The sequence below is a fragment of the Amycolatopsis vastitatis genome (assembly GCF_002234595.1).
GTDB lineage: Bacteria > Actinomycetota > Actinomycetes > Mycobacteriales > Pseudonocardiaceae > Amycolatopsis > Amycolatopsis vastitatis.
Genome location: NZ_NMUL01000012.1, coordinates 279,984 through 336,921 on the forward strand (window position 1 = coordinate 279,984; position 56,938 = coordinate 336,921).

Genomic DNA, 56,938 nt, shown 5'->3' on the forward strand with positions numbered 1-56,938 from the left:
CAAACACCAGGTCGTCGCCTTCGACGCCGCCGACCTCGCGGCCGAGAGCCGCTTCTGGGCGGGCGTGCTCGGCGGGGAGGTCGACGAGGACAGCGACTGGCACATGGTCATGGTGGACGGCGCGCCGCGCATCGGCGTTCAGCTCGCTCCGGACCACGTGCCGCCGGAGTGGCCGGATGGTCCGACGAAGCAGCAGATCCACCTCGACCTCTGGGTCGAGGACTTCGCCGAAGCGCACGAGCACGTCACGGCCCTCGGCGCCACGGTGCTGAAGCCGGCGGCGCCCGGGGGCGACTTCCAGGTCTACGCGGACCCGGCCGGGCACCCGTTCTGCCTGTGCTGGCAGCTCCCGCGGCAACCGGGGACTCAGCCCGACTGAGCCGCCAGGCGCTCTTCGCGGTCCGCCGTCGCCAGGGCGTCCAGGACGCCGTCCAGGTCGCCGTCGAGGACCTGGTCGAGGTTGTACGCCTTGTAGTTCACCCGGTGGTCCGAGATGCGGTTCTCCGGGAAGTTGTACGTGCGGATCCGCTCCGAGCGGTCGACCGTGCGGACCTGCGAACGGCGGGCGTCGGACGCCTTGGCCGCCGCCTCCTCCTCCGCGATCGCCTGCAGCCGCGCCTGCAGCACTTGCAGGGCCCGCGCGCGGTTCTGGATCTGGGACTTCTCGTTCTGGCAGGACACCACGATGCCGGTCGGCAGGTGCGTGATCCGGACCGCCGAGTCGGTCGTGTTCACGCTCTGGCCACCCGGGCCCGACGAGCGGAAGACGTCGACGCGCAGGTCGTTCGGGTCGATCTCGACCTCGACCTCCTCCGGCTCCGGGTAGATGAGCACCCCGGAGGCGGACGTGTGGATCCGGCCCTGCGACTCGGTCGCCGGCACGCGCTGGACGCGGTGCACGCCGCCCTCGAACTTCAGGCGCGACCAGACGCCGTCGACGACCGCCGACTTCGTCTTGATCGACAGCGTCACGTCCTTGAAGCCGCCCAGGTCGGAGTCCACCGAGTCGAGGACCTCGGCCTTCCAGCCGTGGCGCTCGGCGTAGCGCAGGTACATGCGCAGCAGGTCGCCGGCGAACAGGGCCGACTCCTCGCCGCCCTCGCCGGACTTGATCTCCATCACCACGTCGGAGCCGTCGTACGGATCGCGCGGGATCAGCAGCTCGGTGAGCTTCGACTCCAGCTCGGGGATCTTCGCGGACAGCTCCTCGGCCTCGGCGGCGAACTCCGCGTCCTCCGAAGCCATCTCCCGCGCGGCCGCGAGGTCGTCCCGGGTCGTGTCGAGCTCGTGGACCGCGCGGACGACCGGCGTCAGCTCGGCGTAACGGCGGCCGAGCTTGCGGGCGCGCGCCTGGTCGGCGTGCACGGCGGGGTCCGCGAGCTGCGTCTCCAGCTCCGCGTGCTCGGCGAGCAGCCCCTTGAGCGAGCTCGAATCCACCTCTGCCACCTCTCAGCCCGGAAAAACCAAAGACAAGAAACGGCGCCCACCCGGAAGTCCGGGTGGGCGCCGTGGAAAAAGCTACTTGGCGTCGGCGTCCTTCTTCTGCCGCTTGCCGTAGCGAGCCTCGAAGCGCGCGACCCGGCCACCGGTGTCCATGATCTTCTGCTTGCCCGTGTAGAACGGGTGGCAGTTGGAGCAGATCTCGACGTGGATGCTGCCGCTGGTCTTGGTGCTGCGCGTGGTGAAGCTGTTGCCGCAGTCGCAGTTCACTTCGGTGACTACGTACTCGGGGTGAATGCCGCTCTTCATGGTGTCCTCTCTCGTTGGCTCCGGGTCCCCAGTCGTTCCCACGGGGTGAACCGGCGCCGGACTTCAGCGGGTAATTCTGCCAGACAGGCTGACGAGTACTGGAACGTACCCCGCTGACCAGCTATTCCCGGCGCGGAAGGGCCTCCCCGGGCACGCCGGGAAGGCCCTTCCGCAGGCCAGGACTCAGTCGTCTTCGCCGCCACCGAGGGCGGTCTTCGACACCTGCATCAGGAACTCGGTGTTCGTCTTCGTCTTGCGCAGCCGCGAGATCAGCAGGTCGATGGCCTGCTGCGAGTCGAGCGCGTGCAGCACCCGGCTCAGCTTCACGGTCACGGCCAGCTCGTCCGGGTTCAGCAGCAGCTCGTCCTTGCGAGTACCGGACGGGTTGACGTCGACGGCCGGGAACACCCGGCGCTCGGCGATCTTCCGGTCGAGCTTGAGCTCCGCGTTACCAGTGCCCTTGAACTCTTCGAAGATGACCGTGTCCATCGTCGAGCCGGTTTCCACCATCGCCGTGGCGAAGATGGTCAGCGAGCCACCGTTCTCGATGTTGCGCGCCGCGCCGAGGAACCGCTTCGGCGGGTAGAGCGCGGTCGAGTCGACACCACCGGACAGGATCCGGCCGGACGCCGGAGCCGCCAGGTTGTAGGCCCGGCCCAGGCGGGTGATCGAGTCGAGCAGCACGACGACGTCGTGGCCCATCTCGACCAGGCGCTTGGCCCGCTCGATGGACAGCTCCGCGACCGAGGTGTGGTCCGCCGGCGGCCGGTCGAAGGTCGAGGCGATGACCTCGCCCTTCACCGAGCGCTGCATGTCGGTGACCTCTTCCGGACGCTCGTCGACCAGGACGACCATCAGGTGGCACTCGGGGTTGTTCGTGGAGATCGCGTTCGCGATGTCCTGCATGATCGTGGTCTTACCGGCCTTCGGCGGCGACACGATCAGGGCGCGCTGCCCCTTGCCGACCGGCATGATCAGGTCGATCACGCGGGTCGTGAGCTTGTGCGACTCGGTCTCGAGGCGCAGCCGCTCGTTCGGGTACAGCGGCGTCAGCTTGGTGAAGTCGGGGCGGCGCTTGGCCTCGTCCGGCTCCAGGCCGTTGATCGAGTCGACGCGCACCAGCGGGTTGAACTTCTGCCGCTGCTGCTCGCCGTCACGCGGCTGGCGCACGACGCCGGTGATGGCGTCACCGCGGCGCAGGCCGTACTTGCGGACCAGCGACAGCGAGACGTACACGTCGTTCGGGCCGGCGAGGTAGCCGGAGGTCCGCACGAACGCGTAGTTGTCCAGCACGTCCAGGATGCCCGCGACGGGCAGCAGGACGTCGTCCTCGCGGATCTCGGTGTCCGGCGAACCGCCTTCGGGCCGGCCGCCACCGCTGCCCCGGCGACGGCGGTCGCGGAAGCGACGGCCGCGACGGCCGCCTTCCTCGTCGTCGTCCGGCTGCTGGGCGCGGTTGTCGCGGTTGTTTTCCTGACCCCCGCCGCGGTTGCCGTCCTGCTGCTGGTTGCGCTGGCGGTTGCCGTCCTGGCGGTCGTTGCGGTTGTCGCCGCGGTTGCCACCACCCTGGCGCTGCTGGTCGCGGTTGCGGTCGCCGCCCTGCTGGCGGTCGCCCTGCTGGCGCTCACCCTGCTGACGGTCGCCCTGCTGACGGTCGCCGCCCTGGCCCTGCTGGCGGTCGCTCTGGCCCTGCTGGCCGTCGGGGGACCCGGCGGCGCGGTTGGAGCCGCGGCGACGCCGGCTGCGGCCGCCCTCCTCGGGCTGGCCGTCCTGACCCTGCTGACCGTCCTGCTTGTCCTGCTGCGGGCGCTCGGCCTGCGGCTGGGCGTCCGACGGCGCGGACGCCTCGGCCTTCGGCTCCGGCTTGGTCTCGACCGGGGCGGCGGGCGCCTCGGCCTTCGGCTCGGCCTTGGGGGCCGCCGCCTTCGGCGGCTCGCCCACGCCGTCCAGCGGCAGCGTCTCCGCCGTCGCACGCGGCTTGCGGGACTTGCCCTGACGCTCGCGGATCGCGGCGATCAGGTCACCCTTGCGCATGCCCGTCGTCTCGCCGACGCCGAGCTCCCCAGCCAGCGAACGCAGTTCGGCGACGGTCTTACCGGTCAGCCCGCCGACCGCCCGCTTGGGAGCGGGGGCCGTGCCGTTCGATCCGGCCGTGTCGCTACCCACGTCGCTCAAAAGATCGGTGTTGCTCACACATGTCCTTCCTGACCGATCCACGCCTCCAGGCGGATCAGCGGACTGCCGCTCGCTTCTGATCGCGAACCGGCGTATCTGCCCCCCGATACGGGAGATGAGCTCTTCGGCCGTGCGAAACACAGCTGGAGCGCCTCCACCACAGGGGTTTGCGTCCTCCATTCGGAGGACACGGAATTCGGCACCGCCGAGACCGGAAACCCGCCTGCGTCCCTCCGCGTTACCCCGCGTGCCAGGCGGTGCGGATTCGGCGGATCGACGAAGGATGCGATCCGGGAGATTCCCCGGGACCGGCATCGGGTGCGGAAACGCACGGTGATCGAACGCCCCCGAGGGTAGACCGCGGCGGTGCCGGGTGCAACAACCACCCCCGCGTGGCGGGCCGGTGACCGAGCCTTTACTGAGCCGCAACCTGCACACCCGCGAGATCCACGGGCAGCTCGAAGACGTCGAAACCCTCAACGCCCACCCCCGCCGGAAGTATTCCCGCGGTGGTCAGCGCCAGCACCGTCGGACCGGCTCCGGAGACCGCGGCGGGCACTCCGTGTGCACGCAGCGTGGCGACCAGTGTCGTACTCGCCGGGTAGGCCGGAGCGCGGTAGTGCTGGTGGAGCCGGTCCTCGGTGGCCGCGAGCAGGAGTTCCGGCTTCGCCGTCAGGGCGTGCACGGCGAGCGCGGCGCGGCCGGCGTTGTGCGCGGCGTCGGCGTGCGGCACGGCCGGCGGCAGCAGGCCGCGCGTGGTCGCGGTGGCCGAACGCAGCGACGGCACGGCGACGACCGGCCGGATCGACGCGTGCGGCGCGAGCCGCTCGGCGTGGAACCGCCCGCCGTCGCTCCAGGCCAGGACCAGGCCGCCGAGCAGGCTCGCCGCGGCGTTGTCGGCGTGGCCCTCGAAGCCCGCGGCCAGCTGCAACGCGTCGAATTCGTCGATGTCCCCGCCCGCCAGGGCGTACCCGGCGGCGACACCGGAGACGACGGCGGCCGCGGAGGAGCCGAGCCCGCGCGCGTGCGGGATCTTGTTGAAGCAGCGCAGGTGCAGGCCGGGCGGCTCGACGCCGAGGTGCGCGCAGGTCTTCCGGATCGCCCGCACGACCAGGTGGGTCTCGTCGGTGGGGACGTCCGCGACGCCACCGGCGCCGGCGTCGATCACCTCGACCTTGAGCCCGGCGTCGGTGACCTGCACCTCTACGACGTCGTACAGGCCGAGCGCCATGCCGAAGGCGTCGAAGCCCGGCCCGATGTTCGCCGTGGACGCGGGGACGGTCACCTTGAACCCGGTGGTGCTCACCGCAGGTCCAGTGCGGCGGCGACGGCCGAGGGGTCCACGGCCAGGGGTTCGACCTCGACGTTGCCCGCCAGGGCCGTCTGCGGGTCCTTCAGGCCGTGCCCGGTGACCGTGCAGACGACCCGTGAACCGCGCGGGAGCCTGCCGTCGGCGGCCGTCGCGAGCAGGCCCGCCACGCTGGTGGCCGACGCCGGCTCGACGAACACGCCTTCGCGCGCGGCCAGCAGCCGGTACGCCTCGAGGATCTTCTCGTCCGTGACGGCGTCGAAGAGCCCGCCGGACTCCTCCTTCGCCTTCACCGCGGCCGTCCACGACGCCGGGCTGCCGATCCGGATCGCCGTGGCGATCGTGTCCGGGTCGCGCACCGGCTCGCCCAGCACGAGCGGCGCCGCGCCGGCTGCCTGGAAGCCGAACATTCGCGGCGTGTTCTTCACCACACCGTCGGCCGCGTACTCCGAATACCCCGCCCAGTAGGCGGTGATGTTGCCGGCGTTGCCGACCGGCAGGCAGTGGATGTCCGGCGCCGAGCCGAGCACGTCGCAGATCTCGAAGGCCGCGGTCTTCTGGCCGGCGATGCGCACCGGGTTGACCGAGTTGACCAAGGTGACCGGGTAGTCGGCCGCGGTCTTGCGGGCCAGCTCGAGGCAGTCGTCGAAGTTGCCGTCGACCTGCAGGATCCGCGCGCCGTGCAGGACGGCCTGGGCGAGCTTGCCCATGGCGATCTTGCCCTGGGGCACCAGCACCGCGCAGGTGAGCCCGGCGCGGGCGGCGTAGGCGGCGGCCGAGGCGGACGTGTTGCCGGTCGACGCGCAGATCACCGCCTTGAGGCCGCTGGCGAGCGCGTGCGTGATGGCCACGGTCATCCCGCGGTCCTTGAACGAGCCGGTCGGGTTCGCGCCCTCGACCTTGAGGTGGACCTCGCAGCCGGTCAGCTCGGACAGGTGGTGGGCGGGCAGCAGCGGCGTGTTGCCCTCCCCGAGCGTGACGACCCGCGCCCCGTCCGGGACCGGGACGCGGTCCCGGTACGCCTCGATGATTCCCGGCCAGGCCTGGCTGCTCACTGGTCTTCGCCTTCCACCCGCATCACGCTGACAACTTCGTGGACGACGTCGAGCCGACCGATTTCGTCCACAGTGGACTCCAGGGCGGCGTCCGGGGCCTGGTGGGTCACCACGACCAGGCTCGCGCGGTCGCCGACGTCGCTCTGCCGGACCGCCGCGATGCTGACGCCGTGGTCGGCGAACGCCTGCGCCACCTGGGCCAGCACACCCGCGCGGTCGGCGACGGAAAGGCTTACGTGGTACCGGGTCGGCGTCTGCCCCATCGGCCGCACCGGCAGGGCCGCGTGCGCGGATTCGCGCGGGCCGCGGCCGCCGACGACCCGGTTGCGGGCCACCGCGACGAGGTCGCCGAGCACCGCGCTCGCGGTCGGCGAGCCGCCCGCGCCCTGGCCGTAGAACATCAGCTCCCCCGCGGCGTCGGCCTCGACGTAGACGGCGTTGAAGGCGCCACCGACGCCGGCCAGCTGGTGGCTGCGCGGGATCATCACCGGGTGCACGCGCGCGGAAACCGACTCGACGCCGTCGTCGTCGGTGACCCGCTCACAGATGGCCAGCAGCTTCACCGTGCGGCCGAGCATCCGGGCCGCGGCGAGGTCGGCGGCGGTGACGTCGGCGATGCCCTCGCGGTGCACGTCCGAGGCGGTCACCCGGGTGTGGAAGGCCAGCGACGCGAGGATCGCGGCCTTCGACGCGGCGTCGTAGCCGTCGACGTCGGCGGTCGGGTCGGCCTCGGCGTACCCGAGCCGGCTGGCCTCGTCGAGCGTCTCGGCGTAGCCGGCGCCGCTGGAGTCCATGGCCGACAGGATGAAGTTCGTGGTGCCGTTGACGATGCCCATCACGCGCGTGATGCGGTCGCCGGCGAGGGACTCCCGCAGCGGGCGCAGCAACGGGATGGCCCCGGCCACCGCGGCCTCGAAGTACAGGTCGGCGCCCGCGGCGTCGGCCGCCTCGAACAGGTCCGCGGAGTGCTCGGCCAGCAGCGCCTTGTTCGCCGTGACGACGGACTTGCCGGCCTTCAGTGCGGCAAGCAGCCAGCCGCGCACCGGCTCGATCCCGCCGACCAGCTCGACCACGACGTCGACCTCGTCGCTCGTCACGAGCTTCTCCGCGTCGGCGGTCAGCAGCTCCGGCGGCAGTTCGGGGTGCTTGTCCGGGCGGCGCACCGCGATGCCGGCCAGCTCGACCGGCACGCCCGCCCGCGCGGCCAGCTCGCCGGCCTGCTCGGTGAGCAACCGGGCGACCTCGCCGCCGACGGTCCCGCAGCCGAGCAGGGCGACCCTGATGGCACCTTCCTGTGGGGCAGCCACTGTGTTCAGACCTCCAGGCGCAGCATGTCGTCGGTCGTCTCCCGCCGCAGCAGCAGCCGGGAGCTGCCGTTGCGCACCGCGACCACGGCCGGGCGCGGCAGCCGGTTGTACGTGCTCGCCATCGAGTAGCAGTAGGCGCCGGTCGCCGCGACCGCCAGCAGGTCGCCGGGAGCCAGCGTGTCGGGCAGCCAGCAGTCTCGTACGACGATGTCGCCGGACTCACAGTGTTTTCCCACGACCCGGGACAGCACGGCCGGGACCGGCTGGTCGTTGTCGCCCGCGGAGCGGGAAACCAGCCGGACGTCGTAGACCGCGTCGTAGAGCGCGGTGCGGATGTTGTCGCTCATCCCGCCGTCGACGCTGACGTACCGGCGCGACAGGTCGTCGCCGAGCGAGACGTCCTTGATGGTGCCGACCTCGTACAGCGTGATCGTGCCCGGACCGGCGATCGCGCGGCCCGGCTCGCCGGCGATGCGCGGCACCGGCAGGCCGGCGTACGCGCACTCCTTGCGGACGATCTCGCGGATCTGCGTGATCATCTGCGCCGGCGGCGGCGGGTTGTCCTTCTCGGTGTAGGCGATGCCGAACCCACCGCCGAGGTCGACCAGGCTCAGCTGGTCGAGCAGCTCCGGGCCGTGCTCCTTGGCCAGGTCGGCGAGCAGCCCGACGACGCGGCGGGCGGCGACCTCGAAGCCGTCGGCGTCGAAGATCTGCGAGCCGATGTGGCTGTGCAGGCCGACGAGCTTGAGTGAACGAGCGTTAAGCACGCGGCGCACGGCCTCGGCGGCGTCGCCGGACGCCAGCGAGAAGCCGAACTTCTGGTCCTCGTGCGCGGTCGCGATGAACTCGTGGGTGTGCGCCTCGACGCCGACGGTCACCCGGATCAGCACGGACTGCACGACGTCGTGGCGGGCGGCGATGTCGGCCAGCCGCGCGATCTCGAAGTACGAGTCGAGCACCACCGTGCCGACGCCGGCGACGATCGCGGCTTCCAGCTCCGCCGGCGACTTGTTGTTGCCGTGGAAGGTGATGCGCTCGGCCGGGAAGTCCGCGCGCTGCGCCACGGCGAGCTCGCCGCCGCTGCAGACGTCCAGGCTCAGCCCCTGCTCGGCCACCCAGCGGGCGACCTCGATGGACAGGAACGCCTTGGACGCGTAGTGCACGAGCGTCGGGTCGTCGAACGCCTCGGCGTAGTCGGCGCACCGGGACTTGAAGTCGGCTTCGTCGACGACGAACAGCGGCGTGCCGTGCTTCTCGGCCAGCTCCCGGACGTCGACGCCGGCGATCCGGACGACGCCGTCGCCGCCGCGGAAGGTGTTGCGCGGCCACACTTTCGCGGGCAGCTTGTCGAGCTCCTCCACCCCGGACGGCTGGAGCCCGGAGGTGTCGGCGTGGGTGTAGACGTCGGCGTGCCGTGGGCCCGCGGGGTGCGCCATTTCTTACATCCGTTCCGGAGCGGAGACACCGACCAGCGCGAGACCGTTGGCGAGCACCACGCGCGCCGCCTCGCAAAGGGCCACCCGGGCGTGGTTGGCCGGGGTGGCCACCTCGTCGCCCTTGGGCAGCACGCGGGCCTCACGGACCGCGTAGAACTTGTGGAGCGCGCCCGCGAGTTCCTCCAGGTAGCGCGCGATCCGGTGCGGCTCCCGCATTTCGGCGGCGCGGCGCACGGTCTCCGGGAACTCGCCGATCGTGCGGATCAGGTCGCCCTCGACCGGCAGGGTCAGCTGCCCCAGGTCGACGTCCTCAGTGGACTTGAGACCGAGGTCCGCGGCCCCGCGCAGCATCGTGCACAGGCGCGCGTGGGCGTACTGGACGTAGTAGACGGGGTTGTCGTTGGAGTGCTTGCGCAGCAGGTCCAGGTCGACGTCCAAAGTGGAGTCGACGGAGTACCGGATCAGCTCGTAGCGGGCCGGGTCGACGCCGACCGCCTCGACGAGGTCCTCCATGGTGATCACGGTGCCCGCGCGCTTGGACATCCGCACCGGCTTGCCCTCGCTGACCAGGTTGACCATCTGGCCGATCAGCACCTCGACCGTGTCCGGGTCGTCGCCGAAGGCCGCGGCCGCCGCCTTCAGGCGCGCGATGTAGCCGTGGTGGTCCGCGCCGAGCATGTAGATGCACAGGTCGAAGCCGCGGTTGCGCTTGTCCTTGAAGTAGGCCAGGTCACCGGCGATGTAGGCCGGGTTGCCGTCCTGCTTGATGACGACGCGGTCCTTGTCGTCGCCGTACTCCGACGACTTCAGCCACCAGGCGCCCTCGTTGAAGTAGAGGTTCCCGGAGTCCTTCAGCTGCTGGACGGCGGCGTCGACCGCGCCCGACTCGTGCAGCGAGTTCTCGTGGAAGTAGACGTCGAAGTCGGTGCCGAACTCGTGCAGGCTCTCCCTGATCTCGGAGAACATCAGCTCGATGCCGATCCGGCGGAACGTCTCGTGCCGCTCGGCCTCCGGCAGCGAAAGCGCGCTCGGCTCGGCCTTGATGACCTCGGCGGCGATGTCGTTGATGTAGCCGCCCGCGTAGCCGTCCTCCGGCGCGGGCTCGCCCTTCGCGGCGGCGACCAGGGACCGGACGAACCGGTCGATCTGGGCTCCGGCGTCGTTGAAGTAGTACTCGCGGGTGACATCGGCGCCCTGCGCGGCCAGCACCCGGCCCAGCGCGTCGCCGACCGCGGCCCAGCGGGTGCCGCCGAGGTGGATCGGGCCGGTCGGGTTCGCCGAGACGAACTCGAGGTTGATCCGCGTGCCGGCCAGCGCGTCGCCGCGCCCGTACGCCGCGCCGGCGTCGAGGACCTGGCGCACGATGTCGCCCTGCGCGGCCGCGGCGAGCCGGAAGTTGAGGAAGCCGGGGCCGGCGACCTCGGCCGAGGCGACGCCGTCGTCCGCCGAGACCGCCTCGGCCAGCGCCTCGGCGAAGTCGCGCGGCTTCAGCCCGGCCTTCTTGGCCACCTGGAGGGCCAGGTTCGTCGCGTAGTCGCCGTGTTCGGGGTTGCGCGGGCGTTCGATGGTCACCTGCTCCGGCAGCACGGCGTCGTCGATGCCGCGTGCGGCGAGCACCTGCACGGCGGAGCTGCGGACCAGGTCGGCGAGAGCGGCGGGAGTCACCTGCCGAATTCTAGGTGTGCCCAGGTCCGGCGCTCGCAGCGGTCTCGGCCACGTCACGAGGGCTGGCTCAAATGGGGTTCCGGGGGCTCCGGGTGGCGGAGCCCCCGGCCCGAGGCGGAGCCTCGGTTGAACACTGTGAGGTGTTAACGGTGACCAGACGGGCTGTCTCTACACTGGCCGGGGCGGGAATCCGTCCGCAGCCACCAGAGGGAGAACGCGGGAGCCATGGCGAACGGGACAACTCGGAAAAAGGGGTCGGCGGTGAAGGCTGCCCGCAGTTCCGTCGTGAGCAAGAAGGGCACGCCCTGGGGCACGATCATCGCCGTCGTCGCCATCGTGGCACTGGCCGCTTCGGTGATCATCTACTACATGGTGCAGTCGGCGCCGAAGCGTGAGCAGGCCGACCGCGAGGCCGCCGCCGCGTCGTTCGCGCCGACCGCGTCGGACCCGGACCCCTCGAAGCGCATCCCCGGCGTCGTGACCGCGGACTACAAGGGCAGCGTGCACATCCTCCCGACCGAGCGGGTGGCGTACGACAAGACCCCGCCGTTCGGCGGCCCGCACGACGGCTACTGGGCGGCCTGCACCGGCATCGTCTACCCGAACGCGGTGCGGACCGAGAACATGGTCCACGCGCTGGAGCACGGCGCCGTGTGGATCGCCTACAACCCGCAGCAGATCACCGGCGACGCGCTGAACCTGCTCAGTGTCCGCGCCAAGGGCAAGCCGTACACGATGATGTCGCCCTACCCCGGCCTCGACAAGCCGATCTCGCTGCAGTCGTGGGGCCACCAGCTGAAGGTGGACGACGTCAACGACGCCCGCATCGACGAGTTCATCGCGGCGCTGCGGACCAACCCGAACGGCGTGTACCCCGAGGTCGGCGCCTCCTGCGACGCCCTCGGCCCCGGCCAGTTCGACCCGGACAACCCGCCGCCGTTCGACCCGTCGAAGCCCGGCCCCGACGCCAAGCCGATGGACTACAAGGGCACTGCCGGCGCGCAGCAGGAGCAGGGCGGCATGAACCAGCCTTCGGGTGCCCCCTCCACCGGTGCCCCCGCGCCCTCGGCGACGCCGACCAAGTGACGTCCGAAGAGCCCGTCGAGCAGCCGACCTGGTCACGCTGGGTGATCATCGGCGGGACGCTGCTCGCGGTCCTGCTGATCGGCGCGACGGCGGGCATGTTCCTCACCCGCGCGATCGACGACGACCCGGCCGCCACCCCGGCGGCCGGGTCGGTCGAGGTCGGCTTCGCGCAGGACATGTCGACGCACCACCTGCAGGCCGTGACGATGGCCGGCTGGGCCCGCGACCACTCGACCGACCCGGAGGTCCGCCAGCTGGCGTTCGACATCGAGCGCACCCAGCTGGAGCAGGTCGGCCGCATGAAGGGCTGGCTCATGCTGTGGGACAAGCCGGAGCAGCCGATCGGCGCGCCGATGCAGTGGATGACCGAGCCGATGCAGGGCCACGACGGCATGTCGATGGCCCCCTCCTCGGTCAACCCGGCGGGTGGCCCGCTGATGCCGGGCATGGCGACGGACGCGGAGCTGACCAAGCTGCGCTCGCTGTCGGGCAAGCAGCTGGATGTCTATTTCCTGCAGTTGATGCTCCGCCACCACCAGGGCGGCACGGCCATGGCCCAGTACGCGGCTTCGCATTCGAGCCTGCCGGCGTTGAAGGCGTTGGTGAACAGCATGCTCACTTCGCAGGGCGCGGAGATGGACCAGATGAAGCTGATGCTTTCGGCCCGGAACGCCCAGCCACTGCCGGCTTAGCCGGTTTCCTCGAGCGCTTCGAGAGTCTGGGCGGTTCGGAGCGTCTCGCCGAGGATGCGCCTGCGTCGAGCGAGGACGTCCCGATGGACGTCGCGGGCCCGCTGGTACTCGCCGAGAAGCTGGGCCGCCGTTACAGCCGGCGTGTCACCAGGAGAGTTCCTGGCACCGGCGCGCGCACTGCGGCGCCTCCACCTGGAGGGTGGCGTGCTCGATCGCGTAGCGGGACGCCAGCAGGTTCTGCGCATCCGTCAGCACGTCCGATTGCTTCGCGGGCGGCGCGAGCGTCAGGTGGGCCGAAGCCACCTCCATGCCCGACGTGAGCGTCCAGATGTGCAGGTCGTGCACGTCGGCCACCCCCGGCAGCGCGGACAGCTCGGCGTTGACCGCCCCGACGTCGACACCCTGCGGCGCGTGCTGGAAGAGGATGCGCAGCGCGCGACGGGCCAGCACCCACGTGCGGGGCAGCACGAACAGCCCGATCGCGACACCGATGATCGGGTCGGCGTAGCGCCAGCCCGTCAGCAGCGTCAGGGCGCCGCTGATCAGCACGCCGACCGAGCCGACCAGGTCGGCCAGCACTTCGAGGTACGCGCCGCGGACGTTGAGGCTCTCCTTCGCGCCCGAGCGCAGCACGGCGAACGAGATGAGGTTGGCCACCAGGCCCGCCGTCGCGGCCAGCAGCACGGGCAGGCCGGGTACCGCGGGCGGGTCGCCGATCCGGCCGATGGCCTCGACGAGGACGTACCCCGCGACGCCGAAGAGCAGGACCGCGTTGGCGAGCGCCGCGAGCACCTCCGCGCGGTAGAGCCCGAAGGTGCGGCTGACCGTGGGCCTGCTGCGTCGCGCCAGGACGATGGCGGTCAGGGCCATACCGACCCCGAGGACGTCGGTGAACATGTGCGCCGCGTCCGAGATCAGGGCCAGCGAGCCGGTCGTGAAGCCGACGACGAACTCGAGCACCATGAAGCCGGCGCCGACGCCGAGGGCGATGGCCAGGCTCCGCACGTACCGGCCCGACGCGCTCGCCGGTTCGATCGCGTGCCCGTGGCCGTGTCCCTGCCCCATGCCGCCTCCGTTCCCGGTTCACCGTCCGGCCAAACATATAGTCGAATGCGCATATGTGCAACAGAGGGCAGCCTAAGTTCATTCACCCGAAAGCTACCCCGGCGCGCCCGTGGCGACCAATCCACCAGGCGGGGTTTCCCAGCGGGCGGACTCGTCACGCTTCGACGTCGACCATCCGGCGCAGCAGGTCACGCAGCTCGACGCGCTCGGCCGGATCCAGTGCGGCCAGGGGTTCGGCCGCGAACCCCAGCGACCGGCGGAAGTTCCGGGCCAGCACGGCGCCGGCGGGCGTGGCCACGATGTTCTTGATCCGCCGGTCGCGGTCGTCCGGACGGCGCTCCACCAGGCCGCGCGCTTCGAGCCGGTCGATGATCCCCGTCACGTTCGAGCGCTCGGACTTCAGCTTCTCGGCGATCCGGTGCATCGGCAACGGCTCGCCCAGTGCGGCGAGCACCTTGGCCTGCACCGTCGTCAGCCCCTGCGCCGCGGCCGCGGACTCGTACGAGGCGACGAACCGGTCGACGATCCGGCCGAGCAGGGCTACGACGTCGTCGGTGATCGGGTCAGCGGTCATGGACCGAGTGTAGGCCGATAGTTGACTGCATGAACCATCCATGCCTATAGTGATTTTAGTTCACTCCATTAACCATCATTCCCCTGAATCACATCGAGGTTCCCGAGATGAGCAACGACCGCGTCGCCCTGATCACCGGCACGTCCACCGGAATCGGCCTCGCCACGGCGGTCCAGGCGGCCGGCGCGGGCTTCCGGACGGTGGCCACGCTGCGCAACCCCGCCCGGGCCGACCGTCTGCGCAAGGCGGCCGCCGACGCCGGCGTCGAACTGGACATCCGCCCGCTCGACGTCACCGACACCACGTCCGTCCACACGGCGTTCGAGGGCGTCCTGGCCGACTACGGCCGGCTCGACGTCCTGGTCAACAACGCGGGTGCGGGCCACGTCGGCACGATCGAGCAGGAGCCGGTCTCGGCGGTCCGCGAGACCATGGAGGTCAACTTCTTCGGCGTCGTCGAGGCGACGAAAGCCGCGCTGCCGGCGTTGCGCGCCAGCGGCGGCCGCGTGATCACGGTGAGCAGCGTCGGCGGCGTGATCGGCCAGCCGTTCAACGAGGCGTACTGCGCGGCGAAGTTCGCCGTCGAAGGCATGATGGAGGCCCTGGCGCCGGTCGCCGCGGCCCAGGGCGTCACGGTGTGCGTCGTAGAGCCGGGCGCGGTCGCGACGGAGTTCGTCAACAACGTCGGCCTCGACGAGCGGCTCTTCGCCGAATCGGGGCCGTACGCCGACTCCCTGCGGTCCTACATCGCCGGCGTCACGGAGAACTTCCGGAGCGCCCAGACAGCCGACGAGGTCGCCGCCGTGATCCTGGGCGCGATGACGGCGGACGCGCCGGCGTTCCGGATCCAGACGTCGAAGTGGGCCGAGGACTTCGCGGCGATCAAGTTCGCCGACCGCGACGGCTCGGCCGTGCAGCGGATGACCGCCGGCTGGCTCGCCTAGCGCACCAGCCGGAAGAAGCCGCGGACCTGCTCGACGAACGACGCCGGCTGTTCGAGCGCGGCGAAGTGCCCACCGGCGGGCAGCTCCTGGAACCACCGCAGATCGCTGTAGCGCTGTTCGGCCTGCCGCCGCGACGGCCGCACGATCTCCTTGGGGAACACCGAAACCCCGGCCGGGACGTCCACAGTGGACGGACTGCCCGCGTTGTTCTCCCAGTACATCCGCGCGGACGAGGCCGCCGTCGCGGTGAACCAGTAGGCGGAGATGCCGTCGAGGATCTTCTGCCGGTCGACGGCGTCCTCCGGGTGACCGTCGTTGTCGGTCCAGGCCAGGAACTTTTCGACGATCCACGCGGCCTGACCGGCGGGCGAGTCGGTGAGGCCGTAGCCGAGCGTCTGCGGGCGCGTGCCCTGCTGGGCGGAGTAGCCGCTGCCGGTCCGCCGGAACTCCGCCAGGTCGGCCCGCGCCCGCTGCTCCGCCGGCGTCGGATCGTCGACGTCCAGCCGCACCGGCAAGAAGTTGACGTGCACCCCGGCGACCCGCCCGAACGGCGCGAGCGCGTTGGTCACGGCGGCGCCCCAGTCGCCGCCCTGGGCGCCGTAGCGGTCGTAGCCGAGCGACGTCATCAGCCGGTCCCACAGCTCGGCGACCCGCGGGATCTTCAGCGCGGGCTTGTCGCTCCACCCGAACCCGGGCAGCGACGGCGCGACGACGTGGAAGGCGTCGGCCGGATCCCCGCCGTGCTTTTCGGGCTCGGTGAGCGGCCCGAGGACATCGAGGAACTCCAGCACGGACCCGGGCCAGCCATGGGTGAGGACAAGCGGGAGCGCATCGGAATGCGGCGACCGGACGTGCACGAAGTGCAGCCCGACGCCGTCGACATCGGCCCGGAACTGCGGGAAGGCGTTGAGCCGCGCGGCGAACCCGAAGTCGTACTCCTCACCCCAGTCCCGGCACAGCTCGCGGAGGTAGGCGAGCGGAACCCCCTGCGACCAGTCATCGACGGTCTCGGCCTCGGGCCACCGGGTCCGCCGCAACCACTCCCGCAGATCGGCGACGTCGCCCTCGTCGAGGACAACCTGGAAGGGCTCAGCCATGTCAGCTCCTTCGGGTGGGCTTCCCACGCTAGCGACGCCTCGCCGAATCGATCAACTTCATGACCCTGACCAGCGGATTCACCGGTCGAGGAACCTGCCCGCAACGGTCGGGGAGGATGCGCTAAGCTTTCGGAGTCGCCCAGCGATGGGCCCTCGTAGCTCAGGGGATAGAGCACTGCCCTCCGGAGGCAGGTGTCGCAGGTTCGAATCCTGCCGAGGGCACCCCCACGGGAGCGGGAAAAACCGCCTCTCACTAGCGCATTTACGCTCGAAGCGGTTCTTCCCGAACTCCGGTTCTCTACGGCCGATCACGGCCAAGTACGGGTGTTTCTTCCCAATGCGTTCCCACGGGGAACAGCCCGGGAGCCCGGCGTCACTCCTCCGGCTTGCTTCGCGGCTTGTGACCAAGGATCTTCTCGATGCGGGCCCGGTTGGCCTCGTCTCCCCCGTCGAGGAACGCGGCGTAGACCTCGTAGAGCACACCGACGGAGTGGCCGGCCCACGCGGCCACGGACGCCGGATCGACGCCCGCCGCGAGTTGCGTGCTGACCGCGGCGTGGCGCAGGTCGTACGGCCGGGCAGCGAGCGGCGTCTTCTGCTGTTCCTCCGTCAGCACCACCTTCCGCACCGCGCGCCACGCGCGGGTGTAGGTGATCATCGGAATCTCGCCACCCTGCTCCGCCTGGAACAGCCGGCCGTCGGGCCCGTAGCCGTAGCGCGTGATGTGCCGATGCAGCAGCCGCATCAGGTCGGGCGGGAACGACACCGTGCGCTCATCGTCGTCGTCCCGGGACTTCAACGGCCGGTCGTCGCGAGGCTTCCCGCTGTTCGTCCATCTGCCGCCGGCGTGCGGCTCGGCCTTGTCTAGACGGAACGTGCCCCAGTCGTACACATACTCGCCGTCATCGTCATTCCACACTGGATCGGGCAGGGACACGACGTTCCGTTTGTTCAGCGACACCGCCGCCCTCGTCGTCGTTGTCGGCGCGCATCGCCAGCAGCACCTACGTGACAGTCGCGATGATCATCACCGACCAGAAGATCAGCGACACCACGCCGAAGACGTTCTCCGTGCTCACCGGCCCGGGTGCGGGCCAGCCGGGTTGAACACCGTCTGCAGCGTGTAGATCGGGCTGGTGCCGATGTCCCCGAACACCACGCCGAGCGCGCCGTATTTACGGATTTTTTGCGCCGCGATCCCGCTCAGTCCTCGAGCCCCGCGTGCTCCAGGTCCAGCAGCCGCTGGATGCGCCGCCGGGTGCCGTCGGTGATCTCGCCCGCCTCGAACAGCCTCGCCAGCTCGGCCGACTCGATGTCGATCAGCTCCCGACGCAAGGCGCGGTAGTCGATCCCGCGCACCCAGTCCGCCGCCTCCTCGCCGGTGTCGCCGCGGATGTGGTCGAGCCGCGCCTGCCAGCCCGCCCGCAACTGGTCGACCACGAACGCCGGCGCCGACTCGGTCTCGGCCAGGTGGTCCAGGTGGGACAGGCCGGCTTCGGCGAGCTTCCGGCGCGCGGTGCCGTATTCAGTGCGCAGGTCGGCGGGGTCGAGGGCGATCCCCGCCCGGCGGACCAGCGGGGCGAGCGTGAAGCCCTGGACCACGAGCGTCAGCACGATCACCGCGGTCGTCAGCAGCAGGACGAGGTCGCGCGCCGGCAGGGCGGAACCGTCCATTGTGGCCACCGGCAGGGACAGCGCCGCCGCCAGCGGCACCACTCCGCGCGCGCCCGCCCAGGAGACGACCGCGGGTACCTGCCAGGAGATGCGGCCGTCCTCCCGCCGTTGCCGCAGCGCCGAGAGCACGAACACCAGCAGCAGCCGCGCCACCACCAGCGTCGCCGCGATGGCCACGGCCTGCAGCAGCCACCACGCCCCGCCGCCGGCCACCCGCCGCACCAACGCGGGCAGCTGCAGCCCGATCAGCCCGAACACGACGCTCTCCAGCAGGAACACCACGGTCTGGTACACCGCGCCCACCTGCAGCCGGATCCGCGCCGTCGTCAGCCGCTCCGCCTGGGTCCCGAGGATCACGCTCGCCACGACCACCGCCGTCACACCCGACCCGCCGACCGACTCCGCGACGACGTACCCCGCGTACGGCGTGACCAGCGAGATCACCGTCTCCAGGATCGGGTCTTCGGTGTGCCGCCGGATGAGGAACGCGCCGAGCGCCGTGAGCACCCCGACCGCCACCCCACCCCCGGCGAGCACGGCGAACTCGCCCAGCGTCCGACCCCAGGACGCGGCCCCGCCCGCGACCGCCAGGAACAACGCCACCCGGAACAACAGCAGGCTGGTCGCGTCGTTGAACAGGCTCTCGGCCTGGATCAGCGCCTGCACCCGCGGCGGCAGCGCCAGCCGCCGCGCCAGCGCCGTCACCGCGACCGGGTCGGTGCTCGCCAGCACCGCGCCCAGCACGAACGCCATCCCGACCGGCAACGGCGTCACCGCGACCGCGATCCCGATCACCGCCGCGGCCGACAACAGCACCAACCCGACCGACAGCACCGCGACCGGACGCCCCACCGCGCGTAGGTCCCGCCACGGCAGCTCCTCCCCCGCGGCGAAGAGCAGCGGCGGGAGCACGACCAGGCTGATCACCTCCGGGGTCACCTGCACCACGGGAACACCCGGAAGCAGCCCGACCACCACACCGACGACGACCAGCAGTGACGGCGCCGGAATCCGCAGCCGCCGGGCGAACGTGGCCACCACAGTCGCCACGATGACGAGGAACAAGACGGTTTCGACCCCGCGCATCAGCCGGTCCTTCCGATCCGAATCCGGATGCCGACCAGACTTCCCGGCGCGCCGCGCTCAGCCTACGCGACGCGCCCGCACGACCGTGCGCACGACCGGTGCACCCCCGCCGGCCTTGGCCGGTGACGGTCGAGCTGGTCCTGCTGCCGCGGGTGGCCTACCGCGGCCGGGAAGTCACCAGCCGCCGCCTCGGCGGGCTGCTCGTCTTGCTCGCTCACGTCCGCTGTCGTCGCGGGTCAGTGCCTGGCCGCGGCGACGGCGAGGTTCAGCTGCAGAACGTTGACCCCCGGGTCGCCGAGCACTCCGAGGCCGCGGCCGGTGGTGCTGTCCGCGACGAGCTTGCGGACGGCGTCCTCGCTCAGGCCGTTCTCCCGGGCGACCCGCGGCACCTGCAGCTCGGCGTAGGCCGGGCTGATCTGCGGGTCGAGCCCCGAGGCCGACGCGGTCACGGCGTCGGCCGGGATCTTCGAGACGTCGACGCCTTCGCGCTGGGCGATCAGCTCCTGCCGCTGCTTGACCGTGGCCAGCAGGTCCGCGTTGGCGGTGCCCTTGTTCGAAGCACCCGAGGTCGACGGGTCGCCCGGCCCGAGCGGGTCCTTCGACCCGGCCGAGGGCCGGTTGTGGAAGTACGGGTCGTGCGCCGGGTCCTTCGCCACCGGGTCGACCCCGATCAGCGACGACCCGACCGGCTGCCCGTTCTGCGTGACGATCGACCCTTCCGCGTTGGCCGACAACCCCGGGATCCGGGCCACCGCCCACACGGCCAAGGGGTAGCCGACGCCCAGCAGCACGGTCAGCACCAGCAGCATCTTCAGGCCGGCGATGGTCTGCTTGTACAGCACCTTCATGATCACATTCCCGGGATCAGTCGGACGAGCAGGTCGATCAGCCAGATCCCGGCGAACGGCGACACGATGCCGCCGAGCCCGTAGATCAGCAGGTTGCGCCGCAGCAGCGACTTCGCGGTGGACGGCTTGTACCGCACGCCGCGCAGGGCGAGCGGGATCAGCGCCACGATGATCAGCGCGTTGAAGATCACCGCGGACATGATCGCCGAGTCCGGCGAGTGCAGGCCCATGATGTTCAACGTGCCGAGCTGCGGGTAGATCGCCGCGAACATGGCGGGCAGGATCGCGAAGTACTTCGCCAGGTCGTTGGCGATGGAGAACGTCGTCAGCGCGCCGCGGGTGATGAGCAGCTGCTTGCCGATCTCCACGATCTCGATCAGCTTCGTCGGGTTGGAGTCGAGGTCGACCATGTTGCCGGCCTCCTTGGCCGCCATGGTCCCGGTGTTCATCGCCACCCCGACGTCCGCCTGCGCCAGCGCCGGGGCGTCGTTCGTGCCGTCGCCGGTCATCGCGACCAGCCGGCCGCCCTCCTGCTCCTTCTTGATCAGCGCCATCTTGTCTTCGGGCTTGGCCTCGGCGAGGAAGTCGTCCACCCCGGCCTCTTCGGCGATGGCCCGCGCAGTGAGCGGGTTGTCGCCGGTGATCATCACGGTCTTGATGCCCATCGTGCGCAGCTCGGCGAAGCGTTCGCGCATGCCGGGCTTGACGACGTCGGACAGCCGGATCACGCCGCGCACGGCGGCGACGCCTTCGATCTGCTCGGCGACCACGAGCGGGGTGCCGCCCTCGGCGCTGATCGCGTCGACGATGGTGTGCACCTCGTCCGGCACGGTGCCGCCGTGCTCGGTCACCCACGCGCGCACCGCGCTTGCCGCGCCCTTGCGGACGACCCGGCCGTTCAGGTCGATGCCGCTCATCCGGGTCTGCGCGGTGAACGGCACGAACTCGCCGGACTTCTCGGCGTCGGCCGGATCGGTCGCGAGGCCGTGCTCGCGGGCGCACAGGTCGACGATGCTGCGGCCTTCCGGGGTGCCGTCGGCCAGGCTGGAGAGCCGGGCCGCGATCGCGAGGTCCTCGATCGTGGCCGAGCCGACCGGGATCAGCCCGGTGGCTTGGCGGTTGCCGAAGGTGATCGTGCCGGTCTTGTCGAGCAGCAGCGTCGAGACGTCACCCGCGGCCTCCACCGCGCGTCCCGACGTGGCCAGGACGTTGCGCTGCACCAGCCGGTCCATGCCCGCGATGCCGATCGCGGACAGCAGCGCACCGATCGTCGTCGGGATCAGGCAGACCAGCAGCGCCGTCAGCACGATCACCGACACGAGCCCGCCGGAGTACCCAGCCATCGGCTGCAGCGCCACGACCGCGAGGACGAAGATGATCGTCAGCACGGCGAGCAGGATCGTCAAGGCGATCTCGTTCGGCGTCTTCTGCCGCGAAGCGCCTTCCACCAACGCGATCATTCGGTCCACAAAGGACTCACCCGGCTTGGTGGTGATCTTCACGATGATCCGGTCGGACAGCACGGTCGTGCCGCCGGTGACGGCGCTTCGGTCACCGCCGGACTCGCGGATGACCGGAGCCGACTCGCCGGTGATCGCCGACTCGTCGACGGTGGCGATGCCCTCGACGACGTCGCCGTCGCCCGGGATCACCTCGCCGGCCTCGACGACGACCAGGTCGCCGATCTTCAGCTCGGTTCCCGGCACCCGGACTTCCGAGCCGTCCTCGGTGAGACGCCGGGCGACGGTCTCCTTCTTCGTGCGGCGCAAGGACTCGGCCTGGGCCTTGCCCCGGCCCTCGGCGACCGCTTCGGCAAGGTTCGCGAACAGGACCGTGAACCACAGCCACAGCGCGACGCCGATGTTGAACACGCCCGGGTCGGTGACCGCGAAGACGGTGACCAGCACCGATCCGACCCAGACCACGAACATGACGGGGTTGCGCAGCTGGTGACGCGGGCTGAGCTTGCGGAACGCGTCCGGCAGGGACGTCCAGAGCTGGCGGGGGTTGAACACGCCCGCGCCGACCCGGCCCGCGTTCTCGACGTGGCGCTGGGTCACTTCCCCGGCGGAACGTTCGGTGGTCATGGTCATGCGAGAGCCTCGGCAATCGGCCCGAGGGCCAGGGCGGGGATGAAGGTCAGGGCCGCGACCAGCACGACCGTGCCGGCGAGCAGGGTGGCGAACAGCGGGCTGGTGGTCGGCAGCGTGCCGGCGGTCTCCGGCACCTTGCGCTGGGCGGCCAGGGAACCGGCCAGGCACAGCACGGCCAGGATCGGGACGAACCGGCCCAGCGCCATGCAGACGCCGAGCGTCGACTGGTACCAGTCGTTGGTCACCGTGATGCCGGCGAACGCGCTGCCGTTGTTGTTGCTCGCCGAGGTGTAGGCGTAGAGCAGCTCGGAGAAGCCGTGTGCGCCCGGGTTGTTCAACGCGGCGGTGTTGCCCGGGATCAGCAGGGCCGCGCCGGCGCCGATCAGCAGCACCGTCGGCATCGCGAGGATCGCGATGGCCGAGCAGGTGACCTCGCGTTTGCCGAGCTTCTTGCCCAGGTACTCCGGCGTCCGCCCGACCATCAACCCCGCCAGGAACATCGCGATGATCGCCATCACCAGGATGCTGTAGAGCCCGGTGCCGACCCCGCCGGGCGACAGCTCGCCGAACATCATGTTCAGCAGGGTGCCGAACCCGCCGAGCCCGGTGAAGCTGTCGTGCATCGCGTTCACCGCGCCGGTCGACGTGCCCGTCGTCGAATCGGCGAACAACGCCGACGCCGCGAGCCCGAACCGGGTCTCCTTGCCTTCCATGGCCGCGCCGGCCAGCCGGGTGGCGGCGCCTCCCGTGTGGGTTTCGCCCCACCAGATCACCGCGAGCATGCCCGCCCACAACGCACCCATCACGCTGAGCAGGACGTAGCCCTGCTTAGTGTTGCCGACGAGCTTGCCGAACGTGCGGGTCAGGGCGACCGGGATGACCAGCAGCAGGAAGATCTCGATCAGGTTGGACCACGAGTCCGGGTTCTCGAACGGGTGCGCCGAGTTGGCGTTGAAGATCCCGCCGCCGTTGGTGCCGAGCTCCTTGATCGCCTCCTGGCTCGCCGCCGGGGCCAGCGCGATCGTGCTCGCCGAGCCGTCCGGATTGAGCACCGAGACGCCGGACTTGAGGCTCTGCACCACGCCGAGCGCGACGAGCACGATCGCGAAGACGAACGACAGCGGCAGCAGCAGCCGCACGGTGCCGCGGGCCAGGTCGACCCAGAAGTTGCCGAGCCGGTCGCTCTTCGACCGGACGAACGCGCGGGTGAGCGCGATCGCCACGGCCAGGCCCACGCCGGCGGAGACGAAGTTCTGCACGGTCAGCCCGGCCATCTGGACCACGTGGCCCATGACGCCCTCGGGGACGTAGGACTGCCAGTTCGTGTTGGTCACGAAGCTGATCGCGGTGTTGAAGGCGACCCCGGAGTCCACGGTCCGGCCGAAGTTCAGCGGCAGCAACGGCTGCAGGCGCTGCAGCAGGTACAGGAACAGCACCGAGACGAACGAGAAGCCGAGCACGCCCGAGGCGTAAGTCTTCCAGTGCTGCTCGGACTCCGGGTCCGCGCGCACGATCTTGTAGACGGCCTTCTCCAGCCGCCAGTGCTTCGTGCTCGTGAACACCCGGTGCATGTAGTCGCCCAGCGGCCGGTACACCAGCGCCAAGGCGAGCAAGAGGAGACCGGCCTGGGCGAGGCCGGCCCACGTCGAGGACATCAGAACTTCTCCGGTTTGATCAACGCGAGGAACAGGTAGACGATCAGGGCCAGCGCCAGGACGCCGCCGACGACGTTGGCGACCACGCCGGTGCCGCTCACAACCGCTCCAATCCACGCAGGATCAAGGCCAGCACGGCGAACACCACGATCGCCAGCAGCACATAAGCCAGATCGGCCATACGACTGCTCCCTTCTCACGCACACCAACCAGGGGTCGACCGAATGGTGACCCGGCAGACGGAAGCGTGCCTGCCGGAACTCCTGTTCGGATGTCACCTGACAGAGTCTTGACGCGCCCGCACGCCGCACTGACGCGTTCTTGACGCCCGCCGCGGTGTCCATTCCGGACTCGGCGAGAACCTGACGATCACCCCGGAGACACTTACGGCTTCCCTACGCCGACGCCGGGATATTGACGTTTTCCCTACGCCGGTTCCCCACGCCACGAGGCACGCTGCGGTGTGTGCCGGCACCCACTTCATGGCTCAAACGGCTGGTACTCGGACGGCCGTTCCGGAGCGACACGCTCGGTGAGACACTTCTGCCGAAGTGGCTCGCCCTGCCGATCTTCGCCAGTGACCCGCTCTCCTCGGTGGCGTACGCGACCCAGGAGATCCTGCTGATCCTCTCGATCGGCGGGCTGGCGTATCTCACCATGACGCCGTGGGTCGGGTTGGGCGTGGCCGTGCTGCTCACCGTCGTCGTGATCTCCTACCGCCAAGTGGTGCGCGCGTACCCCAGCGGCGGTGGCTCGTACGAAGTCGCCTCCCGCAACCTCGGCAGCCGCGCCGGGCTGGTCGTCGCCGGGGCCCTGATGGTCGACTACATCATGACGGTCGCGGTCTCGGTCGCGTCCGGTGTGGACAACATCATCTCGGCCGTCCCGGAGCTCAACGACCACCGGATCGCGCTCAACATCGGCTTCATCGTCCTGCTGATGGCGATGAACCTGCGGGGCATCCGCGAGTCCGGCCGGGCGTTCGCCGCGCCGACGTACCTGTTCATCGCCTCGGTGATGCTGCTGATCGTCGTCGGATTGGGCCGCGCCTTCACCGGGCACGCTCCGGTCGCCGAAAGCGCGGGCTACGCCGTCCGTCCGGAACAGGTCGGCCTGACCGGTTTCGCCCTGGTCTTCCTGTTGCTGCGGTCTTTCGCGTCCGGCTGCACCGCGTTGACCGGTGTCGAGGCGATCTCCAACGGCGTGCCGGCGTTCCGGAAACCGAAGGCGCTGAACGCGGCCCGCACGATGACCGCCATGGGCGTCACCGCCGTCGTGATGTTCGGCGGCATCACCGCGCTGGCCCTGATCACCAAGGTGCACATCGCCGAGAACACCTGCGACCTGACCGGCTTCGCCGGCGACTGCCGGAACGACCCGCAGCGCACAGTCATCAGCCAGATCGGCGCCGCGGTGTTCGGCGGCGACCACACGGTGCTGTTCTTCGTCCTGCAGGCCGCCACCGCGCTGATCCTCATCCTCGCCGCGAACACCGCGTTCAACGGCTTCCCGCTGCTGGCCTCGATCCTCGCCCAGGACCGCTACTTGCCCCGGCAGCTGCACACCCGCGGCGACCGGCTCGCCTTCTCCAACGGCATCATCGCCCTCTCACTGGTCGCCGGCATCCTGATCTTCGCCTTCGACGGCTCCACGACCCGGCTCATCCAGCTCTACATCCTCGGCGTCTTCACCTCGTTCACCCTGTGCCAGGCCGGCATGGTCAAGCACTGGAACCGGGTCCTCGCCGCCACCACCGACGCCCGCGACCGGCGGTCGGCCCACCGCTCACGGTTGATCAACGCACTCGGCGCCGCCCTCACCGCCGTCGTCCTCGTCGTCGTCCTGGTCACGAAGTTCACCCACGGCGCCTACCTCGTCGTCATCGCGATCCCGCTGCTCTACGGCCTGATGCGGGCCGTCCACCGGCACTACACCCACGTCCGCGAAGAACTGGCGGCCGACGACGAGTTCGAACTGCTGCCCAGCCGCGTTCACGCGATCGTGCTGGTGTCCACATTGCACAAACCGAGCCAGCGCGCCGTCGCGTTCGCCCGCGCCACCCGGCCCGACACCCTCACCGCGATCACCGTCGACGTCGACGACTCCGACACGCGCGACCTGCAGCGGCAGTGGGAGCAACGCGGGGTGAAGGTGCCGCTCAAGGTCCTCGAGTCGCCGTACCGGGAGATCACCCGGCCGGTGGTGCAGTACGTGAAGAGCCTCCGCCGGTCCAGCCCCCGCGACGTCGTCAGCGTCTACATCCCCGAGTACGTCGTCGGCCGCTGGTGGGAGAACATCCTCCACAACCAGAGTTCGCTGCGGCTGAAGGGACGGCTGCTGTTCGAACCGGGCGTCATGGTCACCAGCGTCCCGTGGCAGCTGAGCTCCACCCACCGCCGCGACCTCCAGCGCGTCCGGCCGCTGCCCGGCGACCTCCGCAGGGGTGTCACCACCCAGCGGCGTCCAGGCTGAGCGGACGTGATCCAGACTGTCCTCGACGGCCTGTCCGATCATCCCCGATGAAACTTTCATGCCGGAGCTGTAAGCGAAATCGTCGACGCGTCCGCCTTATGGCGCAACGGCAAACGCTTGCGACGCAGCCAGGTTCCCCCGGCGCGCTGCGCCCGGGACCCGGTGACTTGACGCTTGCCCCACGCCACTCCACCATGCTGTCGGCCAGGAAAATCCAGTGTGGGAGGCTTCCGTGGAGGCTGCTCGGCGATGGCGGAAGCGGCGAGCGGTCACGGCCGCCGGTCTGGCGACGTCCCTCGTGGCCGTCACGCTCACAGCCCCGCCGGCCTCGGCCGCGGACGGGCCCGCGCTCTCGATCGACGTGTCCGCCGCCCGGCACCCGATCAGCCCCGAGATCTACGGCCTCAACGGCGGTGACCCGGCGTTCAACGCCGAAATCGGCCAGTCGGTGGCGCGCTGGGGCGGCAATGCCTCCAGCCGCTACAACTTCAAGAACCACACCTACAACACCGGCAGCGACTGGTACTTCGAAAACATCGTCGCCGACCAGGAACACTCCGTCGAGGGGATGGTCGGGTCCAACCTCGCCCGCGGCATCAAGCCGGTCGTCACCGTGCCCCTGAGCGGGTGGGTGGCCAAGGACTCGCCGTCGTCACACCCGTTCGCCTGCGGGTTCCCGGCGACCCGGTTCCCGCAGCAGGACAGCTTCGACCAGTGGGATCCGAACTGTGGCAACGGAAAGCTCAACCAGGAGAACCTCACCGGTGTTCCCACCGACACCTCGGTCCCGGCGGACGCGGCGTTCGACGGCGAGATGGTGTCACACCTGGTGGACCAGTTCGGCACGGCGGCACAGGGTGGCGTGCCGATCTACGAACTCGACAACGAGCCGGTGCTCTGGTCCAGCACGCATCGTGACGTGCACCCCGAACCGGTCTCGGACGACGAACTGGGCACCAAGGGCACCGCGGCCGCCGCGGCGATCAAGGCCGCCGACCCGACTGCGGCGGTCCTCGGCCCGTCCGGCTGGGGATACTGCGAGTGGGTCGCGTCCGGAGTGGACGGTTGCGGGCCGGGGGCCGATTCCGCCGCGCACGGCGGGCTCAACCTGTCCCAGTGGTACCTGAAGAACATGAAGGACTACAGCGACGCCCACGGCGGCAAACGCTACCTCGACTACTTCGACCAGCACTTCTACCCGCAGATCAGCGGCGACAAGACCCCCGAAGCCAACGCGCTGCGGCTGCGGTCCATCCGGTCGCTGTGGGACCCGACCTACGTCGAGGAGTCCTGGATCGGCCCCAGCGGGGTCAACGCGCCGCCGCTGCAGTTCATCCGCACGATGAAGTCGTGGGTCGACCGGTACAACCCCGGGACCAAGACCGCCATCACCGAATACAACTGGGGTGCGCTGGACGACATCAACGGCGCCCTGGCGGAGGCCGACATCCTGGGCGTCTTCGGCCGGGAGGGCCTCGACCTCGCCACGATGTGGGGCGAACCCAAGCCGACCGACCCGGGCGCGTACGCGTTCCGGATGTACCGCAACTACGACGGCACGGGCGACCGGTTCGGTGACGTCAGTGTGTCGGCGACCGCCGCGGATCAGGGCCAGCTGGCGGTGTATGCGGCGCAGCGGTCCTCCGACCAGGCGCTGACCGTCATGGTCGTCAACAAGACCGGCGGCGACCTCACCTCGCCGCTGTCGGTGGCCGGGTTCGACAACGCCGGTGCGGCACAGCGGTTCACCTACAGCCCGGCCGACCTGAGCGCCATCGTGCGCGGCGACGACCTCCCGGCGAGCAACGGCCACGTCGACGCGACCTACCCGGCGAACTCCATCACGCTGCTGGTCCTGCCGGCGGCCGGGTGCTCGGCGAGCCTGCACGTCAACGGCGACTGGAGCACCGGACACGTCGCGACGGTGACCGTCACCAACAACCGCCGCACGGCGATCACCGGCTGGAAAGTCAGCTGGACGTGGCCCGGCGACCAGCAGGTCACCAACTCGTGGAACACCACCCTGAAGCAGAACGCCGCGAGCGTGGTCGCCACCGACGCCGGGTGGAACGGCCGGATCGGCGCCGGTGGCAGCACCACCTTCGGGTTCCAGGCGAGCGGGACGGCACCACCACCGACACTGAACTGCAAGCCTGCCTGAGGGTGCCGATTCACGGTCCCGGCAGGGATCGGCAAAGCCGGGTGAGCCATCCTGGATCCGGTACGGGCCCGCGTTGCCGACCACGAGCCAGCGTCCCGCCGCGGCTGTCACCGGGGCGCCGGGTTCGAAGTCGCGAAGCACGAAAGACGCCAAGCCGGAGCCTGCCGTTCGCGGCGGCACGAAAGCGTTCGCGGCGTAGACACCGCTCTCGCCCGTCCGTGGCGGACCGGCCGTGCGGCCGCCCTGCTCGGGAGTCAGCCACACTACCCGGCCGCGGAACGGGGCGTCGTTCGGAAGGTTCGGCACCGGACGAGTATGCAGGCCCGGCCGGCGGACCGGCGCCGGCCGGCCTGAAAGCGTTTTCAGTACAGACGACCCGCTTGGCCCACTCGGACCCCGGTAACCCGGTGCTACCGTCGGCTCACCGAAGATCCGGTTCCCGCGCCGGAAGTCCGGGAGCGCTCCCGGATCCGGTGTTCCGCAGATTCCTGCCCGCAAGGAGGCGTGCATGAGTTCGTACGGAAGCATCAAGAAAGCGCTTACAGCAGCTGCGGCCCTGGTTACGGTGGCCGCGCTGGCCCCGCCGTCGGCCGCCGCGGCCACCACTCTCTACGTGGCTCCCAACGGCAAGGACTCCGCCGCCGGCACGCAGGCGGATCCCACCACCCTGCCCTCGGCCCTCACCCGGATCGGCTCCGGCGGCACCATCTCCCTGCGGGGCGGCACTTACTCCTACGCCCAGACTGTCACCATTGCACCGGCCAACAGCGGAACGTCGAGCGCGCGCAAGACGCTGTCCGCCTATCCGGGCGAGACGCCGGTGCTGAACTTCTCGGCCATGACGGAAGACCCGGCCAACCGCGGTCTCGCCCTCAACGGTTCGTACTGGCGCGTCGCCGGCATCGTCGTCGAACGCGCCGGGGACAACGGCATCTTCGTCGGCGGGAGCAACAACGTCATCGAACGCGTGGTGACCCGGTTCAACCGCGATTCCGGGCTGCAGATCTCGCGTATCGCGTCGAGCACGCCGAAGGACCAGTGGCCGTCGAACAACCTCGTCGTGAGTTCCGAATCCCACGACAACGCCGACTCCGACGGCGAGGACGCCGACGGGTTCGCCGCCAAGCTCACCGCCGGCCCCGGGAACGTCTTCCGCTACGACGTCTCCCACAACAACATCGACGACGGCTGGGACCTCTACACCAAGACCGACACCGGCCCGATCGGCCCGGTGACCATCGAGGATTCGCTCGCCTACGCCAACGGCACCCTCAGCAACGGCACCGTCAACAAGAACGGCGACCGCAACGGCTACAAGCTCGGCGGCGACAAGATCGCGGTCAACCACATCGTCCGGCGCGACATCGCCTACCGCAACGGCCACCACGGGTTCACCTACAACAGCAACCCCGGCTCGATGTCCGTTTCGGACAACGTCGGCATCGACAACGCCGAACGCAACTTCTCCTTCGACACCGGCACTTCGGTGTTCCGCAACGACACGTCGTGCCGCTTCGCCAGTGGCGGCTCGAACGACAAGACCGTCGGCAGCGTCGACAGCTCGGACCAGTTCTGGACCGGCAAGAACGGGTCCCGGTGCTCGTCGTACGCCGGCACGATGAAGTGGTCCTTCGCCTCGGACGGCCGGCTCGTGGTCACCTTCGGCTGACGACGGACGTCGTGAATGACTCATTCATGTCGTCGGACGACGTGAATGAGTCATTCACGTCACGGCATCTGCCGCAGCAGCACCGCGAAGGCCTCGTCCACCGCGGGCCCCAGTGCCACCGGGTCGGCACCCGCCGCCGCGTGGCCCGCGCGGAAGCACGCCAGCGCGACGTGCGCCGCCAGTGATGCCTCGACAGGCGCCATTCCCCTTGCGGCCAACCGGTTCGCCATGGCTTCGGACAGGTTCAGCAGCTTCCGTTCGCTGCGGTCGTGCAGCTCTTCGTTGTCCGCCACCAGCTTTTCGTGCAGCCGGTACCGCTTCCGGTTCGCCGTCACCGTCCGGCACATCACGTCGACCGCCGCCCGGGCCTCCTCGAGCGCCTCGCGGAACGTCGGCGGTCCGGGGGCAGGCGGCGGGGCCGAGCGGAGGCCGTCGAGCAGGTTCTGCTCCTCGGCGAACAGGACCTCCTGCTTGTCGCCGAAGTAGCGGAAGAACGTGGTGCGGCCCACCTCCGCGCGTTCGGCGATCTCCGTCACCGTCACGTCCGCGAAGCCCCGCTCGGCGAACAGCTCGAACGCCGCGTCGACGATCGCCTCCTGGGCGCGGCGCTTCTTGCGCTCGCGAAGCGGTACCTCGGTCATGGCGGCATCCTAGCGTCGCCGAACCGGATGCCTTACGGTACTGAGTACCAGTTGGTATCAAGTTCGAGGAGCGAGCGTGAAGACCCTGCTGATGACCGGGGCGAGCCGGGGCCTGGGCCGGATCGCCGCCGAGAAGATCCTCCGGGACCGGCCGGACGTCCACCTCGTCGTGACCGCGCGTGGCGGGACCCTCGGCGGCGACCTGGCCGAATCCACCGGCAACCCGAACGTGACGGCACTGACCTGCGATCTGATGTCGAAGAACGCCGTCCGGGCCGCCGCCGTCGACCTCGCCGGCCGCCTCGACAGCGGCGCGTTGCCGCCGCTGCACGGCTTCGTCGGCAACGCGGGCTTGCAGCTGACCAGCCGTGCCCACGCCACCGAAGACGGCATCGAGCCGACCTTCGCCGTGAACGTCCTGGCCAACCACCTCTTCGTGCGCCTGCTGTGGTGCCGGTTCACCGCACCGGGCCGGATCGTCCTGGTCGGCAGCGACACGCACTTCGGCGATCTGCGGCACAACCTCGGCATGGTGCCCGCACCGCGCTGGGAGCCCGTGGCCGAGCTCGCCCGTCCCCGCCCGGACGCGCGCACCGCCACCGACGGGCGCCGGGCCTACTCGACCGGCAAACTCGCCGTCCTCTACCTCGTGCACGCACTGGCCCGGCGGCTGCCGGACGGCATCGACGCCTACACCTTCAACCCCGGCTACGTCCCCGGCACCGGGCTCGTCCGCGACGCCGGCCCGGCCGTCCGCTTCCTGTCGCGCACGCTGCTGCGCGCCCTCACCGCCACTCCGCTCGCCATGTCCGCCGCCTCGGCGGGCGCGTTGCTCGCCGAGGCGGCCGTCGGACCGCGCCCCGGCGAGAGCGGCGTCTACATCGACCGCCGCACGGTGACCCCGTCCGCACCGGCGTCCTACGACCGCGACCGCGAAGAAGAGCTTTGGCACGGGCTGTGCGCGCTCGATCCTGTCGAAATGCTGTGAACCGGACAGAACTGGCACTTCCCGCACCGCCCGCGCGTTCTGGGGGCAGGAGAACGGAGGGATCATGGGTGCCTTGGGGACGCTGCTGGGGTTCGCGCTGAGCCTGTACCTGCTCGTGCTGATCGCGCGGATGGTGCTGGACTGGGTCGCGCTGGTGGCCACTGCTCCACCGTGGGCGCGGCGCGCCCGTGGCCTGGCCTACGCCGCCACCGAGCCGGTGATCGGGCCGGTCCGGCGGGTCGTGCGGCCGGTGCGGATCGGGGGGATCTCGCTCGATCTGGCTTTCACGCTGGTCTTCATCGGCGTGATCGTGCTGCGGGGGATCGTGTACGCCCTTTAAGACGAGCCGCGGAAGCCCGCGGACAGCCGGTCGACGCTGCGCTCCAGCTCGGCGCGGAGCCCGCGCAGGTCGACACCGTCGGGGTCGATCAGGGCCTCCATCGAGATCCCGCGCAGCTGCGCGAGCAGCGCCGAGGCGTAGGAATCGGGATCGTGGACGCCGGTGATCGACCCGTCCGCGACGCCGCTGGCCACGGTCTGGGCGATGGCGAACCGGAACCGGCGGTCGGCCTCCGTCAGCGCGCCGCGCAGGGCCGAGTACTCCGCCGCCGCGTCGCCCCAGAGGGCCAGGAACGCCTGGTTGAGCGTCGGCATCGTGCGGATCAGCTCGAAGATGATGTCCAGGAGCGCGCGCAGCATGTCCATCGGCGTCGCGGTGGCCGCGCCCGTCCGGGCGGCCACCGCTTCGCTGTAGGCGTTGGTGAACTCTTCGACGGCGTGCTCGACCAGCCGCCGCCCGAGCCCGTCCTTGTCGCCGAAGTGCTGGAAGACCACGGATCGCGCGTAGCCGGACTGGGCGCAGACGGCCCCGATCTTCAGCCTGCCGAACCCTTCGTCGGCGATGAGGTGCGCGGCGGCAGCCAAGATGCGCGCCTCGACGATCTCCTCGCCGTCTTCCTGGATCCGGCCTGCGGCGGAACGGTCCACCCGCGTCATGTTAGCGACTGCAACCGCGCAGCACTGGCCGAGCCGTCAGCGGATGGTGCGGGAACCGTCAGCGGCCGTCGGCAACCTCGGGTCATCACCACAGACCCGAGAGGAACCGAAGATGACCGCCAAGACCGTGCTCGTGTCCGGGGCCGGCATCGCCGGCCCGTCCGCCGCCCACTGGCTGCACCGCGTCGGCTACCGCGTGACCGTCGTCGAGACCGCGCCCGGCCTGCGGCCCGGCGGCCAGGCCGTCGACTTCCGCGGCGAACAGGTGAAGCTGCTGGCCGCCATGGGCATCCTCGACGAGGTCCGCCGGTACGAGACGGCGATGGGTGACCAGACCGTGCTCGGCCTCGACGCGCGTCCCGCGCTGACCGTGCCCGGCGCGGCCTGGAGCGGGGAGGTCGAGATCCTGCGCGGCGACCTCGCGCGGATCCTCTACGAGCACACCGCCGGCCACACCGAATACGTCTTCGGCGACCGCGTCACGGCCCTCACCGAGACGGCGGACGGCGTCGAAGTCACCTTTCGCCACGGCGCGCCGCGGAAGTTCGACCTGGTCGTCGGGGCCGACGGCGTGCACTCCGGCGTGCGGGCCGCCGCCTTCGGGCCGGAGCGGGACTTCCGGCGCGACCTGGGCTTCGGCATCGCCGGGTTCACCGCGCCCAACCACCTGGGCCTGGACCACACGAGCGTGATGTACAACGAGCCCGGCCGCGGGCTGAGCGTCGGCAGCCACCGGCTGCCGGACCGCCTGCACGTCGGCCTGGTCTTCGCCGCGGACGGCGTCGAGTTCCCCCGCAAGACCGCCGACCAGCGCGCGCTCGTCGCGCGGCTGTTCGCGGACACCGGCTGGGAGACGCCGAAACTGCTCGAGGCGCTGCCCGCGGCCGACGACCTGTACGTCGACTCGATCAGCCAGGTCCACCTCGACCGCTGGGCGAAGGGCCGGGTCGTGCTGCTCGGCGACGCCGCCTGGTGCGCCGGGCCCGGCGGCTCCGGCACCGGGCTCGCGATGATGGGCGCCCAGGTGCTGGCCGGCGAGCTCGCGGCGGCCGACGGCGACCACGCGACGGCGTTCGCGAAGTACGAGGCGCGGCTGCGCAAGCCGGCCACGGTCGGGCAGAAGAACGGCAAGGGGGCCGGTAACTTCCTCGCGCCGCGCACGGTCGCGAAGATCCGCAGCCGCAACCGCGCCTACCGGATGCTGAGCACACGGCTGTTCGGCAGCATCTTCCTCAAGATGACCGACCGGGCGGCCAACGCGCTCGAGTACCGCGAGTACCCCGCGCTCACCGCCGTATGAGGTCGCGATCTTCGTCCCATCGGGGGACTCCGGTGGCGGCCCGGCGTGACGTGCGTCACTCTTGACGCCATGTCAATACGCTGGGCCGCCGACGCTCCGGTCAGGACGGCGCTCGCCGGCCTGACCGTGCTGGCCCTGGGCGTGCTCACCGCGCTCAACGCGCGGTCCCTGCCCGTGATCGGCGACGGGCCGACCTACTCCGCCGAGTTCGGCGAAACCGCCGGGCTGATCGAAGGCAACGACGTCCGGGTCGCCGGCGTCGAGGTCGGCCGCGTCTCGGACATCCGGCTCAGCGGCGACCACGTGCTGGTTTCGTTCAAGGTCAAGGGCGCGTGGCTGGGCGACGCGACGGGCGCGGCGATCCGGCTGAAGACCGTGCTGGGCCAGAAGTACCTCGCCCTGGACCCGCGGGGCGACGGGACACTCGACCCGGCGAAGCCGATCCCGCGGGCGCGCACCAGCGTCCCCTACGACGTCCTCGCGGCGTTCGGCGAGTTGTCGTCCACTGTGGACCGGATCGACACAACGCAGCTGGCGAAGAGCTTCGACACGCTGTCATCGACGCTGGCGGACACACCGGCGAGCGTCCGCGCCGCGCTCACGGGACTGTCCCGGCTGTCGGACACGCTCGCCACCCGTGACCACCAGCTCGCCACGTTGCTGGGCAACACGCGGGTTGTCTCCCAGACGCTCGTCGACCGCGACGCCGCCGTCCGACAGCTCCTGGACGACGGAAACCAGCTGCTCGCCGAAGTGAGCGACCGCGAATCGGCGATCAGCGCGCTGCTCGACGGCTCACGGCAGCTCGCGACCGAGCTGTCCGGGCTGATCAGCGACAACGAAACACGGATCGGCCCGCTGCTCACCCAGCTCGACCGGCTGACGTCGATGCTGCAGCGCAACCAGGACGCGCTGGCCGCCGGCATCAAGGCGTTCGCCCCGCTGGTCCGGCTCGGCACGAACATCGCCGGCAGCGGCCGGTGGATCGACGGCTACCTGTGCGGGCTCCTGCTGCCGTCGTTCGGCCCGGTCAACGAGGAAGGCTGTCACGGCTGACCAGCCGAGCGTCCACTGTGGACAGATCGCAAGCGGCTAGGCCACGATGAGCCGGAAGCCCGCGTCCCACTCCGCGCGGTCCAGCAGGTCGGCGTGCTCCGCGTGCCAGCGTCCCGACTCCAGGTCGGCCCGCAGCCGGGCGATCCCGCGGTCCACCGCGGCCGGTGCCGTCTGCGCGAGCGCCGAGCACGACCGGCGCACCGCCGGGTCGAGGTAGGCCTCCGGACGCCGCCAGTACGCCGGGAAGACGCCGTCGGTGAAGTCCCAGGGCACCGGCAGCTCGATCATCGACGACGCCCCGAGCACTTCCGCGATCTCCGGGGCCGAAGGGCGCGACCGTTCCAGCGAAGCCACCTCCGGCACGTACTCGCGCACCAGCCAGAAGTCGTTGTGCAGCCGGGTGTCGTAGGCCAGGACGACCTGACGGCGCGCGACCCGGCGCAGCTCGTCGAGACCGGCGCGCCAATCGGGCCAGTGGTGCACCGTCAGCACCGCGAGCGCGGCGTCGAACGTCGCCGAAGCGAACGGCAGTGCCTCCGCGACCGCGCGCACCACCGGCGCGGCGGCAGGCGGGCGCTGCCGGATCATCTCGGCCGACGGCTCGACCGCGACGACCTGCCGGGACGGCGGTTCGTACGACCCCGTCCCGGAACCGACGTCGAGGACCGTGGCCGCGGAGCCCAGCGCGTCGAGCACCGGCGCCAGCCAGCGCGGGTCGGTCCGCCTCCCCAGCGCGTAGCCGACGCCGATCTCGTCGTAGCGCGTCATCAGCGCTCGGGTCCGTCGCCGCCGTTCTGCTCGGCGAGGAACCGCTCGAACTGCGAGCCGAGCTCCTCCGCGGTCGGCATGTGCTCGACCGACTCCGCGAGCAGGCTGCCCCGCTCGGACGCCTCGATGAACGTGTCGTACTGCCGCTCCAGCGCGCGGACGACGTCGGCGATCTCGTCGGACTCCGCGACCTGGCGGTTGATCTCGGCGTCGGCCAGCTCCGCGGCCGCGCGCAGTTCGCCCTCGGCCAGGTTCAGCCCGGTCGCGCGGCTCAGCGCGTCCAGCACGATCAGCGACGCGGCCGGGTACGTGGCCTGCGCGAGGTAGTGCGGCACGTGCGCGGCGAAGCCGACGGCGTCGTGGCCCCACTCGCCGAGCCGGTACTCCAGCAGCGCGGCCAGGCTGCCCGGCACCTGCAGCCGGTTCGGCAGCGGCTGGTGCTCGCCGACCAGGTCCTTGCGGGTGGCGTGCGCGGTGACGCCGAGCGGGCGCGTGTGCGGTGCCCCCATCGGGATGCCGTGGAACCCGGCGGTCAGCCGGACGCCCCAGCGCTCGACGAGGTTGCGGACCGCGCGGCAGAACCGCTCCCAGTCGTGGTCCGGCTCCGGGCCCGACAGCAGCAGGAACGGCGTCCCGTCGCCGTCGTGCAGCAGGTGCACGACGAGTTCCGGCGCGTCGTAGTCCTCCCAGTGGTCGACCGCGTAGGTCATCGTCGGCCGCCGCGAGCGGTAGTCGATGAGCCGGTCGACGTCGAACCGGGCGATCACCCGGTGCTCTCCGCCCAGCAGGTGCTCCGCCAGCAGACGGCCCGCCGAGCCGGCGTCCATGAACCCGTCGAAGTGGTGCAGCAGCACCGCCCCGGTGAGGTCGGGGACGTCCGAATCCACCTCGTACAGGTCGTCGGGATCGAGTCCCACCGGATCCTCCTGCTTTCCGATATATCAGTGCTTCAAGCACAACACAGCCCGACCGGGATTCCATTCCTCCGTCGGTGTCGCCGATCGTAACTCCCGCGCGATCGAGGCCGGACCGGATCGCCATCGTGACACATGTCGTGGGCACGCAAGCCCCCGATCGGGCACGCTTGAGCCGTGAGCGAACACACCACGAACACGGCGCTGCGGCTGCGGCCGCCGGCACACCGGGTCAGCCGCCGGGCCATCGGCTACTGGACGGTAACCGCCTCGATCCTGTGGATCATCCTGATCGGCGTGCAGACGCTCATCGTCGTGACCAGCGACGACGCGCCGTCGTTCCTGACCGTGACGCTGGTGATCTCCGGCGTGCTCTGCCCGCTGCACCTGATCGTCATGCCCCAGTGGCGGTACCGCGTGCACCGCTGGGAGGTCACCGGCGAGGCCGTCTACACGCAGTGCGGCTGGCTGAAGCAGGAGTGGCGGATCGCGCCGGTCTCGCGGATCCAGACCGTCGACATCGAGCGTGACCCGTTCGAGCAGCTGTTCGGGCTGGCGAAGCTCACCGTGACGACGGCGTCGGCGGCGGGCCCGCTGCGCATCGCGGGCCTGACCCACGACCGCGCGCTGGCGCTGGCCGACGAGCTGACGAAGACGACCCAGGCCGTGCGAGGGGACGCGACGTGAGCCCCGCCGACGCACTCTTTCCCGCGGAGGCGGCAGAAGGCACAGCCGAAGCGGTCGTGACGCCGCCGGCCAAGGGCACGCAGGACGCGCCGTGGCACCACCTCGACCGGCGGATGCTGCTCATCCGGCCCGTGCTGGACGTGGTGAAGTCGCTGCCGGTGCTGCTGGGGGCGCTGCTGTTCGGCCACGGCGAGCCGTGGCAGTGGATCGGTCTCGTCTTCACCGCGATCGCCGTGTTCACCGGTGTCTCGCACGTGCTGACCTCGCGCTACCGGATCACCGAGTCCCAGGTCGAGTGGCACACCGGGCTGCTGCTGCGCAAGCAGCGGGCCATCCCGCGCGACCGGATCCGCACGGTCGACGTCACTTCCGAGCCGAAGCACCGGCTGTTCTCCCTCGCCGCCGCGCGGATCGGCACCGGGCGGCACTCGCACGGCAAGGGCCCGGGCAAGGACGAGCTCGTCCTGGACGCCGTCACCATCGCCGAGGCCCAGCGGCTGCGGACGCTCCTGCTGCACCGCAAGGCCGAGGCCGTCTCCGAGGAAGCCGCCGCCGCGCCGCCGGAGCAGCTGATCGCCGCGGTCGACAAGCGGTGGCTGCGGTACGCGCCGTTCACGCTGTCCGGGCTGGCCGTCGTGGGCGCCGTCGTCGGTACCGTCTACCACTTCGCGCACGAGCTGCACTTCGACCCGATCAAGTTCTCCCTGGTCCAGACGGTCGTGGGGCACTTCGCCGACACCCCGGTGTGGCTGAGCCTGGTGTTCGCCGCCGTCGGCCTGCTGGTGCTCGTGTCGCTGCTGTCGGTCGGGGGTTACGTGCTGTCGTTCTGGAACTTCCGGCTCACCCGCGAGCCCGCCGGCACGCTGCACATCCGGCGCGGGCTGATCACGACGCGGTCGGTGTCGATCGAGGAGGACCGCTTGCGCGGCGCCGAAATCCGCGAGCCGCTGCCGCTGCGGCTGGCCGGCGGCGCCCGCTGCGTCGCCATCGCCGGCGGGCTGCGTGAGGGCAAGGGCGCGGACAAGGGTGGCGGCCTGCTGCTCCCGCCCGCCCCGCTCGCGCGGGCGCACGAAGTCGTCGCCGACGTGCTCGGCGAGGACCCGGTCGCGACGCCGCTCACACGGCACCCGCGCCGGGCGCTGTACCGGCGGCTCTCCCGGGCCGTCCTCGGCGTGCTGCTGCTCGCCGCGGCCCTCTACGGGCTGGCGTGGCTCGGCGCGCTGCCGGACTGGCCGTGGCAGGCCGCGCTCGGGCTGGTGCCGTTCGCCGCGCTCGTCGGCTGGGACCGCTACCGCGGCCTCGGGCACGCTTTCACCGGCCGCTACCTGGTGACGCGCTCGGGCTCGCTCGACCGCGGCACGGCGGCGGTGCGCTGCGACGGCATGACCGGCGTCGTCGTCGAACGCTCGTACTTCCAGCGCCGGGCCGGGCTGGTCACGGTGATCGCCCCGGTGGCCGCGGGCAAGGGCAAGTACCAGGTGCTCGACGTCGCGGAGGCCGACGGACTGGCGCTGGCCGACCGGGCCGTTCCGGGTCTGCTGACGCCGTTCCTGACCGGTGAGCGGGACCGCGGTTGACGCTTCACCGGCGCGGCTCGTAGCGTGCATTTCGCCGTCCGAAACCTCGACCGCTGTTCGCGTTCACGAGAGGACGGCAAGATGCTCCGGAAGCTCTTCGGCGTGCTGGCCGCGGGAATCGTCGTGGCCTCGGCCATGGCGCCTGCCGCGACGGCCGCGGAAAACCCCTACGGCGACCCGAACCTGGTCTCGATGTTCGACGGAACCGACCTGAGCCCGTGGACGTCGTCGAAACCCGGTTTGTGGTCGGCGAAGAACGGGGTCATCCACGGAAACGGCACCGCCCGCGGCTGGTTGTACTACAACAAACAGCAGGTCGGCACGTTTCGGTGGATATTCAATGTCCGGCAGGTCAAGGGCAACCACAAACCGACCGTGCTGATCTGGGGCACCACCGACCCGATCCGCGACGCGCTGAGCGCCATCCAGTTCCAGCCGCCGAACGGCGGGCACTGGGACTACCGGCCGGGCCACAACGACGGCGGCGGGAAACTGTTCAAGCAGCTGTCCCACACCACGATCGACATCAAGAAGTGGGCGCAGTGCGAGCTGATCGGCGACATGGCCACCGGCGTCGCCCGGATGGCGTGCTGCCCGCTCACGGGAACGGCCGTGACCTGCAAAGGCGTCGAAGTGCTGCGGTTCACCGACAAGACGGCCGGGCGTGTCGGCCCGCTCGCGCTGCAGGTGCACAACTCCGGGATCCAGGACGAGTACCGCGGGCTCTACGTCGAGTCACCCGTGGTGACGAAACCGGGCGAGTTCCTCACGATGTGACGTCGTCTCCGGTGGCGGCCCCCTTTTCCCGGGGTCGCCACCGGCATTACTGGCCTTCCTTTCACACAACGTGCTAATTTATTCACCCCGTGTGATAGCGAAGGTCGTTTTTGTCTCACCGAGAGGTCATGATGACGCCTGCCGTCAGTGCCGTCGACGGTTCCGCCACCACTTCCCCGCGCCGAACCCCCGGTGCCAGCAGTTCCCGCAAGGTCCTCCAGCTGCTGCTGGCGTTTTCGGAGCGCCGCTGGGAGGCCAGCGTCGCCGAGCTCGCCGCGACGATCGGCACCCCGGTCGCGACGACCTACCGGTACGTGGCCCTGCTCAAGGAGCTGCAGCTGCTCGAGGAGGGCCGGGCCGGGCACTACCACCTGACCAGCCAGGTGATGCCGCTGGCGCGGGCCGCGCAGCTGGCGAACGACCTGGTGCGGCTGGCGAGGCCGTCGATGGAGGAAGCCGCACGGGAGCTCGGCGAGACGGTGATGCTGTTCCAGCAGTTCGGCGACACCGCCGTGTGCGCGGACCGCGTCGAGTGCGACCGCGCCATGCGGTTCACGTTCGAGCCCGGCCATTCGATCCCGCTCGGCCTCGGCGCGTCCGGCAAGATGCTGCTCGCGCTGCTGCCCGAGCTGGAACGCGAACGGCGGCTGACGTCGATCGTGGACCGGCACGGCACCGGCGTGCGCGACGAGCTGAAGCACGCGCTGGAGAACCGGTTTGCGGTCAGTTCCGGGGAGATCGACGAAGGCGTCTGGGCCTGCTCGGTGCCGGTGCCGACGATCGGCAGGCGGCCGACGGTGCTGAGCATGGCGGGCCCGGCCGCCCGGATCACCGAGGAAGCGCGGCACACCGCGATCACCGCCCTGCAGGAGTACGCGATCCGCATCCAGCGGACGATTTCCTCTTATTCGCTGTGAAAACGCCGCCCGGGCGCGTAGAACTGCCCGGGTGATCCGGCTCGCGCGCCCCGACGACCTGCCCGCGTTGATCGACGTCGAACTCGACGCGGGCGGCCTCTTCCGTGAAGTCGGCATGGCGGCGATCGCCGACGACGACCCCGGCTCGGTGGCCGAGCTGGCCGTGTACCAGTCCGACGGGCGCGCGTGGGTGAGCGTCGACTCCGGCGACCGGCCGGTGGCCTACCTGGTCGCGGAGATCGTCGACTGGTGCGCGCACATCGAGCAGGTCTCGGTCCGGCCGTCGCACGCGCGGCGCGGGCTGGGCGGCGCGCTGATCGAGACGCTCGCCGAATGGGCTCGTTCCCGTGGGTTGCCGGCGTTGACGCTGACGACGTTCGCGGCCGTGCCGTGGAACGCGCCCTACTACGAGCGGCTGCGGTTCCGGGTCCTGCCGGAGGCGGAACTCGGCGACGGGCTGCGGGCGATCCGCCGCGCCGAAGCCGCTCGCGGCCTGGACACCTGGCCGCGCGTCGCCATGATTCGACCCCTCTGACCTGCGGCTTTGCTTCGCGCTCCCCTACTTGGGGGAGAGACTGGCGCGACCGGTCGAACATGTGTTCTACTGTGCGAGCCGGTCCCGGAGGGGGAAGCTCCGCGGGCCGGCCCACAGACTTCGGGAGGTTGTTGTGGCGGTCAAGATCACCCACCTGACGAACGGCCAGCAGGTGCGTTTCGCCAACGCCGACGGCGCGCGCCGCTACGCCGAGATCATGGGTGGCGGCGTGGACAAGTGGCGTTTCACGGTCGTGCCCGAGGACCCGATGCTGCGGAAAATGTCGGACTCGGTCGTTAACGTGCCGGTATGGCGCATGACTTCCAGGTAGTGGTGGATACGGCCGACCCGCACGTGCTCGCGGACTGGTGGGCCGAGACGCTCGGCTGGCCGGTGGAGCCGACGGACGAGGACTTCGTCCGCGAGATGATCGCGAAGGGGTACGCGAAGGAAGAGGAAACCCGGACTTACCGCGGCGCGCTGGTCTGGAGAGCCGGGGCGGCGATCCGCCACCCGGACTCGCCACCGGACGGTCCACCGCGGCGGATCCTCTTTCAGGAGGTTCCCGAGCCGAAGACGGTGAAGAACAGGATGCACATCGACGTGTGGGTCGGTGCGGACAACGTCGAGGCGACGCTGGAGAAGCTGACGTCGCGCGGGGCCGTGTTCCTGCATCGCGGGCGGCAGGGACCACACAGCTGGGTGACGATGGCGGACCCGGAAGGCAACGAGTTCTGCATCTCATGAGACGTCGGCGAGCCGGCGGCGGGGCTGGGGGTCGCCGCCGGCTCGGCGCGGTGAGATCCGGGCTCGATCACGCGAGATCCGGCTCCGATCACGCGAACCCCGCGTTCGATCACGCCGGACCCGGCCCCGGTCACGCAGCCGAACGTCATGAACGACTCTTTCCTGCCGTCGGAGGACAGGAAAGAGTCGTTCATGACCTCAGACTTGCGCGGCCAGGCGGTCCAAAGCCTTCGGCAGCGCCGACGCCAGCAGGTCCAGCTCCGGCTCGGCCGCGACCAACGGCGGCGACACCGCGACACCCCGCCCCAGGTTGCGCACGATCACGCCCTCGTCCCGGCAGGCCCGCTGCAGCTTCACCGGCGCACCCGGGTCGGCGTCCATGACCTCCGCCGTCAGCTCCACCGCCGCCAAGAAGCCCAGGCCCGCGCGGACCTCCGCGACCAGTCCGTGCCCGGCCACTCCCGACACCGCGTCGGCCAGGGGTTTCTCCAGCTCACGACCTCGCGGGATCAGCCCGTCGCGCTCGTAGATGTCCAGGGTCGCCAGGCCCGCGGCGCACGCCACCGGGTGACCCGCGTACGTCGCGCCGTGGCGGAAGATCGGCGCGCCCGGCTTGCCCGTGAAGAACGGCTCCGCCACCCTCGGCGCCACGATCAGCGCGCCCAGCGGGATCGTGCCGCCGGTGATGCCCTTCGCCGTCGTGATCAGGTCCGGCCGGACCGGCCAGCGGTCGATGCCGAACCAGGTGCCGAGCCTGCCCCACGCCGCGATCACGCAGTCCGCCACGAACAGCACGTCGTGGCGGCGGCAGATCGCCGCCACCTCCTCGAGGTACCCCTCCGGCGGCAGCAGCACGCCGCCCGCGCCGATCACCGGCTCGCAGAAGAACGCCGCGACGCGAGCCGCGCCGACCCGCTGGATCTCCGCCTCCAGCGCCGCCGCGTCGTCGTACGGGACGTGCGAGAAGTCCGGCGGCTGCGGGCCGAAGCCCGCCGTGTTCGCCGGGATGCCGCCGACCGCCGTGCCGAAGCCGTGGGTGCCGTGGTAGCCCTGCGCCCGGCCGATCACGTGCACCTTCTCCGGACGGCCGGTGTGCGCGAAGTACGCCCGCGCGAGCTTCACCGCCGTGTCGATGACGTCACCGCCGCCCGAGCCGAAGAACACCTTCGACCCCGGTTCCGGCGCCAGCTCGGCGACGCGGTCGGCCAGCTCGATCGCCGGCTGGTTCGCGTTGTAGCCGAACAGGTTGTAGGAGTCGAGCGTCCGCAGCTGCCGGGTGACGGCTTCGGTGATCTCGGGACGGCCGTGGCCGAAGTTCGCGTACCAGAGCGACGCGGTCGCGTCGAAGTACCGGCGGCCCGCGTCGTCCCAGACGTACGAGCCCTCGCCGCGGGTGATGACCATCCGGTCGCCGTCGACCGCGCCCATGTCGGCGAACGGGTGCCAGAGGGCGTGCTGTGCTGACATCGGTCCTCCATAAGTCCTGCCCCATCCCTACCAGGGCGGAGCCGGAATCGCGAACACTCCATCGTGCACAGTTCGCGGATCCGGACTGGCCGGTCAGTCCAGGAACCCGGCGATCTCCTCGGCGGAGTAGCCCAGCTCCGCGAGGACTTCCGCGGTGTGCTGGCCCAGCGTCGGGGGCGCCGACGTCGGCCGGGCCGGGGTGCCGGACGCCTTCACCGGGAAGCCCGTGCCCAGGTACGTCCCGACCGTCGGGTGCGGCAGCCGCACCACCTGCTCGCGCGCGGCCGTCCACGGGTCCGCGTAGACGTCGTCGATCTCGTTGATCGGGGCCGCCGGGATGCCCGCCCCGTCGAAGTCCTTCATCCACTCCGCCGCCGCGCGCGTCCGGAGCACCGGCTCGAGCAGCGAGTTCAGCTCGTCGCGGTGGGCCGCTCGCAGAGCGTTCGACGCGAACCGCGGGTCGGCGGCGATGTCCAGGCCGAGCACCCCGCAGAACGCGTGCCACAGCTTTTCGCTGCCCACCGCGATGATCAGCCAGCCGTCGGAGACGTGGTACGCCTGGTACGGCACGATGCTCGGGTGCGCCGAGCCCATCCGGCGCGGCCGCGGCGTGTCGTAGAAGTGCGCACCCGCGGCGTAGACGTGCCAAGCCAGCTGACTGTCCAAAAGGGACACGTCGAGGTACTGGCCGCGGCCGGTCGTGTGCCGCGCCTGCAGCGCCATCAGCACCGCGATGATCGCCCACGTCCCCGCGTTCAGGTCCGCCACCGGCAGCCCGACCTTCGCCGGCGCGCCGTCGGGTTCGCCGGTCAGCGACATCACGCCGCCGAGCGCCTGCGCGACCAGGTCGTAGCCCGCGCGGTCGCGGTACGGCCCGGTCTGCCCGAACCCGGTGATCGACACGTGGATCAGCCGGGGGTTGAGCGAAGACAGCGTGTCGTACGCGACCCCCCACTTCTCGAGCGTGCCCGGCCGGAAGTTCTCGACGAGCACGTCGGCGTCCGCGACCAGCCGGCGGAGGGCTTCGCGCCCGCGATCGCTCTTCAGGTCGAGCACGATCCCGCGCTTGTTCCGGTTGGCGGCCAGGTAGTAGACGGCCTCGCCGCCGACGAACGGCGGCCCCCAGCCGCGCGTGTCGTCGCCGTGCCCGGGCGACTCGACCTTCACCACGTCCGCGCCCATCTCGCCGAGGTACTGGGTGCAGTACGGCCCGGCGAGGATGCGCGAAAGGTCTACGACCTTGATCCCGTCCAGCGGGCGGAATCCGTCAGGGCCGGCAGGCATCGAAGTCACTCCACTCTCCCGGGCCGGGGTGTGCTCAGCTCCAGCAGGCGGGCTTCGGCGTCGCGAAGGTAGCGGTCCAGGGCCGCTTCCGCCGCGTCGAACCGGCCGCGGCGCAGGTCGCGCAGGATCTCCTCGTGACACTGGAGGAACGGCTCGTAGAACTCCCGGGTGTTCTCGTTCAGCACGAAGAACAACCGCGTTTCGGCGAGCACCTGGCGCATCGTCGCGGAGAGACGTTCGCTGCCGGCCAGGTCCGCGAGGGCCTGGTGGAAGTGGATGCTGGCGGTGCCGACGGCCGGCCAGTCCTCGGCTGCCACCGCCAGCCGGCCTTCGCGGAATGCTCGCTCCACACCGGACAAATCCACAGTGGGCAATTCGGCGGCGCGGCGCAGAGCGCCGCATTCGGTGGCCCGGCGGACGACGTAGAGGTCAGCGATGTCCTCCGTGGTCAGTTCGCGCACGAACACGCCGCGGTTCAGCTCGTGCACGGCCAGCCGTTCGTGGGCCAGCAGCTGGAACGACTCGCGCAGGGTGTTGCGCGAGACGCCGAGTGCCGAGCTGATCACCGGCTCCGAAAGCCGTTCACCGGGGGCGAAGACGCCGTCGGTGATGTACTGGCGCAGGATCGCCGCGACCCGCTCGGCCGTGCCGCTGCGTTCGAGCTGGTGCCGCTCGCTCTCCAGCCCCGAGGCATCGACGGTCACGGCGCTACCTGACGCCGAGCTCGAAATCGAGGCTGTAGCGGTTGCCCGGCATCGCGCCCGCGGCCTTCGCGCCGTCGATCGGCAGCACGACACCGTTGACGAACCGCGACTCGTCGCTCGCCAGGAACACCACGGCCTTCGCGACCTCCCAGGCCTCGCCGACGCGCGCCGCGGGCGTGCTGGCGACGAGCTGGTGCTGCTTGGTCTCGAACTCCTCCGGCGACGCGAGGGTGCCGCGCAGCATGTCGGTGTCGATCGCGCCCGGGTTCACCGTGTTGGCCCGGATGCCCTGGTGCGCGTGCGCGACGGCGATGGACTTCGTCAGCCCGACCAGCGCGTGCTTGGTGGCGTTGTACACCGGGTCGCCGGGGCGGCCCATCACGCCGCCGTTCGACGACGTCGTGATGATGCTGCCCGCTTTCCGCTCGATCATGTGCGGCAGGACGGCGCGGGTGCCGAGGAAGGCGGCGCGCACGTTCAGCGCGAAGATGTCGTCGAACTCGGCCAGCGTAGTGTCCACAAGGGACTTGCCGAGGTGGATGCCGACGTTGTTGAACAGCACGTCGATGCGGCCCGCCTCGGCGATGACGCCGTCGACGAACGCGCCGACCTGACCCTCGTCCGTGGCGTCCACGATGGAGTAGCCGGGTATGTCTTCGACGGGCTCGCGAATGTCGGAAGCGAACACGATCGCGCCCTCGGCGAGGAACTCCTTCACCGTGGCGAGGCCGATGCCCCGCGCGCCACCGAAGACGACCGCCACTTTACCGGCCAACCGACCCATGTTCACTGCCCTGCTCTCAGTCGTGCTGTCTGCTCTTCGTCCACCGCGTAGTCCTCGGGGAGCCGGACGAGCGCGTCCGGTCGCCCGAGGTACCGCACTTCGACGCCGTACACCTCGCGCGCCGCTTCCGCCGAGACGTAACCCTCGACGACGTCGGCGAGCACCGCCGCCACCGGCCGCTCGAGCGGCCGCCCGTACCCACCACCGCCGGGCAACGTGACGTCCACAACGGACTCAGGCGTCAGCGCCACACGGCTCTTCGCGGGCAAAACCGTTCCGCCATGGAGGCCGAACCGACCGGGCGCACCGGATCCCCCACCATCCACACCGGACGCTGCGGCGCGCACCCGGTCGACGTTCCCGTTGACACTCCAGGAAGTCACGCCGAGTGCTCCCATCGTGGTCACCTGTCCGAGTCCGCCGCGGAACCGGCCCGCGCCGCCGGAGTCGGTCCGCAGCGCGCGGGTGTGCTGGACCAGCGGCGCCATGGTCTCGATCACCTCCGTCGGCGTCGAGCGCAGTCCACTCGGGAATCCCGTGGTGTTCAGGCCGTCCTTGTCCGCACGCGCACCCGTGCCGCCGGTCTGGAAGACGTTGAGCATGAACCCGGGGCCACGCCAGATGGTCATCCACAGCGCGTCCGCGCTCGGCGCGATCGCCGCCTCCGGCAACGCGCCGATCAGCAGTGACGGCAGGAAGTGCCCGATCAGGTGCCGGGACGCGACGGGCGCGGGCGGCAGGCAGTTCAGCACCGACCCTTCGGGCGCGGTGACGCGCACCGGCCGGAACGACCCGGCGTTGTGCGGCACCTCCGGCGAGATCGCCGCCTTGACCGCGAACGACGCGTACGCCCGCGTGTAGTTCATGACGACGTTGATCCCGCGCCGGCTCTGCGGCGACGAGCCCGCGAAGTCGAGGTGGATCCCGTCACCGTCCACAGTGGCCGTCACGCGCAGGATGACGTCTTCGTCGTCGAAGCCGTCGGTGACGATCTCGTTCCGGTACGTCCCGTCCGGAAGCTCCCGCAGCGCGTCGCGCAGGGCCTTTTCGGACCGGTTCATGATCTCGGCGGCGACGTCGTCGAGGGTGTCGAGGCCGAGCTCGTCCAGCAGCCGCAGCAGGCTCGCCGCGCCGACCTCGTTGCCGGTGACCTGCGCGTACAGGTCGCCGATGGTCTCCTCCGGCGTCCGGACGTTCGCCCGGATCAGCCGTTCCAGGTCGGCGTTGACCTCGCCCGCGCGGAGGACCTTCATGATCGGCAGGCGCAGGCCTTCTTCGAAGACCTCGTGGGCCTCGGCCGACACCAGCCGGCCGCCGATGTCGGGCGCGTGGCAGCACGACGCGAACCACGCGACCAGCCGTCCGTGCCGGAACACCGGTGTCGCCACGGTGATGTCGTTGATCTGCCCGGCGGTCTGCCACGGATCGTTCGTCAGCAGCACGTCCCCGGGCTCCAGGGTCTCCGGCGGATACGCGGCGACGAAGTGGTGCATGCCGGTCGCCATCGCGTTGATGTGGCCGGGCGTGCCGCCGACGGACTGGCCGATCATCTCCCCGCGCGAGTCGAACACCGCGCACGCCAGGTCGAGCGATTCACGCACGACCGCCGAAAAGGCCGTGTTGACCAGCGCGTTCTGCTGCTCGGCGAGGATCGAGTGCAGGCGGTTGCCGAACAGCCCGACGAGGATCGGGTCGACGCTCACACCGTCACCTCCAGGGCACCGTCGGACCTGACGACGCAGTGCGCACCCGGCGGGACGACCACAGTGGACTCTCGTTCCTCCACGATGGCCGGTCCGTCGACACGGGTTCCCGGCTCGAGCCGGTACCGATCGAACACCGCCGTGTCGGCAAATCCCCCTGCCGACGGGAAGTAGGCCTTGCGGGTCCCCTTGCGCGCGTCTCCCGAGGAAGCCCCAGCGGCAAGCCGGAGCGTGACGTCCGGCGCGGGACCGCTCGAGACGACCCGCCAGTTCAGCACCTCGACCCCGACCTCGGGTCCGGTGCGCCGGTAGAGCGTGCGATAGGTGCGGGTGAACTCGTCGATCAGCGTTCCGGGCCAGCTGCCACCGTGGACCGGGACGCGGATCTCGTAGCCCTGCCCGGCGTACCGCATCTCGGCGATGCGCCGGTGCGTCACCTCCGCGACCCCGGACTTCGCCAGCAGCGCGGCACCTTCGGCTTCCATCTCGGCGAACAGCGCGTCGACCTGCTCCCACTCCAGGTCGCGCACGGCCGCCCGGGCCGAGCGCACGAAGTCGAACGCCAGCGGTGCGGTGAGGAAACCCGCGGCACTGAGCACCCCGGCGGCGGGCGGCGCGACGACGGACGGCGCTCCGAGCGCCCGCGCGACGCCGGCACCGTGCACCGGACCCGCCCCGCCGAAGGTGTACATCGGCAGCTTCGCCGGGTCGTGCCCGCGCTCGACGGCGTGCACGCGAGCGGCGTTGGCCATGTCCTCGTTGACGCTGGTGTGGATGCCCCAGGCGGCCTCTTCGACGCTCACGCCGAGCGGAGCGGCGATCTTTTCGTGAAGCACCGCTCTCGCCGTCTCGTCGTCCAGGCGCATGCCGCCGCCGAGGAAGTAGCCGGGATCGAGGTAGCCGAGCACGAGGTCCGCGTCAGTCACCGTGGGCTCGGCGCCCCCGCGGCCGTAGCAGACCGGACCGGGCTCGGAGCCCGCCGAGTCGGGCCCGACGGTCAGCAGCCCCAGTGCGTCGATGCGCGCGATCGAGCCTCCGCCGACGCCGATCTCGATCATGTCGGTGACCGGGACCCGCACCGGCAGCCCGGAGCCGGGCAGCAGCCGGTACTTGCGGTCCACTTCGAACTGGTGGGTGACCAGCGGCTCGCCCCCGGCGATCAGGCACAGCTTCGCGGTGGTCCCGCCCATGTCGAAGGCCAGCAGGTCCGGCGGTCCGATCGCGGCCGCCGCCAGCGCCCCGCCCGCCGGGCCGGACTCGAGGATCCGGATCGGATAGCGAGCGGCAGTGTCCACAGTGGCCAGTCCACCGTTGGAGAGCATGATGTGCGGCGCGCGGGCGACCCCCAGCCGGTGCAGCCGCCGTTCGAGGTCACGCAGGTAGCGCTCGGTGAGGTCCTGGACGTAGACGTTGGCGACCGTGGTCGACGCGCGCTCGAACTCACGGATCTCCGGCACTACGTCGGAAGACAGCGCGACCCGCAGGCCGGGCGCGACCTCGGCGAGGATTTCCGCGACACGCCCCTCGTGCGCCGGGTTGGTGAAGGAGTGCAGGAAGCAGACCGCGACGGCCTCGATCCCGCGGTCCGCCAGTTCCCGCCCGAGCCGGGCGACGTACTCCTCGTCGAGTCCGGTGTGGACAGACCCGTCGGCGAGGATCCGCTCCGGGACGTCGAACCGCAGGTGCCGCGGCACCAGGGGCGCGGGCAGTTCCAGGTGCAGGTCGTACAGCTCGTACCGGTGCTCGCGGCGCATCTCCAGGACGTCGCGGAACCCGGCGGTCGCGAGCAACGCGGTCAGCGAGCCTTTGCGCTCGATCAGCGCGTTCGTGACCAGCGTCGTCCCGTGCACCACCTGCTCGACGGCCCCGACGTCCGAAAGCAGCGCGGCCAGGCCCTCCTCGACCGCACGCGCCGGCTCGTCGTGCGTGGTCAGGACCTTGTGGACGGCGACGATCCCGGTTTCGTCCACCGCGCAGAGGTCGGTGAACGTGCCACCGACGTCGACGCCGATCCTCATGTCCGGTACCACCGCGGCGAAGTGTTCAGCGGCGGCTTCAGCTTGGCCTTCACGACCAGCACGTTCGGCTCGTCCGACTCGACGAACTCGCCGAGCAGCCGCCGGAACGCCCGCCCGAAGCCGGAAACGCGGTCGGCGTGCACCCCGAACGACCGCGCCAGGCCGACGAAGTCCGGGCTGTCCCAGTCGACCCCGCGGTGCGGCAGGCCCTCGCGGTCCTGGTCGTAGCGCAACATCCCGTAGCCGCCGTCGTCGACGAGGACGACCGTGACCGGCAGCTGTTCCTGCGCGAGCGTCGCCAGGTCGCCGCAGCCGTAGAGGAATCCGCCGTCACCGGTGATGCAGATGGCGCGCCCGGTGCCGGCGGCGGCCGCGCCGAGCGACGCCGGGAAGCCGTAGCCGAGCGTGCCCCAGCCCATCGGGTAGGCGAGCTTGCGCGGCGCGCGCACCCGGTGGAAGCCGCCGACCCAGTACCCGGCGACGCACATGTCGGACACGAGGACCGCGTCGGTCGGCAGCACTTCGTCCAAAGTGGACAGGAAGTCGTAGGCCTGCGGCTCCTCGTCGCGGATCCGCTGGCGCACGCGCCGGCCGATACCGGCCAGCCGCAACGTGATGTCGTCGAGCCCGGGCCGCTGCTTCGGCAGCAACCGCTCGACGATCGAGCGCGCGTCACCGACGAGCGTCAGGTCGGGCTGGTAGTTCTTGGCGGCGTCGTCGGCGTCGACGTTGACCGCGATGAGCTGGGGCGGCTTGGGCATCCGCCAGTTCTGCGTCATCAGGCCGTCGAAGTCGGTGCCGATGGCGAGCACGACGTCGGCTTCGTCCCACAGCTCGCCGACCTCCGGCGTGTGCACCGGGTTCGGCGCCAGGCACGGGTGGTCGAGCGGGAGCAGCCCGCGCGCGGCGAACGTGGTGATCACCGGCGCGGCGAGCTTCTCCGCGAGCGCGCCGATCGCGTCGCCCGCCCCCGAGCGCAGCGCGCCACCACCGGCCCAGATCAGCGGGTTCCGCGCATCGGACAGCATCGCCTCGGCCCGCGCGAGATCGGGGACGTCGACGTCGGGTTTGCGGTGCGGCGCGGGCGGACGGCGGTGCGGCACGCTCTCGCGCAGGTAGTCGGTGGGCACGCCGAGGTAGACCGGCCCGCTCTGCGGCAGCAGCGCGAGCCGCGCCGCGCGGTGCAGGGTCGTGCCGACCTGGTCGGCGGCCCGCACGGTGAAGCCGCCCTTGGTCACCGGCGCGAACATCGCCTGCTGGTCGGAGGTCTCGTGCAGCACGCCGCGGACGACACCCGGGCGGCGCAGCGTCGAGGGGATGTCGGTGGCGATGACCAGCACCGGAGCGGCGGACGCCATGGCCTCGCCGACCGCGCCGAGGGTGTTGGCGGCGCCCGGGCCGGTGGTCACGAGGGCGACGCCGAGCTTGCCGGTGGCGCGCGCGTAGCCGTCGGCGGCGTACCCGGCGGTCTGTTCGTGGCGGACGCCGACGAGCTTGATGCGGGTTTCACCGAGCGCTTCCCACAGTGGCAGGTTGTGCACCCCCGGGAGCCCGAAGACGATCTCCGTTCCGAGCGCTTCCAGCGCGTCCACCAGCTCCCGAGCACCACTCACAGCCACGGCCCGGATACTGCCAGATCGTTGAACGATCTGGCAATCAGCCCCTAGACGATGTTGTGCTCGGCACTCGTCGTCCCCGCGGCGAACCGGCGGACGTCGAGCTCCGCGATGTCCACCGCCGGCTGTCGGCCCAGGTAGAGGTCCCGGATCAGCTCGCCGGCGGCCGGGCCCATCTGGAAGCCGTGCCCGGAGAAGCCGGTCGCGTAGAAGAACCGCGACAGCAGGACGCTTTCCCCGATGATCTGGTTGCGGTCCGGCGTCATTTCGTACAGCCCGGCCCAGGCCGTCCGGACGCCGGCGTCGAGCACGGCCGGGATCCGGCGGCCCGCCAGCTCGGCCAGCCGCGGCAGCCACTCGCCCGGCTCGTAGCGGGTGCCGAACCCCGGAAAGCCGTCGTCCTCGGAGAACGACATCGCCAGGCCGGGACCCTCGCGGTGGCAGTAGAACGCCGAGGGCAGCTCGATGGTCAGCGGAACCGGCTCCGGCAGCCCGGGCACCGGCCCGGTGAACACGACCTGCCGCCGGAACGGGCGCACCGGCAGCTCCAGCCCGGCCAGCTCGCCGATCCGGCCCGACCACGCGCCGGCCGCGCACACCACCGCGCCGGTCCGCACGAACCCCGCCGTCGTGTTAACGCCGGTTAGCGTCTCGCCGTCGCGCTCGATCCCGGTGACCTCGATCTTGGTCCGCAGCTTCGCGCCGTGCGCCCGGGCGGCTTTCGCGTACCCCTGCACGACGGCGTCCGGCGTCGCCTTCGCGTCGTCCGGCGACCAGAGTGCGGCGACGACGTCGTCCGTCCGGAGCAGCGGGAGCACCGTCTTGGCTTCGGCGGGGTCGAGGAGGTGGCTGCGGACGCCGTACTCGCGCTGCAGCTCCGCGCAATGTCCGATTGCGGGCACGTCCGCCGGGTCGGTGAGCAGGTACAGGTAGCCGTCACGCCGGAAGTCGATCTCGACGCCGAAGTCGCGGGAGAAAGCGCTGTACGCGGCGAGCCCGCGCAGTCCCAGCTCGACGTTGACGCGGGTGGTGAACGACGACCGGATGCCGCCCGCGGCCTTCGCCGTCGAGCCACCGCCCAGCTCGCCGCGCTCGAGCAGCAGCACGTCGACACCGGCTTCGGCGAGCCGGAAGGCACAGCTCACGCCGATCACGCCACCGCCGATCACGACGCACTCGGCCATCTGTGGCACGGCCGTTTCCCCGGCGCCGCGGACGGTCATACTCGCCAGGGTAGAACGTGATCCACCCGCGGGCGCCGAGCGCGTAGAGTCGGCGTGCCGAGCGCGGAAGGTGATGTCCCATGGCGATGATGCCCGTGACCGACTCGATGTTCCTCCTGGTCGAAACGCGCGAGCATCCGATGCACGTGGGCGGTCTGCAGCTGTTCAAGAAACCGGAGGGCGCCGGCGACGACTACCTCCGCGACGTCCGGAACAGCCTCCTCGAATCGGACAACATCCGCTCCGTGTTCCGGCGCCGCCCGGCCCGGCCGGTCAACACGATGGGCCACGTCGTCTGGGCGAACGACACCGAGCTCGAGCTCGACTACCACTTCCGGCACTCGGCGCTGCCGCGCCCGGGCCGTGTCCGCGAGCTGCTGGAGCTGACGTCACGCTGGCACAGCACCCTGCTCGACCGGCACCGCCCGCTCTGGGAGACCCACCTCATCGAGGGGCTCGACGACGGCCGGTTCGCCGTCTACACCAAGGTGCACCACGCGCTGATGGACGGCGTCTCGGCGCTGCGGCAGCTGCAGGGCACGCTCTCGGACGACCCGGCGGACATGGACTGCCCGCCGTGGTGGGGCAGCCGGCGCAAGCCCGGCGAAGAACGCGCGAAGCGCCCGCGGTCGTTCCTGCAGACCGCGAGCAAGACGGCCAACCAGCTCGCGGGCCTGGCGCCCGCCGCGATGAAGGTGGCGCGGGAGGCGTTCGGCGAGCACACCCTGACGCTGCCGGGACAGGCGCCCAAGACGATGTTCAACGTGTCGATCGGCGGCGCGCGGCGGTTCGCGGCGCAGAAGTGGTCGCTGGACCGCGTCCGGCAGGTGGCGACCGCGGCCGGGGTGTCGCGCAACGACGTCGTGCTCGCGATGTGCTCGGGCGCGCTGCGGGACTACCTCATCGAACAGCGCGCGCTGCCGGACGCGCCGCTCATCGCGATGGTGCCGGTGTCGCTGCGCCGCCAGAACGACCCCGGCGAGGCCGCGGGCAACAACATCGGCGCGCTGCTGTGCAACCTGGCCACCGACCTGCCGGACGCGGGCAAGCGGCTCGTCACGATCCACCAGTCGATGCGCAACGGCAAGCGGCTGTTCTCGGAGCTGACGCCGTTGCAGACGCTGTTGTTATCGGCCGTTAACGTCGCGCAGCTCGGCGTTTCGCCGATCCCGGGCGTCGTCAAGAACACGCGGCCGCCGTTCAACCTGGTGATCTCGAACGTGCCCGGCCCGCGCAAGCAGATGTACTGGAACGGCGCCCAGCTCGACGGCATCTACCCGGCGTCGGTGCTGCTCGACGGCCAGGCCGTGAACATCACGCTGACCAGCAACGGCGACCACCTCGACTTCGGCGTCACCGGCTGCCGCCGCAGCGTCCCGCACCTGCAGCGGATCCTGACACACCTCGACACGGCCTTGGTGGAGCTCGAAGCCGCGGTGAGGTAGCCCGTTCACCGACACCCGACTCCCCCATCGGATGGAATCTTTCCGAACTCGCTGGTCAGTCCGCTCCGCGCGCTCCTAGGGTGGCGACGATCACCCCCGCAGAGAGGAGCAGGACATGCTCGAGGAGTGGACGACCCCCGACTTCGTCGAATACGAAACCCCCATGGAGGTCACCGCTTACGCGGCCCGCATGGCGGACTGAAGGATGCCGGTCGAGCCACTTCCGGAAAGCGCATTCATCGACGAGCTGCGCGGACTTTCCGGCCGGTACTGGGGAACGCACCCGTTCCACCGCCGGCTGCACGCGGGCGAACTCGACGAGCGCGCGCTGCGGATCTGGGCGGCGAACCGCTGGTACTACCAGTGCGTGCTGCCCCAGAAGGACGCGGCGATCATCAGCAACTGCCCGCTGCCGGAGATCCGCCGCCAGTGGCTCGACCGGATCGTCTACCACGACGGGGTGAGCGCCGGCACCGGCGGGATCGAACGCTGGCTGCGGCTCTGCACGGCGGCCGGCCTGGACCGGGACGAGGTCCTCGACGAACGGCACGTCGTGCCCGGCGTCCGGTTCGCCGTCGACGCGTACGTGACTTTCGCGCGCACGAGACCGTGGTGGGAAGCCGTCGCCTCGGGACTGACCGAAATGTTCGCCGGGCACCTGATGCAGCAGCGCGTCGCGGACATGCTCGCGCACTATTCCTGGATCTCGCGCGAAGACCTCGCCTACTTCACCAACCGCATCGACAAGGTTTCCGGCGAAGGCAAGGACACCCTCGACATCGTCATCCGCCACTGCGTGACGCGCGAACAGCAGGACCGAGCGATCGCCGCGTTGTCGTTCAAGTGCGACGTGCTGTGGTCGATGCTGGACGCGATCGAACGGGCGGCCGCGTGATCACCGCCGATTCGGTCCCGCAACTCCGGCGCGGTGTCCGATTGTCCTTCGACCACGTCCGGGAGACGCACGTGCTGCTGTTCCCCGAAGGCGTCCTGGTACCGAACCCCACGGCGGCGGCGGTCCTCGAACTCTGCGACGGCGCCCGGTCCGTCACCGAAATCACGACGGCGCTTTCGAAGCGCTACTCCGGCGTGCTCGCGCAGGACGTCGTTTCCGTGCTGACGCGGCTGGGCGAACGGCGGGTGGTCGCATGGACGTGAGCCCGCCGCTCGGCCTGCTGGCCGAGCTGACCCACCGCTGCCCGCTGCACTGTCCCTATTGCTCCAACCCGGTGGAACTGACCACCCGCGACGCCGAGCTGTCCACGGCGGACTGGCTGTCGGTGTTCTCCCAGGCCCGCGAGCTGGGCGTGCTTCAGGTGCACATGTCCGGCGGCGAGCCGCTGGCCCGGCCGGACCTGCCCGAGCTGGTCGCGCACGCGAGCGGGCTCGGCTGCTACGTCAACCTGGTCACCTCCGGGCTCGGCCTGACGTCGTCGCGGCTCGACGACCTCGTCGAGCGCGGGCTGGCGCACGTCCAGCTGTCGGCGCAGGGCGCGACGCGCGAGCGGGCCGACCTCCTGGCCGGCGCCAAGGCGTTCGACCGGAAGCTCGCCGCGGCTGCTTCGGTGAAGTCGGCCGGGCTGCCGCTGTCCCTGAACGTGGTCCTGCACCGGCGCAACCACGATCAGCTCGCCGGGATCATCGAGCTGGCCGAGCGGATGGGTGCCGACCGGCTGGAACTGGCGAACACGCAGTACTACGGCTGGGCACTGCGCAACCGGGACGCGCTCATGCCGACTCCGGCGCAGCTCGCCGCGGCCGAGCCGGTGGTGCGCGCGGCCATTGCCCGATTGCGGGGCACGATGGAGATCGTCTACGTCGTCGCCGACTACTACGAGCCGTATCCCAAGCCGTGCATGTACGGGTGGGGCGCGCGGCAGCTGACCGTGGCGCCGGACGGCACCGTGCTGCCGTGCCCGGCAGCGTCGGCGATCTCGACGCTTTCGCTCTCGTCCGTGCGGGACACAACGCTCGCCGAGATCTGGTACCACTCCTCGTCGTTCAACGCCTACCGCGGCGAGGACTGGATGTCCGAGCCCTGCCGCACGTGCGACCGCCGCGGGCTCGACTTCGGCGGCTGCCGTTGCCAGGCATTCCTGCTCACCGGCGACGCCGCGGCGACCGACCCGGTGTGCTCGCGGTCGCCGCAGCGCGACGTCGTTGACCTGGTGCTCGCCCGTCCGCCGGCGGTCGGCCTCGTCATGCGCCGGTGAAGGTGATCCTGCTCGGCACCGCGGCGGGCGGCGGGTGTCCGCAGTGGAACTGCGCGTGCCGCCTCTGTGTTTCCGGGCTGGTGCCGCGCTCGCAGGACTGCGTCGCGATCAGTGCGGACGGCGTGGGCTGGTACCTGCTCAACTGCTCGCCGGACATCCGGGCCCAGATCCTCGGGACGCCGGAGCTGCGGGCCGGCCCGGGACCGCGCGAGATCCCGCTGCGGGGTGTGCTGCTCACAGATGCCGAGCTCGACCACTCGCTGGGCCTGCTGATGCTGCGCGAGGCGGGCGGGCTCCCGGTGTGGGCGCCGGAGCCGGCGTTGTCCGCGCTGTCTCCCTTCCGCACCATCGTCGACGGCTACGGCGGCTGGACCTGGTTATCGACCGTTAACATCCCCGGATTGCGCGTCGACGTGCTGCCGGTCAGCGACAAGCGACCGAAGTACGTCCCGGCCGGCCCGGACGGCCCGTGGGTGGTCGCCTACCGGATCGAAGACCCGGCGACCGGCGGCGTGCTGGTGTACGCGCCGTGCCTTCGAAGCTGGCCTCCCGGGTTCGACGCGTTCGTCGCGGACGCGGATCTCGTGCTGCTGGACGGCACGTTCTACGCGCCGGACGAGATGGCCGGCGTCGGCGGACCGGACCAGCTCGCGATGGGGCACCTGCCGATCACGGCGAGCCTGGCCCGGATCGCCGGGCGGAAGGGTAATTGGGCGTTCACTCACCTCAACAACACGAACCCCGTGCTGGACCCGGCGACGCCCGA

At 70.8% G+C, this 56,938-nt stretch carries 54 protein-coding genes and 1 tRNA gene (2 of these 55 only partly in view); 25 read left to right on the top strand and 30 right to left on the bottom strand.

Annotated elements, in window-relative coordinates; genetic code table 11:
- Positions 1 to 379 carry the 3' portion of a VOC family protein gene (locus tag CF165_RS15620; RefSeq protein WP_093948227.1) on the top strand. It extends 8 nt beyond the left edge of the window, so the window shows 379 of its 387 coding nt (coding positions 9–387); its start codon lies beyond the left edge, outside the window; the stop codon is at positions 377 to 379.
- On the opposite strand, the gene prfA is transcribed toward CF165_RS15620, so the two are convergent.
- From prfA to argS, 8 genes are all read right to left on the bottom strand, one after another.
- Positions 367 to 1,437: a peptide chain release factor 1 gene (gene prfA / locus CF165_RS15625; RefSeq protein ID WP_093948228.1), complete on the bottom strand. Its 1,071-nt coding sequence runs from the start codon at positions 1,435 to 1,437 to the stop codon at positions 367 to 369. The two genes, CF165_RS15620 and prfA, sit on opposite strands and share 13 nt — an antisense overlap.
- Positions 1,438 to 1,518: 81 nt before the next feature.
- Positions 1,519 to 1,749, bottom strand: coding sequence for a 50S ribosomal protein L31 (gene rpmE / locus CF165_RS15630; protein WP_093948229.1), 231 nt, complete (start codon positions 1,747 to 1,749; stop codon positions 1,519 to 1,521).
- A 183-nt stretch (positions 1,750 to 1,932) separates the two neighbouring features.
- The gene (gene rho / locus CF165_RS15635; protein WP_093948230.1) at positions 1,933 to 3,942 is read right to left on the bottom strand and encodes a transcription termination factor Rho; all 2,010 of its coding nucleotides are present in this window, start codon (positions 3,940 to 3,942) and stop codon (positions 1,933 to 1,935) included.
- Positions 3,943 to 4,339: 397 nt separating this feature from the next.
- The gene (gene thrB, locus CF165_RS15640; protein ID WP_093948231.1) at positions 4,340 to 5,230 is read right to left on the bottom strand and encodes a homoserine kinase; all 891 of its coding nucleotides are present in this window, start codon (positions 5,228 to 5,230) and stop codon (positions 4,340 to 4,342) included.
- Positions 5,227 to 6,288 (bottom strand): threonine synthase, encoded by a 1,062-nt coding sequence (thrC, locus tag CF165_RS15645; protein WP_093948232.1) that lies wholly within the window; start codon positions 6,286 to 6,288, stop codon positions 5,227 to 5,229. Before thrC ends, thrB begins: the two co-directional genes overlap by 4 nt.
- Entirely contained in the window at positions 6,285 to 7,595 is a 1,311-nt protein-coding gene (locus CF165_RS15650) for a homoserine dehydrogenase (protein WP_167441447.1), read from the bottom strand. Before CF165_RS15650 ends, thrC begins: the two co-directional genes overlap by 4 nt.
- 5 nt (positions 7,596 to 7,600) lie before the next feature.
- Positions 7,601 to 9,031 (bottom strand): diaminopimelate decarboxylase, encoded by a 1,431-nt coding sequence (gene lysA / locus CF165_RS15655; RefSeq protein ID WP_093948234.1) that lies wholly within the window; start codon positions 9,029 to 9,031, stop codon positions 7,601 to 7,603.
- Between the two features lie 3 nt (positions 9,032 to 9,034).
- A complete protein-coding gene (gene argS / locus CF165_RS15660; RefSeq protein ID WP_093948235.1) occupies positions 9,035 to 10,696 on the bottom strand; it encodes an arginine--tRNA ligase in 1,662 nt (553 codons plus the stop codon).
- Positions 10,697 to 10,957: 261 nt separating this feature from the next.
- Here argS and CF165_RS15665 point away from each other — a divergent pair, with 261 nt between their 5' ends.
- Positions 10,958 to 11,782, top strand: coding sequence for a thioredoxin-like domain-containing protein (locus tag CF165_RS15665; RefSeq protein ID WP_093948236.1), 825 nt, complete (start codon positions 10,958 to 10,960; stop codon positions 11,780 to 11,782).
- Positions 11,779 to 12,474, top strand: a complete 696-nt coding sequence (locus tag CF165_RS15670; protein ID WP_093948237.1) for a DUF305 domain-containing protein — start codon at positions 11,779 to 11,781, stop codon at positions 12,472 to 12,474. Before CF165_RS15665 ends, CF165_RS15670 begins: the two co-directional genes overlap by 4 nt.
- Positions 12,475 to 12,618: 144 nt before the next feature.
- Here CF165_RS15670 and CF165_RS15675 read toward each other — a convergent pair whose 3' ends face one another.
- Together CF165_RS15675 and CF165_RS15680 are read right to left on the bottom strand one after the other, a co-directional pair.
- A complete protein-coding gene (locus CF165_RS15675; protein WP_093948238.1) occupies positions 12,619 to 13,539 on the bottom strand; it encodes a cation diffusion facilitator family transporter in 921 nt (306 codons plus the stop codon).
- A 154-nt stretch (positions 13,540 to 13,693) separates the two neighbouring features.
- Positions 13,694 to 14,113, bottom strand: coding sequence for a MarR family winged helix-turn-helix transcriptional regulator (locus tag CF165_RS15680; RefSeq protein ID WP_093948239.1), 420 nt, complete (start codon positions 14,111 to 14,113; stop codon positions 13,694 to 13,696).
- A 107-nt stretch (positions 14,114 to 14,220) separates the two neighbouring features.
- Here CF165_RS15680 and CF165_RS15685 point away from each other — a divergent pair, with 107 nt between their 5' ends.
- Positions 14,221 to 15,057 (top strand): SDR family oxidoreductase, encoded by an 837-nt coding sequence (locus CF165_RS15685; RefSeq protein WP_093948240.1) that lies wholly within the window; start codon positions 14,221 to 14,223, stop codon positions 15,055 to 15,057.
- Here the strand turns inward: CF165_RS15685 and CF165_RS15690 are convergent.
- Positions 15,054 to 16,154 (bottom strand): epoxide hydrolase family protein, encoded by a 1,101-nt coding sequence (locus tag CF165_RS15690; protein ID WP_093948241.1) that lies wholly within the window; start codon positions 16,152 to 16,154, stop codon positions 15,054 to 15,056. The genes CF165_RS15685 and CF165_RS15690 overlap by 4 nt on opposite strands.
- Positions 16,155 to 16,303: 149 nt before the next feature.
- Between CF165_RS15690 and CF165_RS15695 the strand changes: the two genes are divergently transcribed.
- Positions 16,304 to 16,376 (top strand) — tRNA-Arg (locus CF165_RS15695).
- 151 nt (positions 16,377 to 16,527) lie between these two features.
- Here CF165_RS15695 and CF165_RS15700 read toward each other — a convergent pair.
- From CF165_RS15700 to kdpF, 7 genes are all read right to left on the bottom strand, one after another.
- The gene (locus tag CF165_RS15700; RefSeq protein ID WP_240521619.1) at positions 16,528 to 17,091 is read right to left on the bottom strand and encodes a site-specific integrase; all 564 of its coding nucleotides are present in this window, start codon (positions 17,089 to 17,091) and stop codon (positions 16,528 to 16,530) included.
- A gap of 138 nt (positions 17,092 to 17,229) precedes the next feature.
- Complete coding sequence (locus CF165_RS53805) at positions 17,230 to 17,313, bottom strand: KUP/HAK/KT family potassium transporter (protein ID WP_369126864.1); 84 nt, start codon at positions 17,311 to 17,313, stop codon at positions 17,230 to 17,232.
- A gap of 44 nt (positions 17,314 to 17,357) precedes the next feature.
- Positions 17,358 to 18,914 carry a Na+/H+ antiporter gene (locus tag CF165_RS15710; RefSeq protein WP_093948242.1) on the bottom strand — a complete coding sequence of 519 codons (1,557 nt, stop codon included), beginning with the start codon at positions 18,912 to 18,914 and terminating at the stop codon, positions 17,358 to 17,360.
- Between the two features lie 236 nt (positions 18,915 to 19,150).
- A complete protein-coding gene (locus tag CF165_RS15715) occupies positions 19,151 to 19,762 on the bottom strand; it encodes a potassium-transporting ATPase subunit C (protein ID WP_167441448.1) in 612 nt (203 codons plus the stop codon).
- 2 nt (positions 19,763 to 19,764) lie between these two features.
- Complete coding sequence (kdpB, locus tag CF165_RS15720) at positions 19,765 to 21,855, bottom strand: potassium-transporting ATPase subunit KdpB (RefSeq protein ID WP_093948244.1); 2,091 nt, start codon at positions 21,853 to 21,855, stop codon at positions 19,765 to 19,767.
- Entirely contained in the window at positions 21,852 to 23,510 is a 1,659-nt protein-coding gene (kdpA, locus tag CF165_RS15725; RefSeq protein WP_093948245.1) for a potassium-transporting ATPase subunit KdpA, read from the bottom strand. Before kdpA ends, kdpB begins: the two co-directional genes overlap by 4 nt.
- Complete coding sequence (gene kdpF, locus CF165_RS15730; RefSeq protein WP_093948246.1) at positions 23,510 to 23,611, bottom strand: K(+)-transporting ATPase subunit F; 102 nt, start codon at positions 23,609 to 23,611, stop codon at positions 23,510 to 23,512. Before kdpF ends, kdpA begins: the two co-directional genes overlap by 1 nt.
- 364 nt (positions 23,612 to 23,975) lie before the next feature.
- Here kdpF and CF165_RS15735 point away from each other — a divergent pair, with 364 nt between their 5' ends.
- The 3 genes from CF165_RS15735 to CF165_RS15745 all read left to right on the top strand — a co-directional run bounded on the left by CF165_RS15735 (position 23,976) and on the right by CF165_RS15745 (position 29,812).
- Entirely contained in the window at positions 23,976 to 25,982 is a 2,007-nt protein-coding gene (locus tag CF165_RS15735; RefSeq protein ID WP_093948247.1) for an APC family permease, read from the top strand.
- A gap of 232 nt (positions 25,983 to 26,214) precedes the next feature.
- Positions 26,215 to 28,143: a glycoside hydrolase family 44 protein gene (locus CF165_RS15740; RefSeq protein WP_240521620.1), complete on the top strand. Its 1,929-nt coding sequence runs from the start codon at positions 26,215 to 26,217 to the stop codon at positions 28,141 to 28,143.
- A 508-nt stretch (positions 28,144 to 28,651) separates the two neighbouring features.
- On the top strand, positions 28,652 to 29,812 hold the full coding sequence (locus CF165_RS15745) for a right-handed parallel beta-helix repeat-containing protein (RefSeq protein ID WP_093948248.1): 1,161 nt from the start codon (positions 28,652 to 28,654) through the stop codon (positions 29,810 to 29,812).
- Between the two features lie 59 nt (positions 29,813 to 29,871).
- Here CF165_RS15745 and CF165_RS15750 read toward each other — a convergent pair whose 3' ends face one another.
- The gene (locus CF165_RS15750; RefSeq protein ID WP_093948249.1) at positions 29,872 to 30,453 is read right to left on the bottom strand and encodes a TetR/AcrR family transcriptional regulator; all 582 of its coding nucleotides are present in this window, start codon (positions 30,451 to 30,453) and stop codon (positions 29,872 to 29,874) included.
- A gap of 76 nt (positions 30,454 to 30,529) precedes the next feature.
- On the opposite strand from CF165_RS15750, the gene CF165_RS15755 reads away from it, so the two are divergent.
- Positions 30,530 to 31,441, top strand: a complete 912-nt coding sequence (locus CF165_RS15755) for an SDR family NAD(P)-dependent oxidoreductase (protein WP_240521621.1) — start codon at positions 30,530 to 30,532, stop codon at positions 31,439 to 31,441.
- Positions 31,442 to 31,505: 64 nt separating this feature from the next.
- Positions 31,506 to 31,781 carry a YggT family protein gene (locus CF165_RS15760; protein ID WP_093948250.1) on the top strand — a complete coding sequence of 92 codons (276 nt, stop codon included), beginning with the start codon at positions 31,506 to 31,508 and terminating at the stop codon, positions 31,779 to 31,781.
- Here the strand turns inward: CF165_RS15760 and CF165_RS15765 are convergent.
- Positions 31,778 to 32,437 (bottom strand): TetR family transcriptional regulator C-terminal domain-containing protein, encoded by a 660-nt coding sequence (locus tag CF165_RS15765; protein ID WP_093948251.1) that lies wholly within the window; start codon positions 32,435 to 32,437, stop codon positions 31,778 to 31,780. The genes CF165_RS15760 and CF165_RS15765 overlap by 4 nt on opposite strands.
- Positions 32,438 to 32,549: 112 nt before the next feature.
- Between CF165_RS15765 and CF165_RS15770 the strand changes: the two genes are divergently transcribed.
- Together CF165_RS15770 and CF165_RS15775 are read left to right on the top strand one after the other, a co-directional pair.
- Positions 32,550 to 33,737, top strand: a complete 1,188-nt coding sequence (locus tag CF165_RS15770) for an FAD-dependent monooxygenase (protein WP_093948252.1) — start codon at positions 32,550 to 32,552, stop codon at positions 33,735 to 33,737.
- A gap of 69 nt (positions 33,738 to 33,806) precedes the next feature.
- The gene (locus CF165_RS15775) at positions 33,807 to 34,793 is read left to right on the top strand and encodes an MCE family protein (protein WP_093948253.1); all 987 of its coding nucleotides are present in this window, start codon (positions 33,807 to 33,809) and stop codon (positions 34,791 to 34,793) included.
- Between the two features lie 36 nt (positions 34,794 to 34,829).
- Here the strand turns inward: CF165_RS15775 and CF165_RS15780 are convergent, their stop codons facing one another.
- A complete protein-coding gene (locus CF165_RS15780) occupies positions 34,830 to 35,561 on the bottom strand; it encodes a class I SAM-dependent methyltransferase (RefSeq protein WP_093948254.1) in 732 nt (243 codons plus the stop codon).
- The gene (locus CF165_RS15785; RefSeq protein WP_093948255.1) at positions 35,561 to 36,478 is read right to left on the bottom strand and encodes a proteasome assembly chaperone family protein; all 918 of its coding nucleotides are present in this window, start codon (positions 36,476 to 36,478) and stop codon (positions 35,561 to 35,563) included. Before CF165_RS15785 ends, CF165_RS15780 begins: the two co-directional genes overlap by 1 nt.
- 174 nt (positions 36,479 to 36,652) lie before the next feature.
- On the opposite strand from CF165_RS15785, the gene CF165_RS15790 reads away from it, so the two are divergent.
- The 7 genes from CF165_RS15790 to CF165_RS15820 all read left to right on the top strand — a co-directional run bounded on the left by CF165_RS15790 (position 36,653) and on the right by CF165_RS15820 (position 41,715).
- Positions 36,653 to 37,162, top strand: coding sequence for a PH domain-containing protein (locus CF165_RS15790; protein WP_093948256.1), 510 nt, complete (start codon positions 36,653 to 36,655; stop codon positions 37,160 to 37,162).
- Between the two features lie 113 nt (positions 37,163 to 37,275).
- The gene (locus CF165_RS15795) at positions 37,276 to 38,739 is read left to right on the top strand and encodes a PH domain-containing protein (protein ID WP_240521637.1); all 1,464 of its coding nucleotides are present in this window, start codon (positions 37,276 to 37,278) and stop codon (positions 38,737 to 38,739) included.
- A gap of 81 nt (positions 38,740 to 38,820) precedes the next feature.
- Entirely contained in the window at positions 38,821 to 39,516 is a 696-nt protein-coding gene (locus tag CF165_RS15800; protein WP_093948257.1) for a 3-keto-alpha-glucoside-1,2-lyase-like domain-containing protein, read from the top strand.
- A 131-nt stretch (positions 39,517 to 39,647) separates the two neighbouring features.
- Positions 39,648 to 40,433 (top strand): IclR family transcriptional regulator, encoded by a 786-nt coding sequence (locus tag CF165_RS15805; RefSeq protein ID WP_093948485.1) that lies wholly within the window; start codon positions 39,648 to 39,650, stop codon positions 40,431 to 40,433.
- 31 nt (positions 40,434 to 40,464) lie between these two features.
- A complete protein-coding gene (locus CF165_RS15810) occupies positions 40,465 to 40,968 on the top strand; it encodes a GNAT family N-acetyltransferase (protein ID WP_093948258.1) in 504 nt (167 codons plus the stop codon).
- Between the two features lie 133 nt (positions 40,969 to 41,101).
- Complete coding sequence (locus tag CF165_RS15815; protein ID WP_004561810.1) at positions 41,102 to 41,299, top strand: hypothetical protein; 198 nt, start codon at positions 41,102 to 41,104, stop codon at positions 41,297 to 41,299.
- Positions 41,299 to 41,715, top strand: a complete 417-nt coding sequence (locus CF165_RS15820; RefSeq protein ID WP_093948259.1) for a VOC family protein — start codon at positions 41,299 to 41,301, stop codon at positions 41,713 to 41,715. The genes CF165_RS15815 and CF165_RS15820 overlap by 1 nt, the downstream gene beginning before the upstream one ends.
- Positions 41,716 to 41,913: 198 nt before the next feature.
- Here the strand turns inward: CF165_RS15820 and CF165_RS15825 are convergent, their stop codons facing one another.
- From CF165_RS15825 to CF165_RS15860, 8 genes are all read right to left on the bottom strand, one after another.
- A complete protein-coding gene (locus CF165_RS15825) occupies positions 41,914 to 43,182 on the bottom strand; it encodes an aminotransferase family protein (protein WP_093948260.1) in 1,269 nt (422 codons plus the stop codon).
- A gap of 93 nt (positions 43,183 to 43,275) precedes the next feature.
- Positions 43,276 to 44,466: a CaiB/BaiF CoA transferase family protein gene (locus CF165_RS15830; RefSeq protein ID WP_093948486.1), complete on the bottom strand. Its 1,191-nt coding sequence runs from the start codon at positions 44,464 to 44,466 to the stop codon at positions 43,276 to 43,278.
- A gap of 5 nt (positions 44,467 to 44,471) precedes the next feature.
- Entirely contained in the window at positions 44,472 to 45,170 is a 699-nt protein-coding gene (locus tag CF165_RS15835) for a GntR family transcriptional regulator (protein ID WP_093948261.1), read from the bottom strand.
- 4 nt (positions 45,171 to 45,174) lie between these two features.
- On the bottom strand, positions 45,175 to 45,954 hold the full coding sequence (locus CF165_RS15840) for an SDR family NAD(P)-dependent oxidoreductase (protein ID WP_167441449.1): 780 nt from the start codon (positions 45,952 to 45,954) through the stop codon (positions 45,175 to 45,177).
- A 2-nt stretch (positions 45,955 to 45,956) separates the two neighbouring features.
- Positions 45,957 to 47,657 (bottom strand): hydantoinase B/oxoprolinase family protein, encoded by a 1,701-nt coding sequence (locus tag CF165_RS15845; RefSeq protein WP_093948263.1) that lies wholly within the window; start codon positions 47,655 to 47,657, stop codon positions 45,957 to 45,959.
- Positions 47,654 to 49,675, bottom strand: a complete 2,022-nt coding sequence (locus tag CF165_RS15850; protein ID WP_093948264.1) for a hydantoinase/oxoprolinase family protein — start codon at positions 49,673 to 49,675, stop codon at positions 47,654 to 47,656. The genes CF165_RS15845 and CF165_RS15850 overlap by 4 nt, the downstream gene beginning before the upstream one ends.
- Complete coding sequence (locus CF165_RS15855; protein ID WP_093948265.1) at positions 49,672 to 51,267, bottom strand: thiamine pyrophosphate-binding protein; 1,596 nt, start codon at positions 51,265 to 51,267, stop codon at positions 49,672 to 49,674. The genes CF165_RS15850 and CF165_RS15855 overlap by 4 nt, the downstream gene beginning before the upstream one ends.
- Before the next feature lie 71 nt (positions 51,268 to 51,338).
- On the bottom strand, positions 51,339 to 52,514 hold the full coding sequence (locus CF165_RS15860) for an NAD(P)/FAD-dependent oxidoreductase (RefSeq protein ID WP_093948266.1): 1,176 nt from the start codon (positions 52,512 to 52,514) through the stop codon (positions 51,339 to 51,341).
- Between the two features lie 80 nt (positions 52,515 to 52,594).
- On the opposite strand from CF165_RS15860, the gene CF165_RS15865 reads away from it, so the two are divergent.
- The 6 genes from CF165_RS15865 to pqqB form a co-directional block, all read left to right on the top strand.
- Complete coding sequence (locus CF165_RS15865; RefSeq protein WP_093948267.1) at positions 52,595 to 53,959, top strand: WS/DGAT/MGAT family O-acyltransferase; 1,365 nt, start codon at positions 52,595 to 52,597, stop codon at positions 53,957 to 53,959.
- 115 nt (positions 53,960 to 54,074) lie between these two features.
- The gene (gene pqqA / locus CF165_RS15870) at positions 54,075 to 54,161 is read left to right on the top strand and encodes a pyrroloquinoline quinone precursor peptide PqqA (protein ID WP_043790872.1); all 87 of its coding nucleotides are present in this window, start codon (positions 54,075 to 54,077) and stop codon (positions 54,159 to 54,161) included.
- 3 nt (positions 54,162 to 54,164) lie between these two features.
- Positions 54,165 to 54,854, top strand: a complete 690-nt coding sequence (pqqC, locus tag CF165_RS15875; protein ID WP_093948268.1) for a pyrroloquinoline-quinone synthase PqqC — start codon at positions 54,165 to 54,167, stop codon at positions 54,852 to 54,854.
- Positions 54,851 to 55,117 (top strand): pyrroloquinoline quinone biosynthesis peptide chaperone PqqD, encoded by a 267-nt coding sequence (pqqD, locus tag CF165_RS15880; RefSeq protein ID WP_093948269.1) that lies wholly within the window; start codon positions 54,851 to 54,853, stop codon positions 55,115 to 55,117. The genes pqqC and pqqD overlap by 4 nt, the downstream gene beginning before the upstream one ends.
- Positions 55,108 to 56,172 (top strand): pyrroloquinoline quinone biosynthesis protein PqqE, encoded by a 1,065-nt coding sequence (pqqE, locus tag CF165_RS15885; RefSeq protein WP_093948270.1) that lies wholly within the window; start codon positions 55,108 to 55,110, stop codon positions 56,170 to 56,172. The genes pqqD and pqqE overlap by 10 nt, the downstream gene beginning before the upstream one ends.
- On the top strand, positions 56,169 to 56,938 hold the 5' portion of the coding sequence (gene pqqB / locus CF165_RS15890) for a pyrroloquinoline quinone biosynthesis protein PqqB (RefSeq protein WP_093948271.1). 64 nt of this gene lie beyond the right edge of the window; 770 of the gene's 834 nt are visible here — the first part of the coding sequence; it begins with the start codon at positions 56,169 to 56,171; the stop codon falls past the right edge of the window. The genes pqqE and pqqB overlap by 4 nt, the downstream gene beginning before the upstream one ends.

Bases quoted from the DNA above. Each gene is read 5' to 3' on its own strand.
- CF165_RS15710 (WP_093948242.1), bottom strand. From the start codon at position 18,914: ATGCGCGGGGTCGAAACCGTCTTGTTCCTCGTCATCGTGGCGACTGTG.
- CF165_RS15805 (WP_093948485.1), top strand. From the start codon at position 39,648: ATGACGCCTGCCGTCAGTGCCGTCGACGGTTCCGCCACCACTTCCCCG.
- CF165_RS15765 (WP_093948251.1), bottom strand. From the start codon at position 32,437: ATGACGCGGGTGGACCGTTCCGCCGCAGGCCGGATCCAGGAAGACGGC.
- CF165_RS15675 (WP_093948238.1), bottom strand. From the start codon at position 13,539: ATGGGGCAGGGACACGGCCACGGGCACGCGATCGAACCGGCGAGCGCG.
- CF165_RS15825 (WP_093948260.1), bottom strand. From the start codon at position 43,182: ATGTCAGCACAGCACGCCCTCTGGCACCCGTTCGCCGACATGGGCGCG.
- CF165_RS15795 (WP_240521637.1), top strand. From the start codon at position 37,276: ATGCTGCTCATCCGGCCCGTGCTGGACGTGGTGAAGTCGCTGCCGGTG.
- CF165_RS15760 (WP_093948250.1), top strand. From the start codon at position 31,506: ATGGGTGCCTTGGGGACGCTGCTGGGGTTCGCGCTGAGCCTGTACCTG.
- CF165_RS15690 (WP_093948241.1), bottom strand. From the start codon at position 16,154: ATGGCTGAGCCCTTCCAGGTTGTCCTCGACGAGGGCGACGTCGCCGAT.
- CF165_RS15745 (WP_093948248.1), top strand. From the start codon at position 28,652: ATGAGTTCGTACGGAAGCATCAAGAAAGCGCTTACAGCAGCTGCGGCC.
- CF165_RS15680 (WP_093948239.1), bottom strand. From the start codon at position 14,113: ATGACCGCTGACCCGATCACCGACGACGTCGTAGCCCTGCTCGGCCGG.
- CF165_RS15770 (WP_093948252.1), top strand. From the start codon at position 32,550: ATGACCGCCAAGACCGTGCTCGTGTCCGGGGCCGGCATCGCCGGCCCG.
- lysA (WP_093948234.1), bottom strand. From the start codon at position 9,031: ATGGCGCACCCCGCGGGCCCACGGCACGCCGACGTCTACACCCACGCC.
- CF165_RS15860 (WP_093948266.1), bottom strand. From the start codon at position 52,514: ATGACCGTCCGCGGCGCCGGGGAAACGGCCGTGCCACAGATGGCCGAG.
- CF165_RS15715 (WP_167441448.1), bottom strand. From the start codon at position 19,762: ATGAAGGTGCTGTACAAGCAGACCATCGCCGGCCTGAAGATGCTGCTG.
- CF165_RS15865 (WP_093948267.1), top strand. From the start codon at position 52,595: ATGGCGATGATGCCCGTGACCGACTCGATGTTCCTCCTGGTCGAAACG.
- CF165_RS15775 (WP_093948253.1), top strand. From the start codon at position 33,807: ATGTCAATACGCTGGGCCGCCGACGCTCCGGTCAGGACGGCGCTCGCC.
- pqqE (WP_093948270.1), top strand. From the start codon at position 55,108: ATGGACGTGAGCCCGCCGCTCGGCCTGCTGGCCGAGCTGACCCACCGC.
- CF165_RS15850 (WP_093948264.1), bottom strand. From the start codon at position 49,675: ATGAGGATCGGCGTCGACGTCGGTGGCACGTTCACCGACCTCTGCGCG.
- pqqA (WP_043790872.1), top strand. From the start codon at position 54,075: ATGCTCGAGGAGTGGACGACCCCCGACTTCGTCGAATACGAAACCCCC.
- rpmE (WP_093948229.1), bottom strand. From the start codon at position 1,749: ATGAAGAGCGGCATTCACCCCGAGTACGTAGTCACCGAAGTGAACTGC.
- CF165_RS15780 (WP_093948254.1), bottom strand. From the start codon at position 35,561: ATGACGCGCTACGACGAGATCGGCGTCGGCTACGCGCTGGGGAGGCGG.
- CF165_RS15685 (WP_093948240.1), top strand. From the start codon at position 14,221: ATGAGCAACGACCGCGTCGCCCTGATCACCGGCACGTCCACCGGAATC.
- CF165_RS15840 (WP_167441449.1), bottom strand. From the start codon at position 45,954: ATGGGTCGGTTGGCCGGTAAAGTGGCGGTCGTCTTCGGTGGCGCGCGG.
- kdpB (WP_093948244.1), bottom strand. From the start codon at position 21,855: ATGACCATGACCACCGAACGTTCCGCCGGGGAAGTGACCCAGCGCCAC.
- pqqC (WP_093948268.1), top strand. From the start codon at position 54,165: ATGCCGGTCGAGCCACTTCCGGAAAGCGCATTCATCGACGAGCTGCGC.
- CF165_RS15830 (WP_093948486.1), bottom strand. From the start codon at position 44,466: ATGCCTGCCGGCCCTGACGGATTCCGCCCGCTGGACGGGATCAAGGTC.
- CF165_RS15750 (WP_093948249.1), bottom strand. From the start codon at position 30,453: ATGACCGAGGTACCGCTTCGCGAGCGCAAGAAGCGCCGCGCCCAGGAG.
- CF165_RS15800 (WP_093948257.1), top strand. From the start codon at position 38,821: ATGCTCCGGAAGCTCTTCGGCGTGCTGGCCGCGGGAATCGTCGTGGCC.
- kdpA (WP_093948245.1), bottom strand. From the start codon at position 23,510: ATGTCCTCGACGTGGGCCGGCCTCGCCCAGGCCGGTCTCCTCTTGCTC.